Annotated in this window: 51 protein-coding genes, 2 tRNA genes and 1 pseudogene (1 of these 54 cut by a window edge); 23 read left to right on the forward strand and 31 right to left on the reverse strand. The window is 65.4% G+C overall.

Going from position 1 to position 56,368, the window contains the following annotated elements; genetic code table 11:
• Positions 1–85 precede the first annotated feature (85 nt).
• Complete coding sequence (locus VAE54_RS03030) at positions 86–832, reverse strand: ABC transporter permease (protein WP_322800457.1); 747 nt, start codon at positions 830–832, stop codon at positions 86–88.
• A 44-nt stretch (positions 833–876) separates the two neighbouring features.
• Here VAE54_RS03030 and VAE54_RS03035 point away from each other — a divergent pair, with 44 nt between their 5' ends.
• Both VAE54_RS03035 and VAE54_RS03040 read left to right on the forward strand, forming a co-directional pair.
• The gene (locus VAE54_RS03035; RefSeq protein ID WP_322800458.1) at positions 877–1,035 is read left to right on the forward strand and encodes a hypothetical protein; all 159 of its coding nucleotides are present in this window, start codon (positions 877–879) and stop codon (positions 1,033–1,035) included.
• A gap of 102 nt (positions 1,036–1,137) precedes the next feature.
• On the forward strand, positions 1,138–1,764 hold the full coding sequence (locus tag VAE54_RS03040) for a hypothetical protein (RefSeq protein WP_322800459.1): 627 nt from the start codon (positions 1,138–1,140) through the stop codon (positions 1,762–1,764).
• On the opposite strand, the gene VAE54_RS03045 is transcribed toward VAE54_RS03040, so the two are convergent.
• Complete coding sequence (locus tag VAE54_RS03045) at positions 1,710–2,861, reverse strand: glycosyltransferase (RefSeq protein WP_322800460.1); 1,152 nt, start codon at positions 2,859–2,861, stop codon at positions 1,710–1,712. The genes VAE54_RS03040 and VAE54_RS03045 overlap by 55 nt on opposite strands.
• A gap of 52 nt (positions 2,862–2,913) precedes the next feature.
• The gene (locus VAE54_RS03050) at positions 2,914–4,623 is read right to left on the reverse strand and encodes a helicase-associated domain-containing protein (RefSeq protein ID WP_322800461.1); all 1,710 of its coding nucleotides are present in this window, start codon (positions 4,621–4,623) and stop codon (positions 2,914–2,916) included.
• 306 nt (positions 4,624–4,929) lie between these two features.
• Between VAE54_RS03050 and VAE54_RS03055 the strand changes: the two genes are divergently transcribed.
• Both VAE54_RS03055 and VAE54_RS03060 read left to right on the forward strand, forming a co-directional pair.
• Positions 4,930–5,616 carry a DedA family protein gene (locus tag VAE54_RS03055; protein ID WP_322800462.1) on the forward strand — a complete coding sequence of 229 codons (687 nt, stop codon included), beginning with the start codon at positions 4,930–4,932 and terminating at the stop codon, positions 5,614–5,616.
• Positions 5,617–5,959: 343 nt separating this feature from the next.
• Positions 5,960–6,379, forward strand: coding sequence for a hypothetical protein (locus VAE54_RS03060; RefSeq protein ID WP_322800463.1), 420 nt, complete (start codon positions 5,960–5,962; stop codon positions 6,377–6,379).
• Positions 6,380–6,583: 204 nt separating this feature from the next.
• On the opposite strand, the gene VAE54_RS03065 is transcribed toward VAE54_RS03060, so the two are convergent.
• From VAE54_RS03065 to VAE54_RS03090, 6 genes are all read right to left on the reverse strand, one after another.
• On the reverse strand, positions 6,584–7,030 hold the full coding sequence (locus VAE54_RS03065) for a Zn-ribbon domain-containing OB-fold protein (RefSeq protein ID WP_322800464.1): 447 nt from the start codon (positions 7,028–7,030) through the stop codon (positions 6,584–6,586).
• A 67-nt stretch (positions 7,031–7,097) separates the two neighbouring features.
• On the reverse strand, positions 7,098–8,255 hold the full coding sequence (locus VAE54_RS03070) for a thiolase domain-containing protein (protein ID WP_322800465.1): 1,158 nt from the start codon (positions 8,253–8,255) through the stop codon (positions 7,098–7,100).
• A gap of 9 nt (positions 8,256–8,264) precedes the next feature.
• A complete protein-coding gene (locus VAE54_RS03075) occupies positions 8,265–9,344 on the reverse strand; it encodes a hydroxymethylglutaryl-CoA synthase (RefSeq protein WP_322800466.1) in 1,080 nt (359 codons plus the stop codon).
• Positions 9,345–9,519: 175 nt separating this feature from the next.
• Positions 9,520–10,221 carry a type II toxin-antitoxin system HicB family antitoxin gene (locus tag VAE54_RS03080; RefSeq protein WP_322800467.1) on the reverse strand — a complete coding sequence of 234 codons (702 nt, stop codon included), beginning with the start codon at positions 10,219–10,221 and terminating at the stop codon, positions 9,520–9,522.
• The gene (locus VAE54_RS03085; protein WP_322800468.1) at positions 10,218–11,513 is read right to left on the reverse strand and encodes a hydroxymethylglutaryl-CoA reductase, degradative; all 1,296 of its coding nucleotides are present in this window, start codon (positions 11,511–11,513) and stop codon (positions 10,218–10,220) included. Before VAE54_RS03085 ends, VAE54_RS03080 begins: the two co-directional genes overlap by 4 nt.
• A gap of 238 nt (positions 11,514–11,751) precedes the next feature.
• Positions 11,752–13,452 carry a GH39 family glycosyl hydrolase gene (locus tag VAE54_RS03090; RefSeq protein WP_322800469.1) on the reverse strand — a complete coding sequence of 567 codons (1,701 nt, stop codon included), beginning with the start codon at positions 13,450–13,452 and terminating at the stop codon, positions 11,752–11,754.
• Between the two features lie 343 nt (positions 13,453–13,795).
• Between VAE54_RS03090 and VAE54_RS03095 the strand changes: the two genes are divergently transcribed.
• Together VAE54_RS03095 and VAE54_RS03100 are read left to right on the forward strand one after the other, a co-directional pair.
• Positions 13,796–15,058, forward strand: coding sequence for a glycosyltransferase family 4 protein (locus VAE54_RS03095; protein ID WP_322800470.1), 1,263 nt, complete (start codon positions 13,796–13,798; stop codon positions 15,056–15,058).
• 24 nt (positions 15,059–15,082) lie between these two features.
• Positions 15,083–16,261, forward strand: a complete 1,179-nt coding sequence (locus VAE54_RS03100; RefSeq protein WP_322800471.1) for a hypothetical protein — start codon at positions 15,083–15,085, stop codon at positions 16,259–16,261.
• Positions 16,262–16,358: 97 nt separating this feature from the next.
• Here VAE54_RS03100 and VAE54_RS03105 read toward each other — a convergent pair whose 3' ends face one another.
• The 7 genes from VAE54_RS03105 to VAE54_RS03135 form a co-directional block, all read right to left on the reverse strand.
• Positions 16,359–17,129 carry a 3-hydroxyacyl-CoA dehydrogenase family protein gene (locus tag VAE54_RS03105; protein ID WP_322800472.1) on the reverse strand — a complete coding sequence of 257 codons (771 nt, stop codon included), beginning with the start codon at positions 17,127–17,129 and terminating at the stop codon, positions 16,359–16,361.
• A gap of 42 nt (positions 17,130–17,171) precedes the next feature.
• Entirely contained in the window at positions 17,172–18,017 is an 846-nt protein-coding gene (locus VAE54_RS03110; protein ID WP_322800473.1) for a 3-hydroxyacyl-CoA dehydrogenase NAD-binding domain-containing protein, read from the reverse strand.
• Positions 18,018–18,277: 260 nt separating this feature from the next.
• Complete coding sequence (locus tag VAE54_RS03115) at positions 18,278–19,063, reverse strand: enoyl-CoA hydratase-related protein (RefSeq protein ID WP_322800474.1); 786 nt, start codon at positions 19,061–19,063, stop codon at positions 18,278–18,280.
• Positions 19,064–19,187: 124 nt separating this feature from the next.
• Positions 19,188–21,872, reverse strand: a complete 2,685-nt coding sequence (locus VAE54_RS03120) for a glycoside hydrolase family 3 N-terminal domain-containing protein (RefSeq protein WP_322800475.1) — start codon at positions 21,870–21,872, stop codon at positions 19,188–19,190.
• Between the two features lie 87 nt (positions 21,873–21,959).
• Positions 21,960–22,727, reverse strand: a complete 768-nt coding sequence (locus VAE54_RS03125) for a CoA-binding protein (RefSeq protein ID WP_322800476.1) — start codon at positions 22,725–22,727, stop codon at positions 21,960–21,962.
• Between the two features lie 69 nt (positions 22,728–22,796).
• Positions 22,797–22,870, reverse strand: a tRNA-Arg gene (locus VAE54_RS03130).
• A 94-nt stretch (positions 22,871–22,964) separates the two neighbouring features.
• Entirely contained in the window at positions 22,965–23,396 is a 432-nt protein-coding gene (locus VAE54_RS03135) for a DUF4870 domain-containing protein (protein ID WP_322800477.1), read from the reverse strand.
• A 250-nt stretch (positions 23,397–23,646) separates the two neighbouring features.
• Here VAE54_RS03135 and recJ point away from each other — a divergent pair, with 250 nt between their 5' ends.
• From recJ to alaS, 5 genes are all read left to right on the forward strand, one after another.
• Positions 23,647–25,419: a single-stranded-DNA-specific exonuclease RecJ gene (recJ, locus tag VAE54_RS03140; protein WP_322800478.1), complete on the forward strand. Its 1,773-nt coding sequence runs from the start codon at positions 23,647–23,649 to the stop codon at positions 25,417–25,419.
• Positions 25,416–26,402 (forward strand): lysylphosphatidylglycerol synthase transmembrane domain-containing protein, encoded by a 987-nt coding sequence (locus VAE54_RS03145; RefSeq protein WP_322800479.1) that lies wholly within the window; start codon positions 25,416–25,418, stop codon positions 26,400–26,402. Before recJ ends, VAE54_RS03145 begins: the two co-directional genes overlap by 4 nt.
• A gap of 240 nt (positions 26,403–26,642) precedes the next feature.
• Positions 26,643–27,719, forward strand: coding sequence for an ABC transporter permease (locus tag VAE54_RS03150; protein WP_322800480.1), 1,077 nt, complete (start codon positions 26,643–26,645; stop codon positions 27,717–27,719).
• A 58-nt stretch (positions 27,720–27,777) separates the two neighbouring features.
• Positions 27,778–28,719: an ABC transporter permease gene (locus VAE54_RS03155; RefSeq protein WP_322800481.1), complete on the forward strand. Its 942-nt coding sequence runs from the start codon at positions 27,778–27,780 to the stop codon at positions 28,717–28,719.
• Positions 28,720–29,020: 301 nt separating this feature from the next.
• On the forward strand, positions 29,021–31,777 hold the full coding sequence (gene alaS, locus VAE54_RS03160) for an alanine--tRNA ligase (protein ID WP_322800482.1): 2,757 nt from the start codon (positions 29,021–29,023) through the stop codon (positions 31,775–31,777).
• A 77-nt stretch (positions 31,778–31,854) separates the two neighbouring features.
• On the opposite strand, the gene VAE54_RS03165 is transcribed toward alaS, so the two are convergent.
• The 5 genes from VAE54_RS03165 to VAE54_RS03185 all read right to left on the reverse strand — a co-directional run bounded on the left by VAE54_RS03165 (position 31,855) and on the right by VAE54_RS03185 (position 37,187).
• Positions 31,855–33,288: a hypothetical protein gene (locus tag VAE54_RS03165; protein ID WP_322800483.1), complete on the reverse strand. Its 1,434-nt coding sequence runs from the start codon at positions 33,286–33,288 to the stop codon at positions 31,855–31,857.
• A gap of 90 nt (positions 33,289–33,378) precedes the next feature.
• Positions 33,379–34,206, reverse strand: a complete 828-nt coding sequence (locus tag VAE54_RS03170; RefSeq protein ID WP_322800484.1) for a hypothetical protein — start codon at positions 34,204–34,206, stop codon at positions 33,379–33,381.
• A gap of 87 nt (positions 34,207–34,293) precedes the next feature.
• Positions 34,294–35,325 carry a CAP domain-containing protein gene (locus VAE54_RS03175; protein WP_322800485.1) on the reverse strand — a complete coding sequence of 344 codons (1,032 nt, stop codon included), beginning with the start codon at positions 35,323–35,325 and terminating at the stop codon, positions 34,294–34,296.
• A 326-nt stretch (positions 35,326–35,651) separates the two neighbouring features.
• Positions 35,652–35,743, reverse strand: a tRNA-Ser gene (locus VAE54_RS03180).
• Between the two features lie 52 nt (positions 35,744–35,795).
• The gene (locus VAE54_RS03185) at positions 35,796–37,187 is read right to left on the reverse strand and encodes a tetratricopeptide repeat protein (RefSeq protein ID WP_322800486.1); all 1,392 of its coding nucleotides are present in this window, start codon (positions 37,185–37,187) and stop codon (positions 35,796–35,798) included.
• A 94-nt stretch (positions 37,188–37,281) separates the two neighbouring features.
• Between VAE54_RS03185 and VAE54_RS03190 the strand changes: the two genes are divergently transcribed.
• From VAE54_RS03190 to VAE54_RS03215, 6 genes are all read left to right on the forward strand, one after another.
• Positions 37,282–38,706 (forward strand): NAD(P)/FAD-dependent oxidoreductase, encoded by a 1,425-nt coding sequence (locus VAE54_RS03190; RefSeq protein ID WP_322800487.1) that lies wholly within the window; start codon positions 37,282–37,284, stop codon positions 38,704–38,706.
• Entirely contained in the window at positions 38,696–40,420 is a 1,725-nt protein-coding gene (locus VAE54_RS03195; RefSeq protein WP_322800488.1) for a cyclic nucleotide-binding domain-containing protein, read from the forward strand. Before VAE54_RS03190 ends, VAE54_RS03195 begins: the two co-directional genes overlap by 11 nt.
• A 165-nt stretch (positions 40,421–40,585) precedes the next feature.
• Positions 40,586–41,425, forward strand: a complete 840-nt coding sequence (locus tag VAE54_RS03200; protein ID WP_322800489.1) for an SDH family Clp fold serine proteinase — start codon at positions 40,586–40,588, stop codon at positions 41,423–41,425.
• A gap of 251 nt (positions 41,426–41,676) precedes the next feature.
• Positions 41,677–42,321: an MSMEG_4193 family putative phosphomutase gene (locus VAE54_RS03205; protein WP_322800490.1), complete on the forward strand. Its 645-nt coding sequence runs from the start codon at positions 41,677–41,679 to the stop codon at positions 42,319–42,321.
• A 60-nt stretch (positions 42,322–42,381) separates the two neighbouring features.
• Entirely contained in the window at positions 42,382–42,909 is a 528-nt protein-coding gene (locus VAE54_RS03210) for a DUF3090 domain-containing protein (RefSeq protein WP_322800491.1), read from the forward strand.
• A gap of 106 nt (positions 42,910–43,015) precedes the next feature.
• A complete protein-coding gene (locus tag VAE54_RS03215) occupies positions 43,016–43,807 on the forward strand; it encodes an SCO1664 family protein (protein ID WP_322800492.1) in 792 nt (263 codons plus the stop codon).
• Between the two features lie 45 nt (positions 43,808–43,852).
• Here the strand turns inward: VAE54_RS03215 and VAE54_RS03220 are convergent, their stop codons facing one another.
• From VAE54_RS03220 to VAE54_RS03240, 5 genes are all read right to left on the reverse strand, one after another.
• The gene (locus VAE54_RS03220) at positions 43,853–44,128 is read right to left on the reverse strand and encodes a hypothetical protein (protein WP_322800493.1); all 276 of its coding nucleotides are present in this window, start codon (positions 44,126–44,128) and stop codon (positions 43,853–43,855) included.
• 215 nt (positions 44,129–44,343) lie between these two features.
• Positions 44,344–45,321, reverse strand: a complete 978-nt coding sequence (locus tag VAE54_RS03225; protein ID WP_322800494.1) for an AAA family ATPase — start codon at positions 45,319–45,321, stop codon at positions 44,344–44,346.
• Positions 45,322–45,575: 254 nt separating this feature from the next.
• Positions 45,576–46,637: a molybdopterin-dependent oxidoreductase gene (locus VAE54_RS03230; protein ID WP_322800495.1), complete on the reverse strand. Its 1,062-nt coding sequence runs from the start codon at positions 46,635–46,637 to the stop codon at positions 45,576–45,578.
• Positions 46,638–46,672: 35 nt separating this feature from the next.
• A complete protein-coding gene (locus tag VAE54_RS03235; RefSeq protein WP_322800496.1) occupies positions 46,673–47,074 on the reverse strand; it encodes a DoxX family protein in 402 nt (133 codons plus the stop codon).
• A 117-nt stretch (positions 47,075–47,191) separates the two neighbouring features.
• Positions 47,192–48,991: a thioredoxin domain-containing protein gene (locus VAE54_RS03240; RefSeq protein WP_322800497.1), complete on the reverse strand. Its 1,800-nt coding sequence runs from the start codon at positions 48,989–48,991 to the stop codon at positions 47,192–47,194.
• Positions 48,992–49,506: 515 nt separating this feature from the next.
• Between VAE54_RS03240 and VAE54_RS03245 the strand changes: the two genes are divergently transcribed.
• Both VAE54_RS03245 and VAE54_RS03250 read left to right on the forward strand, forming a co-directional pair.
• Positions 49,507–50,028: a DUF4058 family protein gene (locus tag VAE54_RS03245; protein WP_322800498.1), complete on the forward strand. Its 522-nt coding sequence runs from the start codon at positions 49,507–49,509 to the stop codon at positions 50,026–50,028.
• Positions 49,932–50,288 carry a DUF4058 family protein gene (locus VAE54_RS03250; RefSeq protein WP_322800499.1) on the forward strand — a complete coding sequence of 119 codons (357 nt, stop codon included), beginning with the start codon at positions 49,932–49,934 and terminating at the stop codon, positions 50,286–50,288. Before VAE54_RS03245 ends, VAE54_RS03250 begins: the two co-directional genes overlap by 97 nt.
• Before the next feature lie 72 nt (positions 50,289–50,360).
• On the opposite strand, the gene VAE54_RS03255 is transcribed toward VAE54_RS03250, so the two are convergent.
• From VAE54_RS03255 to proC, 5 genes are all read right to left on the reverse strand, one after another.
• On the reverse strand, positions 50,361–50,873 hold the full coding sequence (locus tag VAE54_RS03255; protein WP_322800500.1) for a DUF1641 domain-containing protein: 513 nt from the start codon (positions 50,871–50,873) through the stop codon (positions 50,361–50,363).
• 24 nt (positions 50,874–50,897) lie between these two features.
• Positions 50,898–52,049: an NAD(P)/FAD-dependent oxidoreductase gene (locus VAE54_RS03260; RefSeq protein ID WP_322800501.1), complete on the reverse strand. Its 1,152-nt coding sequence runs from the start codon at positions 52,047–52,049 to the stop codon at positions 50,898–50,900.
• Positions 52,050–52,237: 188 nt separating this feature from the next.
• Positions 52,238–53,245, reverse strand: a complete 1,008-nt coding sequence (locus tag VAE54_RS03265) for a carbohydrate kinase family protein (protein ID WP_322800502.1) — start codon at positions 53,243–53,245, stop codon at positions 52,238–52,240.
• A 51-nt stretch (positions 53,246–53,296) separates the two neighbouring features.
• Positions 53,297–53,806 (reverse strand): TIGR00725 family protein, encoded by a 510-nt coding sequence (locus tag VAE54_RS03270; RefSeq protein WP_322800503.1) that lies wholly within the window; start codon positions 53,804–53,806, stop codon positions 53,297–53,299.
• Positions 53,781–54,635 (reverse strand): pyrroline-5-carboxylate reductase, encoded by an 855-nt coding sequence (proC, locus tag VAE54_RS03275; RefSeq protein WP_322800504.1) that lies wholly within the window; start codon positions 54,633–54,635, stop codon positions 53,781–53,783. Before proC ends, VAE54_RS03270 begins: the two co-directional genes overlap by 26 nt.
• A gap of 300 nt (positions 54,636–54,935) precedes the next feature.
• Here proC and rpmH point away from each other — a divergent pair.
• The 4 genes and pseudogenes from rpmH to VAE54_RS03295 form a co-directional block, all read left to right on the forward strand.
• Positions 54,936–55,067: pseudogene (gene rpmH, locus VAE54_RS03280) on the forward strand (50S ribosomal protein L34); the annotation flags it as partial.
• A gap of 86 nt (positions 55,068–55,153) precedes the next feature.
• Positions 55,154–55,495 carry a ribonuclease P protein component gene (gene rnpA, locus VAE54_RS03285; protein WP_322800505.1) on the forward strand — a complete coding sequence of 114 codons (342 nt, stop codon included), beginning with the start codon at positions 55,154–55,156 and terminating at the stop codon, positions 55,493–55,495.
• A gap of 86 nt (positions 55,496–55,581) precedes the next feature.
• Complete coding sequence (gene yidD / locus VAE54_RS03290; RefSeq protein ID WP_416223764.1) at positions 55,582–55,827, forward strand: membrane protein insertion efficiency factor YidD; 246 nt, start codon at positions 55,582–55,584, stop codon at positions 55,825–55,827.
• A gap of 137 nt (positions 55,828–55,964) precedes the next feature.
• Positions 55,965–56,368, forward strand: the 5' end (the start) of a protein-coding gene (locus VAE54_RS03295; protein ID WP_322800506.1) for a PQQ-binding-like beta-propeller repeat protein. Its footprint extends 730 nt past the window's final position; only the first 404 of its 1,134 coding nucleotides appear in the window; it begins with the start codon at positions 55,965–55,967; its stop codon lies off the right edge, out of view.

Raw genomic sequence — 56,368 nt, forward strand, 5'->3', positions numbered from 1 at the left:
TTTAGAAACGAGCCTCTTTCTTCTCCGCCAGGCTCTCTGGGTCACGAGAGGAGAGAAAAGCCCTCATGGAGAAATCCGGGGAGGATCACACCGCGAACATCCAGCGACACCAGCGCCGCTCCAGCGCATCCACGATGAGATAAAGGGCGAGGCCCAGAACGCTCATCAGGACGATCCCCGCATACATCGCCGGATAGTTAAAGAAAGTGCTGGCCTGAATGTAGATATAATAGCCCAGGCCGTAGCGCGTGGCGAGCAGCTCGCTCAGATACAGCACTGCAACCGCCGTGCCGATGCTCTGCCGCACGGCGGTCAGGATGGCGGGCAGGGAGGCAGGGATATAAACGAACCGGAAGAGGGCCCGCCGCCCCGCCCCCAGGCTCCGCACCGACAGCACCAGTTCCGGCCGCAGGCTCGCCGCCGCATCCCGCACCAGCACCAGGATCTGAAAGAACAAAATCAGGAAGATGAGCAGGATCTTGGCCAGATCCCCCACGCCGAAAAACAGGATCAGCACAGGCACCAGCACCACCTTGGGGATCGGGTAGAGAATATAAAGAAAGGGGGAAATCAGCCGGTGGAGCCGTGGGCTGAGGCCCAGGGCCAGCCCCAGGGGAGCTGCTGTGGCGATGGAGAGGGCGATGCTGACCATCACCCGTCCAGCGCTGGCCAGAAGATGCATGGCCAGATCTCCCCGTAGCTCCTGCACCAGGGCGGCTCCGACCACGACCGGTGTGGGAAGTATCGGGCGTCGGACGAGCTCCGCAAGCAGATGCCAGAGGAGAAGCAAAATCCCGATAGCGAATAGCACCTCGCTGCTGCGCCGCGACATGGCCCTTGTTCCCTCACAGGACTTCATGGAGGAGGTCTTGCGAAATGCCCCGCCGTCCATCCGGGTATCGGTGGCAACAGACGGTGTTCATTATTTTAGCCGTCCTGGCTGTGCTCAGCTTGATCCTGACCAGCCTTCTCACGACAGTGCCGCCGCCTCCGCCCACGCCAACGCCCATGAGGCTCTTCCTGCCTGGACCATGAATCCAGGACGGGCGGTGCAGGTCCCAGGAACATCCCAAAAACCCGGGTGGGGCTGTCCCCCGCCATCGCCATCCTGAAACCATAGAGCCATGGAGGCTGAGGATGGGAATCCCGCTCCAATCGCCTCGAGCCGCGGGGTCTGGAAGGTCGCTGGCCTGGCTGGCCTGGGGGGGGATGCTGGTCGGATACTGGGCGCCCTGGCTCGATGGCCACAGCGCAGGGTTGACCTTCTCGGGCTTCGATCTGGTTCCCTTCCTGGTCTTTTTTCAGCGCGCGGGTTATGGACCGCTTTTGCGGGAGCGCCTGTGGATCCCCTTGTGGGGCCTTGCCCTGGCGCTGGCCCTCCTGGCGCTGGCGGAGCCGGGGAAATCCCTTCGCCACGGGAGATCTCTATTGTGGATCCTTGCCGGATTATGGCCGCTCGCGACCTGGCCCCCTTATCCAGACCTTCTGAACCCCCTTTCGATCGAGGGACGAGGTGGATTCCTGGGCGGGATGCTGACCATGCTGCTGGTCGGATCCTTGCCCCTCTGGCCTCCATCATGGCGACGGCGGCTGGCGCTGGCCTTGCCCTGGGCGATGCTGGGGGGAGTGGGGCCTGAGCTGGTTCAGGTGTGGAGCCTGTGGGCCCGCCATCTGGGGCTGGCTCCAGCGATCGGATGGGGACTTCCCCTTTACGGATTGGGGCTGGCGCTCTGGGAAGCAGCCTGGTGGAGGACCTCCTCGTAGATCTCCAGCACGCGTTGCGCCATTTTCTCGAGGGTGAATTCCCGACGCACGCGCTCCTGACCCTGACGCCCTCGCGCCCGGGCTGCTTCCGGGTGAGCCAGGATTTCCCGAATCGCCTCCGCCAGCGCTTCGGGATCCCGAGGGGGGACGATCCATCCCGCTCCTCCAACAACCCATGTCGTCCCGGTTCCGATCTCGGTGGTGACGACCGGAAGGCCCGCCGCCATCGCTTCCAGCAACACGGTCCCGAAGGCCTCCGCCCGGGCGCTGGCAGGCAGGACGAACAGATCCGCCGCGTGGTAAACCAGCGGCAGCTCTGGATCCGGCACTTCACCGAGGAAATGGACGCGATCGCTCACCCGGAGATCCCGGGCCAACGTCCGCCAGGCGCGCTCCATCGGGCCAGTTCCCACAATGGTGACGTGGAGATCCGGCAGGCGGGTGAGCGTCTGGAGGAGGGTATCCAGCCCCTTGTAGTATCGAAGGCGTCCTACGAAGAGCGCATGGGGGCGGTGCGGAGCAGAGCACCAGGAGGACCGGAGCGCCCGGGGAGCTTCGGGGGGCGCCGTCAGGAAGCGGGCCACATCGATCCCCAGGGGGACCACGCGGCATTTATCCCGGAAGGCCTGCAGGTGAGGCGAGGTTTCCAGGTAAACCGGGCTGGTCACCAGGATCCGTGCGACCCGTCCCAGGACCCGATAGAGCCATGGACGATAGAGCCGGCCGCTCAGGCGCTGGCGCACGATGTCGCTATGGTAAGTCAGGACGGCGGGCCTGTTCCCTCCGCTCATGAGGTAGGCGATCTCCGCGGGAGGATAGGGATGATGGAGGTGGATCAGATCCGCTTGCGGAAGAAAGCGGCGGGCATAGAGGAAGAACGCCAGGCTCAAGGGCGTGGAAGCCACGGTAAACCAGCGGGAGGCCTTCAGAACCCGGACGGATCCATCCCGGAGCTCCATCGTTTTCCGGGACGGCGAGGTCACCAGGACGATCACCTCCAGCCCCATGCGGGCCTGGGCCTCGGCCAGGGCGCGAATGTGGTTCTCGATCCCCCCGAGGATCGGGAAGTAGTCTTTGTATAGATGGATCACCCGCATGGAGGCTTTGTTTCCTCGTGTGGAACTCGTGAGGCGATGAGCCTTTCCATAGTTAGATCCCCGGGCCTGCTCCAGGGAGCAGGTGCTCATGTTCGGTTCCGAGGGATTCCTCCGGCACCACGCCGAGCTGCAGAAGCGCGGCGCGCACCTGGGCCCAGCCGGATGGATGGATGATGGCAGCGATAGGCGAGAGGACATCCCGCACATATCGGCGGGCCTCCGTGGACAGCAGTTGGCGTAACAGCTCGGGATCGCTCACACGCAGCACCAGCGCCTGCTCCACCGTAGCCTCCGTTCCCCGGCTGGCCCAGCGGGTCAGGGCGCGGCTCAGGGCTTCCGGCATGGTCAGATCATAGCGCCGGAAGAAATCCAGGATCCGCTCCGGGCCGATGTTCTGCCCCCGCGCCCGGGTCAGGGAACGGGCAGTGATGCGGTAGCGATAGACCTCTCCCGAAGCGATCCAGTCGGCGATCCGGGCGATCTGAAAACGTTCATATCGGCGGGCGGCTCCGATCTCGATGGTGCCATCCTCCAGCAGGACGAAACGCGTATCTCCGTCCGGAGGCGGATCTCCCTTGGCCAGGTAAGCAGCCCCGAAGGGCGAAAGGCGTATCCGATCCGGATCCCCCAGATCCACCACTCCCAGCCAGTGGAGAGGGCCGGTCAGCAGATAGCGCAGAAGCGCCCCTTCCACCCGATCCCAGTTTTCAAATCCATGCAGGTAATCTCCTGTTTCCGCATCCCGGATATACCAGGTGGAGAACTCCGCCTCTGTCCGCTGGAAGGTCGGGTTCTTCGCTTTGATCTCGCGGATGAGATCGGGGATCGCATACCAGCATCCCGGATCTAATCGGGCCAGGAGCTGCAGCAGGGTCTGGCGAGGCAGCCGGGGATCGTTCTGCCAGGAGCCCGTGGGCTCGGGCCGTAAGGTAGGCACGTGAAAGAGATCGTTCCATTGCACATTGTCCCGCCAGGCCTCAAGGAGGGCGCGCAATTGCTCCATCAGCGGAGCCTGGAGCCAGCGCGTGGTGACTTCCGGATCCAGGCGCAGGGAATCCCGCCGGACCTGGATCATCTGGAGCGTTCCGGCCAGGTGCCAGAGCAGCGACCAGCGCTCCCGGTGGGGCCAGCGCAGCTGCCGGCGCAGGATCGGAAATCGCGCCCATAGCTCTTCCGGGGTCATGGCCGCCGGAGGCGCTTCGTTATGTATAAAGCTTAACAGCGTGCAGAAATCGTCCGCCGGCGTCGTCCCCGCCCGCCGGATCCGGATCGGGGCAGGGGCGGTGGGGAGCATCTCCGGCATCTGGGGGCGGGGCGCCTCCACCATGGGGGGCAAGCCCAGCAACAGCTCATCCGGAATGAAAACCACCTCCTCAAATCCAGCTGGCTGCTCCACGAATCCCAGGAAGATCCATCCCCGAAACCAGAGGGCCTCCGCTGGACCTGCCGGTCGTTCCCAGAGGCGTTCGCCCTCCAGACGGGCGGCGCCTACCCGGCGGATCTCCCCAAAGCGCCGCTGGAATGTGGCAGCAGGCATCACCCCTCCGGCTATCACCAGGGTCCGGAGGGCCTCCTGCTCCTCCGATCCCAGACGAGCCCAGTGCGTCCCCTGGCGTTCTGGATCCATCATCACGGGCAGTAACCGGGCGATCAGCGCCTCGCGGGAGAGATGCTGAGGATCCACGTCCCAGAAGCGCGCGATCACCCGTAGATGCGCAAGATCCAGTTCGCTCAAGCTTTGCCGAAGCGAGCGGACGGGCATACAGGGACCTCCCCCAGGTTACTGTTAATATAACGCAACTCGCGTGCCGGATCGGAACGGGCTTCCAATGGGGTGGAGATAGAAGGACACCCCCGGGAAAGCCGGCAGCGTAGCTCCGATCCCCCTGCTTCCGAATTGAAACACCGGGCGGGTGCTCGGGAAGATGGTCGGGGAGACCGTTGCATTAAAATAAAATTAAGAAGCCCATGGGGGATTTCCCCTTTTTCTTCCCCTGGGGGTCCTCTGAGTCATGGCTGGGGTTAAAGCGTTACATGCCCGGATCATAATTTATTTCAAGGGGGGATCATGGAAACTCTGGAGCATCAGTTGGTGCTGTTCCTTCAGAATCTGTTCCAGTGGATGGGATGGGGAGGGGTGATCCTGATCATGGCGCTTGAGAGCGCCAACATTCCGATCCCCAGCGAGGTCACCATGCCCCTGGCCGGCTGGATGCTGGTTCAGGCCCGGGGAGGGACGCTTCTTCAGGCGGCTCTGGAGGGGGGATTCTACGGAGGGCTGGGTTGCACGCTGGGCTCCTTGCTGTCCTACGGACTGGGCTATTACGGCGGCAGACCCTTCCTCTTCCGATATGGACGTTACCTCCTGATCAGCCCCCGTGACCTAAAAGCCGCGGATCAATGGTTCGCCCGCTGGGGGCTGTGGGCCACCTTTCTCTCCCGCCTGCTGCCGATTGTGCGCACATTCATTTCGTTTCCGGCGGGGGTTACGCGCATCCCGTTTTTCCCTTTCCTATCGTTGAGCTTGATCGGCTCCTTCATCTGGTGCGCCGGTCTGGCAGCGGGCGGTTATCTGTTCGGCCAGCACTGGGAGGAGCTGCGTCGGATCATGCGACCTTTCGATATCCCGATCGCCCTCGCCCTGCTAAGTGGGTTCGCTTATTATCTCTACCGACATATCCGTCACGCCCGGGAAGGATATGAAGCGTTTCTTCCATCCATTGGGGAAGCAGATCCTCCAGAAAAAAGCTCATAGCAAGCAGAGGCCTTCCATGCATCGCTGCCCCCCATCTTGATGGAAAGGGTCCTGCCTGGCCCCAAATCTTCAAAGGGGGCGGAATGCGCTGCCTGGAAAGCACATGGTTTCATCGTCAAAATTTGATCATATCAATCACGATGATTATAATCAAGGATAAGCATCCGGCGATCTCGGACTTCCTCTGTCTCTTCCCCATGAGATCCTCCGGATTCGCTTGGGATGGATCCCGGCTCAAGGAGGGGAAATGTCGCTCAGCCAGTCAGAGGGGGAACCCCAAGGATCTGAGGCGTTTCATGGATTCCAGGGCCATATGAACCAGCGTGGGAGTTGGCCATCTGATATGCTCCTCCGGGAGTTGAGCGCCTGGCTGGGCCTGGCCCGTGCCGCCGCCCACAGCGCTCGGGTCCAGGCCGTTCTGCTTGTTCTTCAACAGGATCTTCAGCAAATGATCGAACAGCCTGTTGCCTCCCCCGCCTGGGATCTTTCATCTTTTGTTGCAGAGCGGTTGCGCTGGCTGGAGCAAACGCAGGAAACCATGGAGCAGGAGCGTCATGCTCGAGGGTTTCCTGAATTCCCGGGCGATACCGTGAGCGGGGCGATCCTGGATCTTCTCTCGATCGTGGCTCGACGGATGGGGCAGGACCTCCAGCAAGAGAGGGCGCAGGCCCATGCAGCGGTTCATGAGTATCTGGAGCGCTTACCTGCGCTGCTGTTCACCCTCGCCCGCTGCGAGGAGGATCAGGCGGATCCCGGTCGCTGATGGCCAGCTGTCACCAGGGCATCCGAGGAGGTTCTCTCCTGGGACGACCCCAGCGGCGGGCAATGCGGAGGGATAAGGCCCTGGGGAATCCCCGTTCTCCCGTGGAGGCTCTTTGGCCCGGAGCAGGAATATTCCCCGGGGCGGCGCGGATGGCCAGAGATGACCGGCACCGCCCCAGGGGGCCTCAGGAAGATTCCGCGCCCTTTATTCCGCTCGCGCTGTCACGGTGGCCGATGGAGAAGGGATCGTTACCCTACGGCGGAGGACGGGCCGGAATTTATAGCCATACGCGATCACCCCGTGCTCGCCCTGGCGGTGCAGGACACGGGTCACCATCTCCACAGGCATCCCGATGTAGACCTCCTCTGGTCCCACATCGGTGAGCATTGCCGAGACCAGCGGGCCTTCCTCCAGTTTGATCAACGCCACGATGTAAGGGGCTTGCTCTTCATAGCCCGCCGGCGGCTCATAGACCACCGTGTAGGAATAGACCTCCCCGCGGCCCGAGAAGGGATACGGCGTGCGCGCGGGCCGCTGGCACTCCGGGCAGACATCCCGAGGCGGGAACAGGCGAGCGCCACACCCCTCGCAGATTTCCCCTTCCAGGCGATATCGCTGGGATCGTCCACGCCATGCGCGCGCAGGATGCATAGCAACCTCCTTCTGGCAAATGGGACATGATGGATGGGGAGGGCCACGCCGGCCTCCCATCCTGCTGTTAATCCATGGCCTCCAGAATGTGGGTGATCACCGTGGCCCCCGTCCCCCCGATGTTCTGGGTCATCCCCAGGCGGGCGTGTGGGACCTGGTTGGGCCCGGCCTGGCCCCGCAGTTGCACGACGGCTTCCACCACCTGATAGATCCCGGTGGCTCCGACCGGATGCCCCCGGGCCTTCAGCCCACCCATCGTCGCGATGGGAAGCCGGCCATCCCGGAAGATCGCCCCCTCCAGGGCCATGGCCACCCCGCGCCCTCGGGGCGCAAAACCGCAGGCCTCCAGGGAGAGGGCCGCCATGATCGTGAAGGCATCGTGCAGCTCAAAGAAATCGACGTCCTCCGGGCGAACCCCGGCCTGCTGGAAAGCCCGGTAGGCCGAGAGGGCGGCTGCCTCCAGCCAGAGGGGATCCCGGCGATCGTGCAGGGCCACCGTGTCCGTGGCCACGGCGGATGCCCGGATGCGGACCGGGCGCTCCTGAAACGCCCGGGCCTGATCCGCCGGGCACAGGATCACCGCTGCCGCCCCATCGCAGACCGGCGAGGCGTCCAGGAGGGTGATCGGATCGGCGATCATGCGGGCGGAGGCGAAAGCCTCCGCCGTGATCGGGAACCGTAGCATTGCATAGGGGTTGTGGATAGCGTTGTGGTGCGCATTGATGGAGAAGGGCGCGAAATCCTCTCGCCGGTATCCGTATTCATGCATGTAGCGGCGCATCAACAGGGCATTGAGGGCGGTGAAGGTCATCCCGTGCACCGCTTCATATTCCGCATCGGCTGCTGTCGCCAGGGCGGCGGTGATCGTTTCCCCGGAGGCGTCCGTCATTTTCTCCACCCCCACCACGGCCACGAAGTCCGCCAGACCCCCTGCGACCATGGCGTAGCCGATCCGCAGGGCGGCGGCGCCGGAGGCACATGCCGCTTCGATCTTGACTGCCTCCACGCCGTGCATCCCGGCGAAATCGGCCACCAGCGCCCCCAGATGCTCCTGGGCCTCCACCTGCCCCGAGAGCATATTCCCGATGTATAGAGCGTCCAGCCGCTCCACCCCCGCATCCCGCATAGCGGTCTCTAACGCCTCCAGCGCCAGCTCCCGCAGTCCTTTATCCCAGTGCTCTCCCACCGGGGTCTGGCCGATGCCGATAATGGCGACCTCGCGCATCACGCCTCCTTACGCCTCAGTGTCCATCACGATCTTCCGACGATAGCGAGCATAGGTGGCGTAATCGATCACCACGCGGCGGGCAATATAATCCCGGGTTCGAGGCGCTCGATCCCGCCGCTCCAGGATGGCTTCCGTCACCACCAGGGAGAAGGCGTCGGATCCGGCGCCGGAGCCGAAGGACACGGCCAGGATCCGATCACCCGGCTGTGCCTCGTCCAGGATAGCGGTCAGCCCGATCAGACATGATCCCGCATAAGTATTGCCGATCTCGTCCACCAGGAGACCGGTCCGGATCTGCTCCAGCTGGAACCCGAGCATCTTCGCGGCCTTCTGAGGGAATTTCACGTTCGGCTGGTGAAACACCGCATACGTGTAATCCTCCGGCCGGGCTCCCAGCGCTTCCATCAGCTGGCGGGCGGCTTCCACGATATGGTGGAAGTAGGCGGGCTCCCCGGTGAAACGGCCGCCGTGCTCCGGATACCGGGCGTGGGCCCGGCGCCAGAAATCCGGGGTATCGGTGACATAGGAGAGCGATCCCTCCAGGATCGCCAGGCTCTCCTCTGCTGGGCCGATGATGAAGGCGGCCCCGCCCGCCCCGGCCGTGTATTCCAGGGCATCGCCCGGCCGGCCCTGGGCCGTGTCGGTCCCGATGGCCATCGCGTAATCGGCCATCCCTGAGCCCACAAAGCCGATGGCGGCCTGCATGGCCTCCGTGCCCGCTTTGCATGCGAATTCCCAATCCCCAGCCTGAACGTAGGGGGTGGCTCCAATGGCCTCAGCGACGAGAGTGCCGCTGGGTTTGACCGCGTAGGGATGCGATTCGCTGCCCACCCAGACTGCCCGCAGGCGATGCGCCGCAATCCCTGCCCGGGCCAGGGCGTTCCGGGCCGCCTCGATGGACATCGTCACCACATCCTCATCGGGCCCCGGCACAGCCTTCTCCCGCACCGGTGGGGGCTCCGCCCCGCCGGTCCACAGGCGGGAGATCTCAGCGCCCGGAAGGCGGTAGCGAGGGACGTAAGCCCCATAGCCCACGATGCCAACTGAGCGGGACGGCTTCAGGATCCGATGGCCGTTCTCATGCATTGGAACCCTCCGATCGATCGGTCAAGGTGTCTGTATCAGGCTTGCGCGGTTGAGCTGGAACCCGGTAGGCCAGGTGGCTTCTCCTCAGCTCTTCCTCCTTCACGCCAGAGGCCCCGAAGGGCCGCTCGCGAATGGGCGCCTTCCAGGGCGGGCCTGGGATCTGCCATTCCCATGCTTATGACCACCCCATCGCCCGACGCAGCTGGTGAAGATGAAGCACGTGGTCCCGCTCATGCCATGCGGCCCGGCGCAATACTTTGCGTGGAGACCAGAACTCTCCATCCACGCCCACGACGATCGATTGCCCGATCCAATCTTGAAGGGCCTGTTCCAGGGCGTGGCGAACCTGTTCCAGATGCGCCCAGATCTCCACGGGTGGATCTTTGAGATCCCGCCCCAGTCGACTGAGATACCAGTTCTCCCCGTGAGCCACATGGCGCAGCACCCCGCGCATAGACCACCGCTGGCCCGGCAGCACCGCGTCCAGAACCGGGTCCGGCAGGCCCTCCACCGCCGCCCGGAGATCCGCCCGGGAGGCAGCGAGGACCTGAAGGCCGAACTCCACCTCTTCCTCCGTCAGTGGCCGCCAGTCGTCCAGAAACCACGCGTTCACCTCCCGGGAGCCGCCTCGCTCGAAGCGTTCGTTGATCGTGTAGACCTCGAAGATCTCCACCACCCGGAAATCCTCCGGAACCCCAGGCCCTGCGGCGGGGATCCCATGAGCGCCCAGCCAGGCGAAATAATCCCGGATCGCCTCCGGGATCCGCTCCAGGGTTTCCCGCTCGGTGTGCCCGAAGGCGAAGCATCCCGGGTAATCGAGAACCCAGGCGATATGGCCTCTTTCCGCGCCGCGTTCCAGTCCGATCCGGTAGGTCATCCAGGGGCTCCCCCCCGAAGCTCTTGCAGAAGCTCCCGGGCCCGGGCCAGGCGGATGTTGCGCTCCATGACGAGCCGTTCGGCGATCCGATCGATCTCCTCGCCAGCGGCCCCGGCGGCCATGGCGATCTGACGGGCGTGCAATTCCATATGCCCGCGCTGGATCCCCTCGGTGGCCAGGGCCCGCAGGGCGGCCAGGTTCTGGGCCAGGCCCACGGCGGCCATGATCTCCGCCAGCTCCCGCGCGGACGAAACGCCCAGGATCTTGAGGGCCACCCGGGCCAGGGGATGGGCCTGGGTGGCTCCCCCCACGATCCCCACCGCCAGGGGCAGCTCAATCCGTCCATACAGAGCCCCCCCTTCGTCCCGACACCATCGGGTGAGCGGCCGATACCGGCCATCCCGTGCGGCATAGGCGTGGGCGCCCGCCTCAATCGCCCGCCAGTCGTTGCCGGTAGCCAGGGCCACCGCATCGATGCCGTTCATGATCCCTTTGTTATGCGTGGCCGCCCGATAGGGGTCCACTTCGGCCAGCGCCTGCGCCTCCAGAATCCCCTGGATCACGAGATCCCCCGGGAAGTCCGGCGTCTCCAGAGCTTCCGGGGGGATCCGGACCTCCGCCCAGGCCCGCCGGCGGTCCGCTAAATTCGAAAGGATTCGCAGGACCACCCGCCCTCCCGTGATCTGGGCGATCCGAGGGGCCACCGCCTCGCAGACGGTGTTCACGGCATTGGCCCCCATCGCGTCCCGGACATCATAGAACAGGTGCACAACGAGCATCGGCCCGACAGGCGTGTTCGGGAATGGGATGACCTCCAGCCCCCGGAACCCTCCGCCCCGGGCGACGATGGAGGGCGTGGCAGCCTCAGCCGCCGTTCGGATCGTCTCGATCTGTTCCTCGATCGCCCGGGCCGCTGTGGAAAGATCGGGGAGATCCATAATCTGGATCTGCCCGCGCATAATAGGCTCATCGCTGCCCGCGAGGAATCCCCCACCGGCCCGAGCCAGGCGGGCGGCATGGGAGAGCGCCGCCACCACCGAGGGCTCCTCAATCACCATCGGGATCAGGACCTCCCGGCCATTGATCAGGAAGTTCACCGCCACCGCAAAGGGCAGCGCGAACCGGCCGATCACATTTTCCACCAGATGGTCCGCCTCTTCTAATGTTAGACCGCCATTGATCAACAAAGCCTGCTCCTCGGGGGTCAGACCGGCCTGTTCGGCGACCCAGCGGGCGCGCGCTTCCAGCGGCAATCGATAGAAGCCCGGGTAACGAGAAGTGCGGCTGGACATCACATAAAAAATTATGGAGGGGATTTGCTGTCAAAATCTATCAACGATCTATCCCGGGTTACAACATGGGGAATATGGGGGTGGCGTCGCCTCTTTCACAGCCTTCGAAACGCCGATCTCGGAGATCCGGTGGGCGGCTCCTCCGGGGCAGTAGGAGGAATCAAAGAGCTAACGAATAGCTAACAAATTGGGAGTTGGGAAGGCCTTCGAGGCCCCCTGTTGCAACCGGGCGAGATCTCTATGGTCCCTCTACCAGGAAGAGAGGGATCCCTCCCACGGCGGCTTCCCCTTGCTTTTGCCGGGCCGGATTACAAAGGGTGGGCGTGTTGTAATTGGTCGCAGGTGGTAAGGAGAAGGTATAAATGCCGTTCGCGGGACGCACTCCGGTCGCCGCTCCGGTGCGGACGTCGTAGATGATCCCCTGGGGCGCGATGGCGGTCACCGTGATTGTCGCTGGGACATTCAGGCGGGTCCAGGCCAGCAGCACCCGTGCTCCGTCCGGCCGCTGGAAGGCGAACCACTCCACCTGCCCGGTGCACGCGTTCCAGTCGGTCTGGCCGTTCGTGGTGCGCAGACGCCAGAGGGGCGTAGCCCCGCGCAGATGGGTGGCGACCAGCTGGTAGGCGGCCGCCGCCGGGCGCGCCCCCGCATCTGAGGGATAGCAGGGGGCCGGGTCCGGGTTCCGGTAAAGGCCGAAGGCATCATGAGAATCCGGACCGTTCCCGCAATCATCGTGAAGCATGAAGTGGAAGATCACCCGGGCCCCCAGCCAGATGGCGTAAGCTGCACTCTGCACCACATAGGCCGCCTGCTCTTCACGGGTCCCCCGGTAGCCGCTGTTCGGATCCCATGTCGGCCCAGGGTAATCGTCCCACACCGGCAGGCCGCTCTCGTTCACCCAGAGCTCCTTCGTGAGCCCGAAGGATCGCAGGGTTCCCTTCACCTGATTCAGGTAGCGGAACGTCTGCCAGGCGTAGCTGTAGCTGTGGATCGGGAGGACATCGAAATACCAGCCGAAGGCGTCCCGCAGATCGGGGTCGGGATCGTTCTGGAGCGTGCTCAGAACTTCCTGCAGCCACCCGGGCTTCTCGAAGATGGCCAGCCCGCCGAACAGGATGCGGGCCTGGGGATCCGCCTGGCGCGCGGCGATGGCGGCTACCTTCAGCAGGCGGGCGTAATCCGCCGCGCTCCCACTCCAGAAGGACGAGAGGTCGGGTTCGTTCCAGATCTCCCAGGCGCGGACCCCGCGTCCGACTGGCCATCCGGGCACCTCGCGGCTGGCTGCCCCGCCCGGTCGGTAGCGGGCGACCGCCTGATAGACGAAGGCGGCCCATCGGTTCGCCGGGTTGATGGTTTTGCCCGGGCCGGGGCGATCGGTCCCATCGGCGAAGATGGGCGCGTAGAGGCCGGCCGGGGGATTCGCCGCAGCGATATGGATCGGCGCGTCCGGGGTGATCGCCCCAGACGGCCGGCGGAGGATCGACCCGCCGATAGGCGGTTGGGCGGAGGGGCCTCCGGCGGCGTAGAAGCCCGGAGTGCCCATCAGGATCAGGGAGACCTCGAAGCCCTGGGCGAGGGCATCCCGAAGGGTCTGATCCCCATGGGCCCACTGATAGACTCCGGGGGACGTCTCCACGCCGCTCCAGTAGAGGGGCCAGCGGTCCCAGCGGGCGCCCAGCCGCCGCGCCCGATCGAAGCGAGCCGGGTCGGCTGGCTGCTCCGCCGACGTGATGAAGACGAGTCCGAAATCCACCCCAGGAGCAGCCTGCGGCTCCTGACGGGCGACGAGGGGCAGATAGACGCGGAATGGGGAGGATAAGGCGCTTTCCTCCCGGCTCCGAGCCAGCGGCCGGGGAAGGGCTTCCGGGATCGACCCGGTCCAGGCGTTGCTCCCCAGCAGCACGAGGATCATGGCCCATACGCCACGGCGCGTTCCCACAGCTTTCCCTCCACGGTCGGGCGGGAACCGGTTCGCGCTGGAGCAGGCTCGAGGCGAGCCCCGGTTGCCTGCTGCTGCCTCATGGAACGGGACTTCGGGCGAAGGCCGGATCGCACAGCTATACGGTGCGGAGAAGAGGCATGTTGCCCCTCTGGAAAATCTTTGGCTTCTCTTGCCCCAGGGCTTTCAGGCCATCATAATCGGAAAACACCGGCCCGCCAAATCGGATCCGCCGGAGCCTCCAACCGGGCCGGGTCGTAAGGATGGGTTCATGGAAGATCTCTGGGGGATCGGACAGGCCGCATCGGTTCGGGATCCGACCCAATGAGCCTGGAGGCTCGGGATGCGCTCCGATGAGCGGGCGAAGCCCCGTGTGGCGCTGATCCACTATACGGCCCCTCCGGTGATCGGAGGGGTGGAGGCCGTGCTCGCCCGCCAGGCCCGCATCCTGGCGGCCGCCGGCTACCCGGTTCGGATCATCGCTGGCGTGGTCGATTCGAGCATGCCCGGGGTAGAGACGACGGCGATCCCGCCGATGTATGGCGGATCGCCGGAGATCGCCCCGCTCCAGGCGGTGTTGCGGGAGGGCCGTCTTCCCGAAGAATTCCCTCGGTGGCGAGAGCGGTTGCGCCGTGGTCTGGCGGAGGCCCTGCGCGGGGTGGATGTCATTATCCTCCACAATGTTTGCACTATGGACAAGAACCTTATCCTCTCCGCCGCTCTCTACGATCTCGTGACCGCGGAGCCCCGGCGCTGGATCGGATGGCACCACGATGCGGTGATCCTGCGATCGGCGACGCCTCGCTTCCGGGGGGAGCCGTGGGATCTGGTCTTCCGGCCATGGCCGGTGATCCACGTAACGGTTTCCGAGGCCCGCCGCCAGGCCCTGGCCGCTGCCTGGAGGATCCCGACCGCGGAGATCCACGTGATCCCGAACGGGGTGGACCCCGGGGAGTTCTTCCGCTGGGGTGATCTCACGCGCTCCATCGTGGAGGCCCTGGGCCTGATGGATGCCGATGCCATCCTTCTGACGCCGGTCCGCATCACCCGTCGCAAGCGGCTGGAGGACGCCCTGGCGGTCCTTCGCCATCTGCGGGAGCGAACCGGATGGGATGCCCGGCTCCTCGTGACGGGTCCTCCGGGCGCCCACACGCCGGCCAACCGGGCCTATCTGGAGGAGCTGCGCGCCCGGCGGGCCGCATGGGGGCTGGAGGGAGCGGCGCATTTTCTGCATGAACATCTAAGGAAAGGCCTGCCGGAGGAAGCCGTAGCGGATCTCTATATGCTGGTGGACGCGGTGCTGCTCACCAGCGAGGAGGAAGGGTTCGGGCTGCCCGTGCTGGAGGCCGGGCTGGCCCGCCTGCCGGTGTTCGCCCGCGAGCTTCCAGCCCTGCGGGAGCTGGGGGGAGAGGATGTGTTCCTCTTCCCTGAGGGAAGCGGCCCGGAGGCGCTCGCAGCAGCCATCGCCCGCTTTCTGGAAACCGATCCGGTGGCCCGGCTGCGTCGACGGGTGCGCCAGCAGTTCAACGCCGCCCGCCTGATCCAGGAGCGCCTGATCCCGCTGCTGGAGGAAGCCCCCACGATGGGTCGGAGGCCATCATTATGATAGAATCAGGTGGGGAGGTTCCGGATGGGGTTCACGGTGCGGGATTTCAACGATCTGATCCGCCTGCTGGATCGGCACCCGGAGTGGGTGGAGGCGTTGCGCCAGCGCCTGCTCACGCAGGAGCTGCTCACCTCCCCCCGGACCCTGCGCCGGGTGTCCACGCGGGTGGGTCGGGTGGAGCGGGCGGTGGAGGATCTGAAGGCGACGGTGCAGGATCTGGCGCAGTCGGTGCAGGATCTGACCCAATCGGTGGCCGCCCTCCTCCAGGCCCAGCAACAGCGCGATGAAGCCTTCGCCGCCTTCCGGGCGGAGGTCGACGGCCGCTTTGCCGGGCTGGCGGAAGCTCAACGGCGACATTATGAGGAATTCGCTGCCTTCCGGGTGGAAGTGGATCGCCGCTTTGCGGAGCTGGCGGAGGCCCAGCGGCGCACCGAGGAGAGCCTCCACCGCCTGGCTGAATCTTTCACCGCCCATCGCCAGGAGTTCCTGGAATACCGTGCGGAGACCGATCGCCGTTTCGCGGAGCTGGCGGAGGCGCAGCGGCGCACCGAGGAATCCCTCGCTGCCCATCGCGCAGAGACGGATCGTCGCTTCGCCGAGCTGGCGGAGGCGCAGCGGCGGCACTATGAGGAATTCGCGGCCCATCGCCAGGAGTTCCTGGAATACCGGGCGGAGACCGACCGCCGCTTCGCGGAGCTGGCGGAGGCGGTGCGCATCCTCGCCCGGCGGGTGGGGGACCTGGATGGGCTGGTGCGGGGCTGGATCCACGAGGACCGCTATCGCACCCGCTCTCGCCGCTACCGCCGCCTGGTGCTGGATCCCCATATTCTCTCCCCGGAGGAGCGGGAGGCGTTTCTCCGCCAGGCGGAGGCGGCGGGCCGGCTCACCCCAGAGGAGGCGGCCGAGCTGGAGGAAGCGGACGTTCTGGTGCGGGGCCGCTCCCGGGCGACGGGGGGCGAGGTCTTCCTGGTGGTGGAGGTTTCGGCGACGGTGGATACGGACGATGTGGAGCGGGCGGTGGAGCGGGCGGAGATCCTGCGGCGGGCGGAGCCGGGGGCGGAGGTGATTCCGGTGGTGGCGGGTCCGGCGATCCATCCGCAGGCGATCCAGGCCGCCCGGGCGCTGGGGGTGTGGTGGCTCACCGACAGCCGCCCCTACGCCCCGAAGGAGCTCCCTCCAGGACAGGACCCCTTATCCTCCTGAGGGAGAGGGCTTCACGTTCGTCATGACCTTCTTCCCGGGCGCATGGGCATGAAGCGCCTGCCCGGGATTCGGGAGCCCCATCGGAGAACTTCCCCGCTCACCAGGTATAGAACCCCTTCCCGGTCTTCCGGCCCAGGAGGCCGGCCCGGACCATCTGGCGGAGCAGGGGGGCGGCCCGATAGGCGCCGTTCCGGTGCTCTGCTTCCAGGGCGTCCAGGATGGCCACCACCAGGTCCAGGCCGATGAGGTCTCCCCATTCCAGCGGCCCACGTGGATAGTTCGTCCCCAATTTCATGGCCGTGTCGATATCCTCCGGCGAGGCCACCCCGTCCATCACGGCGAAGGCGGCCTCGTTGATGAGGGCGCAGAGGATCCGCGGGAGCACCATCCCCACGGTATCACGGACTATCTCGATCCGGAACCCGATGCGCTCCAGATAGGCCCGGGCGGATTTCAGTGCGGCGGAATCGCCCGCAAGCGGGGCCGTCAGTTCCACCGGAGCTTCGCGGGTCAGGGGCGGCAACGCCGCGAACCCCACTACCCGGCCTGGTCGCCGGGTCCAGCAGGCCGCCTGAGTCGCCGAGACCGTGAGGCACAGGGAGAGAAGGGGTGCTTCGGGGGAAAGCGCCTCGTCGAGGGCCGTGATCAGCATCCGTTTCGATTCGAGAGGGAAAGGGAGGACCTCCAGGGCAAGAGCAGCGCTTCGGGCCTCGGCCTGAAGGTTGGGGGGAAGGGCGATCGGAGGCTCCCCCTCACAAATCAGGACGGCTACTGGATACCCCTGATCCAGAAACAGCCCGCCGAGGTCCTCTGCAAACGCCGAAGCGCCCACGATCAGGATGCGCTCCTTTAGGGGCTGGGTTCCCATGGGATCCTCCTCGGGGATCCGGCTGCCAACACGATCGGTGGGTTACCCATAGTCATACCATCCCTTCCCGGTTTTCCGCCCCAGACGGCCAGCCTGGACCATCTGGCGCTGCATGGGGTGGGGGCGAAAGCGGGGTTCCTCGAAAAACGCGTGATAGATGCTCTCGCTGACAGCCAGGTTTACATCCAGGCCGATCAGGTCCATCAGCTCGAAGGGGCCCATCCGGAATCCCAGGGCGCGAACCAGCCGATCCACCGTGGGGGGATCGGCGATGCCTTCCCCGATCAGGCGCAAGGCCTCCAGATAGAAGGGACGGGCGACGCGGTTCACGATAAAGCCTGGCGTGTCCTTAACCACCACGGGGGTCTTCCCCCAGCGCCGGGCCAGATCGACCAGCGCCCGCACCGTTTCTTCGGAGGTCGCCAGCCCTCGCACGACTTCCACCAGGCGCATGATCGGCGCCGGGTTGAAGAAATGCATGCCGGCCACCCGTTCCGGGCGCCGGGTGACCGCTCCCAGGGCGGTGATGGAGAGGGAGGAAGTGTTGGAGGCCAGGATGGCCCCAGGGAGGCAGATCGCATCCAACTGACGGAAGATCTCCTGCTTGAGCGCCATGTCCTCCGGCGCGGCCTCAATGACCACCTCAGTCCCAGCCAGATCTTCCAGGATGGCGCTGGGCTGAAGCCGCTCCCGGGCGCGACGGGCTTCCGTCTCATCCAGTCGACCCCTGGCGGTAGCCTCCTGGAGCCATGCCTCGATCTGGGCTACGGCGTTCTCCAGGGCACCGGATACCACATCATAGAGGATGGCCTGTGCGCCATGGGTGATCGCCACATAGGCGATCCCCCGCCCCATCGTTCCCGCCCCTACAATTCCCACGCGCTCCACGGTTCTCCCCTCCTTTTCAGGCCGCTTGGAATCGGCCTTACGAGGCACTGGGCGTCGGCGGACGCGCCGATGGAAATCGGCCTCCCCAGGCGCTTCGCGCCCCGCGTCGGTCTGCGCCGACGCGGAAAGGCTTTTTCGGCCGGCGGAGGCCGGCCATTGGCCGAAGGCCTTTTGGGGTCGAATTCATTCGACGCCCTGAGGCCGGCCACCGGCTGAAGGCCTTTGGGGTCGAAGGCATTCGATGCACCTTGCATTGGACCTCATCCGCGGCGCCGCTGGAGGAAAGCCTCCACTCGCTCCCGATGCTCCGGGGTGCGGGCGGCCGCGTCCTGGAGATGGGCCTCATATTCCAGGGACTGCTCCAGGGTGAACGTCAGCGCCCGATTCAAAGCGCGCTTCAGCCAGCCCAGGGCCCGCGGTGGCAGATCCCGTAGCTGGGCCGCCCATTCCCGGGCCGTCGGCAGCACCTGATCCGCCGGCACCACCGCGTTGACCAGCCCCCAGGCCAGGGCCCGGGAGGCATCCAGTCGATCGATGAGGGTGGCCGCCTCAAAGGCCCGGGCATACCCCACGAGATGAGGGAGGAACCAAGTGGAGCCGGAATCCGGGATCAGGGCGATCTTCGCAAAGGCGTTGAACACGAAGGAGGCGTTCTCCGCCATCACCCGGAGGTCACAGGCCAGGGCCAGGCTGCAGCCCGCTCCTGCCGCCACCCCGTTGATCGCGGCGATGAAGGGCTTTTCAGTATTCCGGATACGGAGGATCAAGGGGTTATATCGAGTTCGCAGGTGCTCGCCAATCGAAAGGGCTTCCTCCGGGCGCTCGTAGCGCTGCCGCATCTCCGCTAGATCCTGTCCGGCGCAGAACCCTCGTCCGGCCCCGGTGAGGATCGCCGCGCGGACCGCGTCGTCACGCTCGACAGCACGCAGGGCCTGTTGCAGCTCCTCAAACATCCGCTCGTTGAAAGCATTCAGAACATCCGGGCGGTTCAGGGTGATGAGGGCGATCCCATCCTGGACTTCGTAGAGCAACGTTTCGTAGCTCATCGTTCTCCTCCTGTTTGGGATTCCGAATCGGGCTTGCGCTGTTGGGCTGGGATCCCGGGGAGGGGTGTCCGCTTTCCCCGTGGCGCAAAGATCCGCATGCTTGGGTGGGTTTTCTTGGCCACGCTCAATCCCCTTTCGTGGGCATCCCCACGGCCAGCCCTCCGATCAGGAGAACAGCAGCCCCCGAGGCGATGGGAGAGAGCGCTCGAGCCCCGGGGACAGGCAAGGTTTGTCCCCCTACGATCAGCAGCGTGTAGGTGATCCATCCAGCGATCCATCCCAGCAGGGTCGACCGCCAGGCCCGATCCGGGCTCCGACGCCATCCCAGGGCGAAGACGAGGACGCTGAAGCCCAGAATGAGCATGTTGCTCCATACGAAGGCCTGCCACCCGGTTAGGGAAAGCCGCAGGGTAGCGAACCCCGGGGCGCGGGGAGTGGGGGTAGGCGACGGCTTGGGGGTCGGGAGGACCGTGGGCTCTGGAGAACGGGTTGGCGTAGGCGGCACAATGGTGGCGATCCGGCCCGGACGGTTCTTCTCGATCTGAATCTGAAGCCGGTAGGAAAGGCGCGCCGGCTCGCTCACCGCGCGGATCTCCAGCGATCCCTCGCGATCCAGCGGGATGTCCACCTCCGCAAATCCATCCCGGGTGCGGGCGATGAACGGTCCGATGCTTCCCTGGCCGGTGTAGAGGCCGGTGAACAACACCGGGATGCCATCGGGGACGAGAAATCCATCCCGATCGCGGATGGGGCCAGCCCAGACCCGCAAGGTCTGCCCGACCTGAACCGCGACCGGCGTGGGCGTGCCCGGAGGGGTCCCTTCCCGAGGTCCGACCCCCAGGGGGATCACTTGGGCAGGATCCGGTCGCACGCGGTCTGCCAGATTATAGCCGAGAGCTGGAATGGAGAGAGGAGGGCGGCTTCGAGGGGTGAGCGTGCCGAACAGAACACGGGCCATGATCTCCACGGCGGGAGGGATATGGGTCCAGATCGCCTCATAACGGCTCAGACGCGCAATCTCCCGGGCGGTCAGAGGATAGAGGGCTCCGAATCCCCAGAAGACCACCTTCTTCCCGCCCAGGAGCTCCGCTCGCTCCCCCAGGAGGAGATGGGGGAGGCTGGAGGCTGGATCGGCCGGATGCTCATCCAGGGCCGCGATCACAATCCAGGCGGCCCGCTCGAAATCCGGCCGCAGGTCCGGTGCTTCTGGAGCTCGGGAGAAGAAGGCCATCGCCTCTGCGAAGGATCGCACCGAGATCTGGGCGGGATCCAGCGCGCCGCCGCTGGCGGTTTGCATGGCCCGGGTCAGGGTCTCCGCAGGCAGCAGCGGTTGCTCCGGGCATGCCGCGCAGGCTCGCATCCTCCTCCCATCTACCAGGATCAGGATCGCCTCGCCTGGCTGTGGGATAGGCGGAGGGTTCGATCCTGCCGGGTAGAGGCGGACCACCGCGCTTTCCAGAGCTTGGCGGACCATCCGGAGATGCGCCGGGGTTCCCACGGCCTGGCGGAGCTGTTGGGGATTGGGGAATACCGCTCCGGCGGCGAAGCCCGGGTAGAGCGCGTATTTCAGACGCAGGATCCGCGCGACGGCACTGTTCACCAGATTCTGGAAGGCCAGATCAGTGGAATACTTTTCGCTGAAAAACTGGATGACCTCCGTGGCGCGGCGGGCGGCCTCCAGAGAATTCGCATGGAGATCCCCTAGCCAAATCAGATCATTGCCCGCCATGAAGGCATCCAGGGCGGCGCGGCGGAAATCGATTTCTCCTTGCTCATCGGCATACACTGCGCGAAGAACGGGATGCCCGAGAGGAGGAGAGAGCAAAACCCCGCCGCGATCTCGCCAGGTTTTGATCTCCGGTAATGTCAGTAATGCCCCCAGGGCGTTTCCATCCACCGCTAAGGGGCGTGTCCATTCCTGGGCGCTCCCCCCAAAGCCCCGGATTCGCATCAGGGAGACCTGCACCGCTCGAACCAGGGGGCGGCCCGTCTCCGTGGGTGTTCGCATCAGCTCCAGAAAGGGAACCAGGTCGAAAGCGGCCAGATCTTCCTTGGTGAGAACCGCCGTCCGTTCTGACCGACCGTAGGCGCGACCTTCGCCTGGGAAGGACCCCGGGGCGATCAGCAATCGTCCTTCACTGCCGGCCAGCAGGCCGCTCAAATAGGCCCGGGCGATGCGGCTGACCCATTGGGGATCTCCCCCGAAAGTTTGCGCGCCGGCATCCCCGATCTCCGGTCGGGGCTCCAGCAGGACATCCAGAGGAGGGCCCAGGAGCAGGTTCACCCCCACTGCCTGGAGCTCTTCCCCCAGGGCCTGTCCGACCGCCTGAACGCGCTCCGGATCCCAGGTGGCGCCCAGGGCTAAAGGCGAGGGCAGCGGCATCGCCCCACTGGTCCATGCGGAAAAAGGAGGGCCATCGCCCTGTTGCCGCATCCCAATGAACAGAGGGATAAAGGGGTTGAGCGTGGCGGCCTGCTGCTGGAGGGAGAGGGTGATCGAAAGCAATTCGGAGGGGGTGTCGCCCAGGTTGGTGAAATTCCCCTGATCCGGGCTCAGGACCACTCCTCCAATCCGCTGCTCGGTGAGCAGGGAACGGAGCGGATGGTCCGGGCGGGCGATAGGCCCGGGCAGGGTCACCAGGAACAGCTGCCCCACCTTGGCCTCGGGGGGCATCTGAGCCAGCAGGCGGGCGATGAACTCATCCTCACCCCCCTGAGCCGCAGCCGGAGCGATCGGAAAAAACCCCAGGGCCAGCGCGAGCACCAGCCCCCAGTGGATCCAGCGGCTCACCGTTCGAACCCCCTGCATCGGACGCCTTCCTGATGGCGTATGGCCTGGTTGTCAACCGGAGGCTCGGAGCGATGGGAAAGGCTGGGAAGCCCCCTTTCCACCCTCTTAGAGATCCTCCGGAGAATCCGGAATCGCAAGCCCCGAGCGCATTAGCCGCTGGTGTTCCATCTTCATGCAGCGATCCATCACCACCAGCAGTCCGGCCTCCTGGGCGCGTTGAGCGGCCTCAAAGTGGATCACCCCGAGCTGCATCCAGATCACCTTCGCGCCTTTCGCGATCGCCTGTTCCACGATCTCCGGGACGTAACGAGCAGGCCGGAAGATGTCGACCACATCCACCGGTTCGGGGACCGAGAGGAGATCCGGGTAGGAAGGCTCCCCCAGGACCTCCTGGATCGTCGGGTTGACCGGGATAATGCGGTAGCCCTGGCGCTGAAGGTAGGAGGCCACCTGATGGCTGGGCCGTGTGGGATCCGCCGAGAGGCCAACCACCGCAACCACGCGGGACTCGGTCAGAATGCGGCGCAACGTGGCATCGTCCTGAACGGTGATGGGCTCCGGGATGATCACCTCCACCTGCCGCTGATCGAAGAGGACATCCCCTCCCAGAAGCCGAGCTTCCACCCGATAGCGCGCGCCGGGGTCCGGACGCCGGAGATGGAGGACGTAGATCGGCCGGAGCTCCATCACCCCCATCACGGCCATCGAATGGATTTCCTCCCCCTGTTCATTATAGAGGATAAGCTCCAGCTCAGGAGGATGGGAGGAGGGAGAAAGTTCCAGCTCCACCACCACCCGTCGCCCATCCGGCATGGGGGTTGCCCGAAGGGTGTGGATGCAGGGGGATTCGGCCTGGCCCGGATTTCGCTCCATCACGACCTCCCGGTGGGACTGCCGAAATGAAAAAGCCGGGCGCATCCAGAGCCCGGCTGATGGGTTCAGCGCCCCCGGCGGGATTCGAACCCGCAACACAGGACTTAGGACGCCCTTGCTCTATCCGGTTGAGCTACGGGGGCATGGCCCTCTCTGGTTTTTATTATAACTCAATTCCTCACGTCGACGGTTCTCCAGGCGGACTCAGCGAGGCGATCCTGCGGGAGGCCCGGATCGCTAACCGAAGGAAGCGGCCACCCAGTCCCCGATCAGCCAGTAGCGGAAATCCTCCCCCCGGCTGCAGGCGATGGCTCCCACCACGCCATAGGCCAGAGCCCCCAGCGGGATCAGGCTCAGCAGGCAGGCGACCGGCATGAGGCAGATCCCGACGATGAGGGCAGCCAGGGTTAGACTGAGGAACCACGCTCCCGCCGCGGCCACCCCGGCGACCACCCAGGCGAGCAGCTGAAAGATCAGGGCCTGCAAGGCATGAAACGCCACATATCGCGATCGCTCCCGGTAGAACAGATAGATCAGGAAAGCGGCGATGGGGCCGCCGAGGGCGGTGGCCAGGTTCAGCAGGATGCTCAGATGGGCCAGCATCGCCCATTGTCGCTCCTCGGCGGAGAGGGCGGCTTCCGGAGCGGGAAGGGTGGGGTGCTCTTCCATCGCGACCTCCACAGAAATCAGCTCTTGGCGCTCTCTACACGGTTCCAGTGCGGAGGAGGACGAAAGCTTCCCACCCGAAAGTATGGTAGGAGAACCATGTCGCCTCCATCCCCGGATTGCCCGGCGAGGCGCGATCATCGACTATTATGGAGCTGGTCGGGAGAGATTGCATGCCCGCCTTCGCGCCCGTTGACGGTGCCTCCGTTGTTTTCTACAATGAGGATCCAGATCTCCCCAGGATGGCCGTCCCATGCGACATCCCGATCACCAGAGGGCAGGACAAGGACGCCGGGTTTGGTGGCTGGCCCCTCCAGCCCCGGAGGTGGTTCGGGCGGCTCTCAGGCGATGGCCGGCCTTGCTGCAGGATCTTCTCTACCATCGGGGGATCATGTCCGAGGAGGCGGCAGAACAGTTTCTGGCCCGCGACTGGTCTGCGGGGGATCCCTTCCGGCTGAAGGGGATGGAGCCGGCGTTGGAACGCCTGGAGCGGGCGATCGCCCGACAGGAGCCGATCGCGGTCTACGGCGACTATGATGTGGATGGCGTCACAGCTACTGTCATGCTCATCCAGGCCCTCCAGGCCCTCGGCGCCCGGGCCCGCCCTTACATTCCCCATCGGGAAACTGAGGGCTACGGCCTCAACGGCGAGGCGCTGAGAAGCCTGGCGGAAGAGGGGATCCGGGTGGTGATCACGGTGGACTGCGGGGCGCGAGCGGTGATGGAGGCCGCGCTGGCCCGCTCCCTGGGCCTTGACCTGATCGTGACGGACCACCACCTGCCCGGTGAGGTCCTCCCGGAGGCCATCCACATTAATCCCAAACAGCCGGATTGTCCGTATCCGTTCAAAGAGCTGGCAGGGGTGGGGGTGGCCTATAAGCTGGTGCAGGCCCTGAAGGCCCGCTACCCCCACGCTTCCTTTGAGCCGGAGGATTTCCTGGATCTGGTGGCCCTGGGGACCGTCGCGGATATCGTGCCCTTGCTGGGGGAAAATCGGGCGCTGGTGGCGCGCGGGCTGGAGCGGCTGCGAGCACCAGCGCGCGTCGGTTTACAGGCCCTCTATCAGGTCGCCAGCCTGGACGCCTCGCAGGTAGATCCCTGGGCGATTTCCTTTATTCTGGCCCCGCGTCTGAACGCGGCAGGGCGCCTGGAACATGCCCGGGCGGCTTACCGCCTGCTCATGACCCGGGACCCTGCGGAGGCCGCGGCCCTGGCGGAGGAGCTGGACCGTCAGAACCGGGAGCGCCAGGTCCTGACCCAGGCGACAGAGGAAGCCGCCCGCGCGATGGCGGTTCCGGAAGATCAGGTTCCATGGTTGATCTTCGCCGCCTCCGAGGATTTCCGCCCCGGGGTGGTCGGACTGGCAGCCGGACGGCTGGCGGAGTCGTTCTATCGTCCGGCGGTGGTGATCAGTCTGATGGGCGAGGAGGGGCGGGGATCCGCCCGCAGCATCCCGGAGTTTCATATCACCCAGGCGCTGGATGCCTGCGCCGATCTGCTGGTGCGCCACGGCGGGCACGCCGCGGCCGCCGGGTTCGTGGTGCGGCGGGAGAACCTGGAAAGGCTCCGGGAGCGCTTGCAGGAGCTGGCGGCCCGGGCGCTCAGCGCGCGGGAGCTCCAGCCGGCCACCATCGTGGAGGCCATCCTGCCCCTTCGGGAAGTCACCTGGCGTCTCCACGAGTGGCTCACACGGCTGGAACCCTACGGCTACGGCAACCCGGCTCCTCGCTTTCTCAGCCGTGGTGTGGCGGTCCGGTCTGTCCGCACGGTCGGCAATGGTGGTCAGCATCTGCGAATGGTGCTGACTGTTCCCGAGGGGGGGCCAGTTTGGGATGCGGTCGCGTTCCGTCAGGGGGATCGGGCGGCCGAGGTGAGACCGGGGATGCGACTGGATGTGGTCTTTGAGGTGCGGGCAGAGCGATGGAACGGCGAGCCCCGCCTGACGCTCCTGGTGGAGGATTTCGCTCCCTCCTCTGAGTCTGCGATGGTTCCTCTCCCATGGTCCGGCCTGGAGCATCGGGGATGAACCGACACGGGTTTTTGTTGGTGGGAGTGGCGCTCAGCGCGGTCCTGCTGGCCTGGACGCTGCATGGTTTGCATCTGGAGGAATGGACCCGGGCGCTCTCGGGGCTGAAGATCCCGTGGCTCCTGATCGGAGCCCTGTTTTATTTCGTTGCCGTTATCCTGCGGACCTGGCGATGGGGGATTCTGCTCCATAGCCTGCAATCCACCGGCTTCCGGGATCGCTTCATCGCGTTGACGATTGGATATATGGGGAACAATCTCTATCCGGCTCGCGCCGGGGAGTTGTTGCGGGCTTATGTGCTCCAGCGCCGGTGCGGCATCCGGGTGAGCACGGCCCTGGGAACCATTGTGGTCGAGCGCGTGCTGGATGGGCTGATGGTGGTGTTCCTGGCCCTGGTGGCGCTGCTCTTCTTTCCTCTTCCGGCCTCGTTGCGGTCGGCGGTGATGGCGGGAGGGGTGGTGTTCGGCGGAGCGCTCCTCATGTTGCTGGGGATGGCCCGGAACGCGGCGAAGCTCCACGATCTGCTGGAGCGGATCTCACGACACCGGCTGGGCCTCCGCATGGAACGGGCGATGGCCTTCCTTTCCCGTTTCCTGGACGGCCTGACGGTTCTGCAGCGTCCTGCCCATGCGCTGGCTGTCGGAGGGCTCACGGCTCTGATCTGGCTGGCGGAGGCCGGGACCTACAGCCTGGTGATGCAGGCGTTTCCTTTCCGAGCCTCGTTCTTCTCCCTTCTGGTGATGACCGCGACGGTCAACCTGGCCACGGCGCTCCCATCGGCCCCGGGTTATGTAGGCACCTTCGAGGCACCGGGGATCGTCGTGCTCCGGGCGTTTGGGATCCCCGCTGGTGCGGCTTTTGCATACACACTGTTCCTCCACCTGGTTCTCTGGCTGCCCATCACGCTCCTCGGCCTTTTCCTGTTCCTGCGGGAAGGGCTCCGCGGGATGGAGAAGCCTGCGGATGTTTCCACTTCCTCTTGAACTGGATGCCTTGGGATACCGACGCCATGTTCCGTTTTGGGATTTCGAGGATGGGGCCCCGGAGACGGCTTCCATCTCGAACGCTGAAGAAGGATCATCCGTGGGGGGACTCCTCCCCCGCCCCCTCCCCGCTTCGGGGAGGGGGGAAGAGAAGAAGCATACGGCCTACCGGATTCAGGAACGGCATCCGTTCGATATCCAGGTGAGGCTCTATCTTCGGCCTGGAGTGGGAGCGCTACGATGTCCCGTTACGTTCTCCGCCGTATCGCGGCGATGATCCCGGTGCTCTTCGGGATCCTGCTGGTGGTGTTCGTGATGGTCCGCCTCATCCCAGGGGACCCCTGTCTGGTGATGCTGGGGGAGCGGGCCACCAAAGCCCAGTGCGAGGCCTTCAAGGAGCGCTTCGGCCTCCATGATCCCCTTCCGGTTCAATTCGTTCGCTACACCATCCGGATCCTCCAGGGGGATCTGGGGACCTCCATCAGCACCGGGAGGCCGGTGGCGGTGATCCTGGCGGAGCGGCTTCCCATGACCATCGAGCTCACCATCGGAGCGATCCTGTTCGCCACCACCATAGGGATCACCCTGGGGATCCTCTCCGCCATCCATCAGAATTCCCCGGTGGACGTGATGACGATGGTGCTGGCCAACATCGGGGTCTCCATGCCGGTGTTCTGGCTGGGCCTGATGCTGGCCTATGTGTTCGCCCTGGTTTTTAAAGATACCCCGCTCTTTCTCCCACCCTCGGGACGCCTCTCGCCTGGGATCACGCTGCCGCCCCTGACCCGGGCATGGGGCCTGGAGGGGGTGGAGGGGTTTCCGCGGGTGGCGCTGATCTTCCTCTCGAATTCCGCGCTCTTCAACAGCCTGAGCACGGGGAACCTCGCTGCTTTCTGGGATGCCGTGCGCCATCTGATCCTCCCCTCCGTGGCGGTGGGGACGATCCCGCTGTCGATCATCGCCCGCATGACCCGCTCCAGCCTGCTGGAGGTCCTGGGGGAGGATTATATCCGGACGGCGCGGGCGAAGGGGTTGCGGGAACGGATCGTGCTGGCCCGGCACGCCATGCGGAACGCCATGATCCCCATCGTCACCGTGGTCGGCCTCCAGACCGGGAGCCTCCTCTCCGGAGCGGTGCTCACCGAGACGGTGTTCGCCCTGCCCGGGGTGGGAACCCAGCTCGTCTCGGCCATCCTGGCCCGGGACTATCCGGTCGTTCAGGGGTTCACCCTGGCGGTGGCGATCATGTTCGCTCTGGTGAACCTGATCGTGGACCTTTCGTATGCTTACCTGGATCCCCGGATCCGGCTGGAATAGCCGGCTGTTCCATGACATATAGGGACCTGCATCCAAGGCTCAGGAAGGATGGAAAGCGATGAGCGCGATCGCGCCTCCTCTGACGAGGGAGCTTTCTGTGCCCCGGCGCTCGCCGACCATGGAGGCCCTGCGCCGCCTGATCCGCCATCGATCCGCCCAGGTGGGCTTTTTCCTGCTGGGCCTGATGGTCTTCATGGCGATCTTCGCGGATGTCATCGCGCCCTACGATCCGATCAAGCCCCTGAAGGATGTGCAGCGCCGGGCGCCGCCGTGCATCCATCTGCTGGGTTGTCCGCGGGATCAACCCCAGCATCTTTTCGGGATCGACGGCAACAACCGGGATCTGTTCTCCCGGGTGATCTATGGCTCCCGGCTTTCGCTGCAGATCGGCTTTTCCACCATCACCTTCGCCATCATCGTGGGCGGGCTGCTGGGCGCTGTCGCGGGATATGCGGGGGGCTGGGTGGACAACGTCATCATGCGGGTGATGGACGTGATCCTGGCCTTCCCCAGCCTGCTGCTGGCCATCGCCATCGTCAGCGTGCTGGGGCCGGGGCTGATCAACGCCCTGCTGGCCATCGGCTTCGTCTCCATCCCGGTCTACGCCCGCATCGTCCGGGCGGCCGTCCTGGCCGTGAAGGAGCTGGATTACGTGATGGCCGCCCGGGCGGTGGGCGCTTCCCCGCTGCGGGTGCTGTTCGTTCATATCCTGCCGAACGCCCTGACCCCGCTGATCGTCCAGGGCACCCTGGGGATCGCCACCGCCATCCTGGATGCGGCGGCCCTTTCCTTCCTGGGGCTCGGCGCGGAGGTGCCGAAGCCGGAATGGGGGTTGATGCTGGGGGAAGAGCGAAATAGCGTCTTCAACGCCCCCCATCTGGTGTTTTTCCCGGGCCTGGCCATCATGCTGACGGTGCTGGCCTTCAACCTGCTGGGGGATGGCCTGCGCGATGCGCTGGACCCCCGGTTGAGCTATCGAGGGTATGAGAAGCGGATATAGGGTTCCAGCCCTCTGGACGGGCAGGCCTCGAGGGTGCCTGGAGGACGCAGGATATGGCGCTGGCCATTGCGGCGGGGCTCCTCCTGTCCATGGAAAAACATCCGACAGGGCCCGGGAAGGCTTGGCGGATTTCCCTAAGGAGACGTATAACTTCTTAGGAGTTACGCCGTCGACCGCTTCCTGGAGGCTTTTTAGGGGAAAGGGCCTTTTCACTTCCCGGAGCGGGAGCCCAACGGCGTAAGTCCCGCTTCTTGGAGGACCCTGGGATTGTGGATGATCCTGATCGGGGAGTTGTGAGGATATGGAGAAGCGGAATCCGGTTCGGATGGGCGCGGCGCAGATCCGACAGGCTTTCCTGGACTTTTTCGCGGCCCGGGGCCACACCATCGTCCCCAGCTCTTCCCTGGTGCCCGTGGGGGATCCCACCCTGCTTTTCACCAACGCGGGGATGAACCAGTTCAAGAACGTCTTCCTGGGCCTGGAGACCCGCCCCTACAAGCGGGCGGCCTCGGTCCAGAAGTGCATGCGGGTCTCGGGGAAGCACAACGACCTGGAGAACGTCGGCCCCAGCCCGCGTCATCATACTTTCTTTGAGATGCTGGGGAATTTCTCCTTCGGCGACTATTTCAAACGCGAAGCCATCCATTACGCTTTTGAGTGCCTGACGCAGGTCTACGGCCTGGATCCCGAGCGGCTGGTCTTCACGGTCCACCAGGACGACGATGAGGCTTACCGGGTCTGGGTGGAGGAAATCGGGGCCCCGCGGGAGCGGGTCTTCCGCATGGGGGATAAGACCAACTTCTGGATGATGGGGGACACCGGCCCCTGTGGGCCAACCTCCGAGATCCACTACGATTGGGGGCCGGAGTATTGCACCTGCGGCGATCCGAACTGCAGCGTGGCCCTGGATAACGGCTGCGACCGCTGGCTGGAGCTGTGGAACCTGGTGTTCATGCAATTCGATCAGAAGGCCGACGGGACCCGGGTGCCTCTGCCCCGACCGGGGGTCGATACGGGGATGGGGCTGGAGCGCCTGACGGCGGTGCTTCAGGGGGTGTTCTCCAACTACGAGACGGATCTCTTCGTCCCCATCATCGAGCGGACCCGGGAGATCCGTGGGCACACCCGCGCGGAGATGGAGGCCCACATTGTGGCCTACCGGGTGATCGCCGATCACACCCGCGCGGCCTCCTTCCTCATCGCCGATGGCGTCCTGCCGGGGAACGTCGGCCGCGGCTACGTGCTGCGGATGATCATCCGCCGCGCCGCCCGCTTCGGCCGCAAGATCGGGTTCGAGGAGCCTTTCATGGCCCGGGTGGCCGAAGCGGTGATCGAGATTATGGGCGGCCATTACCGCGAGCTGGTGGACCGCCGGGAGCATATCTTCCGCACCCTCACCCAGGAGGAGGAACGTTTCCTGCGCACCCTGGACCTGGGGCTCTCCCGCCTGGAGGAGGTGCTGGAAGCGGTGGCCGCCCGCGGCGAGCGGGTGGTGCCGGGGGAGGAGGCCTTCCGGCTTTACGACTCCTACGGGTTGCCCTTGGAGATCACCCGGGATGTGGCCCGGGAGCGGGGGTTCCTCGTGGACGAGGCGGGCTTTCAGCGGGCGATGGCCCAGCAGCGGGAGCGGGCCCGGGCCACCGAGCGCTTCGAGCTGGACACCGAGCAGCTCGCCCGCTATCGCCGGCTGCTGGCGATGCTCCAGGACAGGGGCTTGGTGGGCGACCAGGGGGTGGAATACGACCCTTACAGCGGGACGGAGCGTGAAACCACGGTGGCGGCCCTCCTGGTGAACGGCGAGCCCGTCCAGGTGGCCCGCCCGGGGGATCCGGTGGAAGTTGTGCTGCCCGCCACGTGCTTTTACGTGGAAAGCGGCGGCCAGGTGAGCGACATCGGCCATATCGCCCGTTATCCGGAGGGCGGCGGCGACCCGCTGTGGGAGATCGAGGTGGAGGATACCCGTCAGCCCATCCCCGGCCTCATTGTCCACGTCGGCCGGGTGAAATCTGGCCATCCCCGGGTGGGGGATCCGGCGTGGGCGGTGGTGGATTTCGAGCGCCGCTGGGACATCATGCGCAACCATACGGCCACCCACCTGCTCCACGCCGAGCTGCGCTCCCTGCTGGGCACCCATGTGGTTCAGGCCGGCTCCCTGGTGGCGCCGGATCGCCTGCGCTTCGACTTCACCCACGGGGCGCTCCTCAGCCAGGACGAGCTGGACGCGATCGTCTACGACATCAACACGGCCATCCTGATGGATTACCCGGTGAACGTCAGCTATGAGCCGTATTCGCAGGCGATCGCCAGCGGCGCGATGGCCCTGTTCGGCGAGAAATATGGGGAGATCGTCCGGGTGGTCCGCATCGGATGGCCCGACGAGCCGCCCATCAGCGCCGAGCTCTGCGGTGGAACCCATGTCTACAACACCTCCCAGATCGGTGCCTTCGTGGTGACCTATGAGGGCGGCGTGGGCTCCGGCGTCCGGCGCCTGGAGGCGGTCACCGGCCGGGAGGCGGTGCGCCTGATCCAGGACCGCATGCGCCGCCTCACCCATGCGGCCACCTACCTGGAGGTGCGGCCGGAGGAGGTGGACCGTAAGGTCCTGGACCTCCTGGACCGGATCCAGTTCCTGGAGAAGGAGCTCGCCCGGCTGCGCCGGGAGGTCGCCCGTCAGGAGTTCGAGGCGATGTTCCGCCAGGCCGAGCGGGTCGGAGAGATCACGGTGCTGGCGGCCCAGAGCCGGGTGGGGGATATCGAGCAGCTGCGGGAGATGACGGACTGGTTCCGCGAGCGGGTGCGGACCAACGGGGTGATCGTGCTGGCCTCGGTGATCGGCGGGCGGCCGAGCTTTGTGGCGGCCGTCACCCCGGATCTTGCCGAGCGGGGGCTGGATGCCGTGCGGGTGGTGCGGGCGGTGGCCCAGGTGGTGGGCGGCAGCGGCGGCGGCCGGCCTACCCTGGCCCAGGCCGGCGGCCGCGACGTGAGCAAGATCGGCGAGGCCCTCCACCAGGCCCCCCGCCTGGTCTCCGAATGGCTGAAGCGCTCGGCCGCTTCCTGAGCTTCCTTCTCTCCCTGCCCACCCAAACCGGGGAGGCCACCGCAGCCTCCCCGGTTTTCCCCTGGAGATCCTGCGGATCACCGCTGAATCAGCGGCAGGTAATCCCGATACACCTCCGGCACCACGCGGAGGATCACCGTCAGGTCCTGCTCCGCTCCCTCGATGGGGAGCGCCATCGGCACCCAGGGCGTCGCCCGCACCCGGACGGTCGCGGTATACACCCCGACGGGCTTCCCGGTCGGATCCGCTCGGAATCCGAGAGGCTGGCGGTAGGTCCCGGAGGAAACCTCTACGTCGAGCGGGAAATCCGGGCTGGAACTCCCCAGCACGGTCCACTGCAGAGGCTCCGGCGAGCGATTGCGAACCCAGAAGGCTCCGCGCAGGAGCGCCGGCGTATCGACGTCGGAGAGGAGCAGTTGGGGAGTGTTCCAGACGGGGCGGGCGGGCACCGGGTTCTTGGCCATGTTTCGGAGCGCTGTCTCCGCCGGACGTCCCCGGATATCGTAGAAGCCCATCTGGTCACAACTGCCCGGATTGTAGAACCCATAGTTGAACAGAAGCATCGTTCCCATCCAGGGCCAGTTCGCTTCCGCCCACTGATAGGCCTGAACCAGGTAATCCGCCTGCTGCTGCGGGGAGACCAGCTGCCAGAGCCGGCCGCTGAAGGAGGGATCATTCCGGCACTCCGGCCGTCCCACCTGCGCGGGATCCACCAGCCAGCCGAACTCCGTGGCCCAGATGGGCTTCTCCACCCCGAACTCGCCCACCATAATCTGGCGGATCACCTCGACGGTGCGGAAGCAGAAATCGTTCGGCCCGCACTCCGGAGATCCGGGGGCAGCCGTGGCGGGGGCCGCGAATCCATACGGATGAAAGCCCAGGGCATCGAAGCAATTCGCCGCGCCAGCCTGAAGCATCTCCCGCAGGAACTCTCGTTCATCCTGATAGTAGCCCGGACACCATCCCACGCCCGGCGCGCAGTAGCCCCTATGCCCGTTCCAGGTGAAGGGAACCCGACCCGTGGGCGCCAGGCCGGCGGAGACCACGATGGCGGTCGGATCGGCCCGCTTGATCCGACGGTAGGCTTCGCACAGAACGCGCGTGTAATCCGCCGCGTTGGGGGGCGCTGCCCAGCCGAAGGAGGCGTCCAGATTGGGCTCGTTGCCGATCTCCCAGGCCTCGATGAAATCCGCCTGGGCTCTGGCCGCGTTCTCCAGATCGTTCCCCCACCCGTTCAGATCCCCCAGCACATCCGCATGGACATCCACCCGGCGCAGGACCCGATAAGGGAGGCGGCTCCCCACGGGGCCAAAGACTTTCGTCCAGTCAAAACCCATTGCCCCAATGCCGGGGTCGGCGGCGGAGGTCGCGTTCACCCCGTAACCCAGATGAGGAACGGATTGGGCGTGGGCGTCCAATCGAAGGGAGGAAGAAACCACGGCCATTCCCACGCCGATCCCCACGAGCTGTATCCACAAAGACTTCCACCATCTTCTGGATCGGATCCGCATCGGCCAACCTCCTGAGTGGAGTATCTCGTGGGATCCCATCGGGAAGGATCCTCGCTCTCGAACCCCGATCCATTCACGGCATGGGATCGGCTACCGCTGCCACCAGTCCTTGCGGGAACGGGGATCCATGAAGACGTTGTTGTCCCGGATCCCCACATCGATCTGGGTCCCCCGCGCGCGGCCGAAGGGCTGGCCGCCCCGCAACGCCGGCAGCTGGCTCCGCCCCCATGCGTTCCACTGTCGGTAAAGCTGGAGCAGGGAGGGCTCCACACAGATGTTCGTGATATACACGGTGTATCCCTGCGCCGTGCTGTCCTCCGCCGTATATTTCAGCGTGATCTGGTTCTCGTCGGCATACAGGACGTGGGCATCGAACCCGCCTCCGATATCGTAGCCGCTGTCCGGAACGTAAAGGACCTCTCCGGGATGGACGGCAAGGCCCGCCACGCTGACCGGCGGCCACCCCGGCGGAGGCGGCAACGGCTGGTGGTTCTCCCAGTCCCACCCGTTGTTTTTATATACGTTCAGGAAAACCGGGATCCGATGATCCCCGAAAAGGAAGCGAAACTGGGGCGCGCGGTCGTCGGACCCCCCCACATAGTCCACGAGCCCTTTATACTCGTTGACCGTCTGATAGCCCAGGAGAAGCAAGTTGTAATCCGGGTTATCGGCGACATTGGACGCAACGGGTGAGATAACGGGGAAGACCTCGTAAGAGGCGCCAGGGATGGGCTCACAAACACTGCGGGAAATCAGCGGAAGATAGACCCGATAGGTCGCCTGGGGACTGGGGGAGGTCGGGAGAGCCGGGGAGAGGGGAGGGGTGGGATTCCCCTCCGAAGCCCCGGCGAAGATCTGCGCCAGTCCAAGGACTACCGCCCCGATGGTTCCTGTGATCCACGGATGTTTCCCGGGCATTCGAACCTCCCGGTTCGAGATCGAACGGCTCGGTGAGCGTTTCGGAGGGGGAGAGCGCCTTCGGCGCTTGGTTCTGCGTTCAAGGCGTTAACGAACCTCCGCTTCCGGCTCCCAGGCAGCCATGGTCTGGGTGTTGCTCGAGGCCACGAAGAACGACCATGTGTAAGCCTGCCCGTTTACCGTGAGGGAGACGGTGTAGCGCGAGCCCGGGTTCAGGGGATCCCGCGGGATCAGAACCACGGCGTCCCGGCTGTCCAGGATGGCCCGGCCCAGGGACTCCTGCGCTGAATCCTTTGGGTTCCTGTAAGTGGTTTCATCGAATACGCAGTGCTCTACAGAGATTCCATCCCGCCACAGGGCGTGGCCGCTCACGCTGGGGGTCAGGGAGCCCGTCCCCAGAAGCAACAGGATGGGCAGGCCGGTGGGGGCGCTATAACCACATGAGGCCAGGGGATCCGGGTATTCCCCGACCTGGAAGGCGCGCAAAGGCGTGGTGCTTCCATCGCCGGGCCAGCGGATGGGGAAGGAGACGCCCACGACGCTGGATCCCCGGCCGCGGAGGATATCCAGGGCGGCTCCCATCTGCCATCCCCCATCCGCTTCCCGATACGCTCCATAGCCGACCCGGATCAGCTGAGGATCCAGCATGCCCACCGCATGGAAGGGGGCCTGCATCCATACGTCGATGGCATCGCTGTCCGGAGCGGTGGCACTAACGCTGACCATGACATTCGCATTCCGCCCGCACTCATCCCCTTCCGGGGTATACCACCGGTTCTGGGGATCCTCCCCATGCGTGATGATATCGTTTTTCACCATATATCGGGCGTGCTTCCAGCATCCATCGTTCCAGGCGGGCTCTTCGATCACCGGCGGCAGCCCGGCCATGGCGCGATAGGCATTCAGGCGGGAAAGCCACTCGGCGGGAAGAGACGTCGGCGCGCGGAGCACTAAGGGGAGGAAAACCCGATGGGTCAGCGCGCTCTCCGCAGCCTCCACGCGAGCTGCTGTCTCGACCGGAGCCATGGCGGAGAGACCATGGGCGTTCCCTCTATGAAGAAACAGCCCCAGCCACACCAGCCCCGCAATCCCCCATCCGATTCCCCACCGCCGGATCATCGTCTCCGACCTCGGGTTTGAAAAATGTTGGTTATGGCCATTTTACGAAGCGGGATGGGGATTGTCAATTCTGGGAAGGGGTTAACCAGGGCTTTTCGGAGGTAGGGGTGACGCCGGGGGCCTCCTCGGGAGGGCTTGACTTGAGGGAGGAGAGGCCATCTGGCCGCCTGGATCTGGATAGAGAAGCCCGGCTGTGCCCGTCCGATTCCGTGGGCCGGTGGGAGGCGCAAGCGCTGGCCTCCCGGGGGAACATCCCCGGACCGGCTGGTTAGGGATCTGGTCAAACCATCCGGGCCCCCAAATCGCTCATCGGGGGCCCGGGATGCTGGCGGAGGGGGTGGGATTCGAACCCACGAGGGGCAGAAACACCCCTACGCGCTCTCCAGGCGCGCGCCTTCGTCCACTCGGCCACCCCTCCGGGCATTCTAATTATACCAGATTCGGCGTTCGGAGGGGCAGGCGGGAACGCTCTATTCGCCCTGCAAATGGAGAAGCTGCTGGAGCGCCCGGCGCCCGAAATCCCCGCGGGGATCCAGGAGGATGGTCTGCTCCAGCAGGCGGCGGGCTTCTTCGCGCTGGCCCTTTGTGGCCAACACCATGCCCAGGCGGTAACGGACCGATGGCCGGTTCGGGTCCATTCGGAGGGCCTGGCGGAGGAGCCGCTCCGCTTCTTCCCACTCTCCGCGAAGGTAATGGGCCCATCCCATCCATTCGTAGCCTTCCACTCGCTGCGGGGCCCGTTGCAGGATCTCCCGGGCGGCCTCGATGCCTTTCCCGATCCAGACCTGATGGCCCAGATACAGGGTGGCCAGCATGATCCAGATCTCCACGTTCTCCCGATCCGCTTCCAGGGCCTGGCGGAGCCAGCGCTCGGCCGTCAGGAGATCCCCAGCCAGCATGGCGGCGCGCCCTCGCTCCAGCGCATAAAGGGGATCCGGATCCAGCTGGTAGGCGGCGGCGAATTGCCGCTGGGCTTCATGGTATTGCCCGTGCTCCAGAAGATAAAGGCCCCGGAAATAGTGCACTTCAGGGGGAATCGCGGAGCCCGGGCTGGCCCGCTGGAGCCATACCGTTCCATCCAGCCCCAGGCGCCCCAGGGCGTAACCGAGGGCGGCCATCGCCACGGGATCCTCCGGGTGCTTCTGGACCCAGCGGTCCAGGGCCAGTCGGGCTTCTCCCCAGTATCGCGCCCCCAGCAGCGCAAAGCCCCATCGGCGCAGGGTTTGATCCCGCGAGCTCTCCGCGCATGAGCGGTGCAGGGCGCATGGCGCGGGCAGGAGGTCAGCCCAATCTTTCCACGGGGAGGGAAGGAGGATCAGGAGGATCCGGGCCGCTTCCGGATCGTGGATCCCCTCCAGGAGGCCCCATCGGAAGCGGATCTGTCGGTCATCGGGGTGATAGCGGGCTCCGGTTTCCCAGGCCCTCCGTGCGTCCTCTTCATCGCCGAGGGCCATAGCCGCCTCCGCCCAGCGCTGGAAGGCCTCTCGATCGGCGGGCGTGCGCAGCGCCCAATCCCGCCAGCGGGCGCGCGCCGGTTCCCATTCCCCGCGCAGCGTGGCGATCTCCGCCAGACCCCGGAGCGCCCATGGATCCCCAAGTTCCAGGGCGCGCCGCCAGGCTGCCTCTGCCTCCTCCAGCTCCCCCAGGGCTGTGTGCGCGCGGGCGACCCGATGCCAGACCGCCGGGTCCATCGGGCGCAGGGCCCGGGCGGCCTGATAGGCCTGCTGCGCCGAAAGACCCTGTCCCTCCGCCCAGAGCGCATCCCCCTCACGGATCCAGCGCGCCGCTGGGATCCCGGCGGGGTCCAGGGCGAGCAGCATGGAGAGCGCGATCAGCCCGCCGATCCGCAGGCCTCGCCGCATGGAAGATCCCGGCAGGCGCTGGCGAAACCATGTCCAGAGAATGCGGGTGGAATTAAAATTGAAGCAATCGCGAAGGGCGACCCGGAGGCCGCCCATGCGGTCCGAACGTTTCTCCAGGCTGGCATCCTCTCCGGGGAATGGAACCATGGCGCTACGGGTGGCCATTGTGGGGGCCGGCGCGGCCGGCCTGGCGGCGGCTTATGATCTGACTCGCGCAGGAGCCCGGGTGGTCGTCTATGAGGCGGCATCCCAGGCCGGCGGGCTGGCCTCCGGCTTCAAAGCGGAAGGCTGGTCCTGGTCTCTGGAGCGATTCTACCATCACTGGTTCGCCTCCGATACGGAGATCCTTCGCCTGATCCGGGAGCTGGGCCTGAGCCATCGGGTGCGGTTCCCCCGCCCGATCACGGCGGTCTGGTATCAGGAGCGACCCTATCCCTTTGACAGTCCCCTGGCAGTCCTTCGTTTCCCCGGCCTTTCCCTGATGGAGAAGCTCCGGATGGGCCTGGTGATCGCCTATCTCCGCCTGACCCCGCGCTGGGAGCCGCTGGAGCGGGTGACCGCTCATGAGTGGCTTCCCCGCTATATGGGACGGCGGGCTTATGAGCGGATCTGGCAGCCGCTCCTGGAGGGGAAGTTCGGGGATGCCTACCCGGAGATCAACATGGCCTGGTTCTGGGCGCGTATCCATAAGCGCAGCCCGCGCCTGGGGACCTTCGAAGGGGGCTTCCAGGCGTTTTTCGATCTCCTGGTGGAACAGATCCGCCGCCAGGGCGGCGAGGTCCGTCTGTCAACCCCGGTGTTCCGGCTGGAACCGGCGGAGGGAGGGTGGAACGTGGAGGCGGCGGACGGCTCCGCGCTTTACGATGCCGTGATGGTCACCACCTCCCCGCGCCTGCTGGCCCGGCTGGTTCCGGCGCTGCCGGCTTCTTATGTGGGCCAGCTGCTGGCCCTGCGGTCCCTGGGAGCGGTGGTCCTGATCCTGGCCCTGGATCGCCCGCTCACCCGCGGGGTTTACTGGATCAATCTGCCGAAGCGGGCCGGATTCCCCTTCCTGGCCCTGGTGGAGCATACGAACTATGTTCCGGCGGAGCACTACGGCGGGGAACATCTGGTCTATTGCGGGGATTACCTTCCGCCGGATCATCCGTATTTTTCCATGTCACCGGAGGAGCTCCTGCGGATATTCCTGCCGGCGCTCCCGCGCTTTAACCCATCCTTCCGGCCGGAGTGGGTCCGTCGCTGCTGGGTCTTCCGGGAGCCCTACGCCCAGCCGGTGGTTCCGGTGAACTACTCCCGGATGATCCCGGATCTGCGCACGCCCCTGGTCGGCCTGTATTTCGCCAGCATGAGCCAGGTGTATCCGTGGGATCGGGGGACGAACTATGCGGTGGAGATGGGCCGGCGCACGGCCCGTCTGATCCTGGAAGATTGGGCCCGGGGCCGCCTGAAGTTGCGAATGCCGGTAGGGGTCGCGCCGGTTGGGGCTTCGATCGATGCGGAGGGGTTCCATGGCGGATGAGGAGCTTCTGTCCATCCTGGCCGCCCAGCCCTTGTTCCGCCGGCTGGATCCTGAAGAGCTGGCCCGGGTGGCGGCGCGGGTGAAGGGGAGAACCCTCGCCCCGGGTGAGGAGCTGTTCATTGAAGGCAAGACGTTCCCCGCCTATTTCATCCTCCGCTCCGGCCGCCTGGCCCTGCTGCGCATCGACGCGGATGGCGTCGAGCGTTTGATCCGTCACCTTCAGCCCGGGGAAGGGATCGGCGTTCACGCCCTTTTCTTAAACGATCCGCGGGATGTGACCGCCATGGCCATCACGCGGGTGGAGGGCTGGCTGCTGGAGAAATCGGAGTTCGACGCCCTGCTGGCCGAGCATCCGGATCTGATTCATCGCCTGGAATTGCCCCCGGATGTGGAGGCGCGCCTGCGGGCGCCCCGTTTTCCGTGGCTGGAGCCGGAGGAGCAGGTGCTTGCGGCCATCCATCGGCACTGGTTCAGCGTGATCCCGGTCCTCCTTCCACCTCTGGTGCTCCTCCTGGTGTTCATCGTGCTGACCACCTTCCTGGCGGCGGAACTGGGCTGGTGGCCGGCGCTTTTCCTCAACGCGATCCCCCTGATCCTCCTGGGCGCGCAGGTCTGGAACTGGTGGGACGATCAATATATCCTCACCACGCGGCGGATCGTTCACATCGAACGGGAGCGCTGGCTGTATGTGTTTCCCGGTCCGGAAACCCGACAGGATATGCCACTGGACCAGATCCAGGAGGTCCAGATCCTGCGGCGCACCCCGCTGGCCAGCCCGTATCTGTTCGATTTCGGGGATATCGAGGTGGAAGCGTTCAGCGGGCGGGTCGCCTTCTCGAACCTGCCCCAACCGGATGGGATCCGCCGCCTGATCTATGAGCAGATCGACCGTCTGCGGGCGCTGCAGCAGGCGCGCCAGCGCTACCGTCTGCAACAGGAGTTGCGCCATCGCCTGGGGCTGGCCCCGACTCCTCCGGAGGCCGCCCCCGCTTTGTCGACTCCTGCTCCCCCGGGTTGGGTGGAGCGGATCGGGCTCATCCTCCGAGCAGTGGCCCACTATCTGTTCCCGCCCCTTCGGGAGACGGCGGGCGATCGGGTGATTTACCGGAAGCACTGGGTGGCCCTGTTTCGTTCCATCGGGCTGGGGCCGCCGATGGCGCTGGGGCTGTGGGTCCTGGGATGGGTGCTGCATGCCCACCATGTCTGGCCGATCGATCGAATCGAGCCGGGGATCCGCTGGGGGGGGTTGATTCTCAGCGGGATGCTGCTGGGGATCTGGTGGTGGTGGCGCTATGAGAACTGGCGGAACGACGAATACATCCTGACCCCCACTCAGCTGATCCTGTCCCAGCGTCTGCCGATGTTGATGCGGGAGGAAACCCAGACGGCCAACCTGGCGCGCATTCAGAGCGTGGAGTATACGATCCCATCGATCCTGGCCCGTTTGCTCAATTACGGCCATGTCGTGGTGCGCGTCCCGGGCGGGGATTTCTACCTGCAGTATGTCGGGAGCCCCCGACAGGTGCAGCAGGAGATCACCCGGCGGATGGAGGCTTACCGCCGTCGTCTGCAGGAGGAGGAAGCCGCGCGGCAGCGCCGAAACGTCGTGGATACCATCGCCGCTTACGATCGCCTCCGTTTCGGCCCGCCCGGGGTGGGAGGAGGTCATGGGGCTTTGCCCGGCGCCCAAGGCGGGCCACACTTCAGGTCGTGAAGCGATTGGAGGCGGCAGGAAGGGGCTTCCGCCCCGGCCTTTCGTCGCTGCGGAAGCGGCTTCTCGGGCGATCCCCATGCCTCCAACCGGATGGGATGGCGAAGAAGGGGAGGATGGTTGTTCATCCCGCAACATCTCGGTCGACCCTCTTCAGGAGGAGACCCGATGAGCATTTTCGACCTGTTCTGGATCTTCCTGATTTTCAGCACTATGTTCCCCGCTATGCAGCGTCGGCTTCTCGAGGAGGCCCGCGCGCGGCTGATCCGCCAGATCGAGCGCCGGCGCGGCACGCGCCTGATCACGATGATCCATCGTCAGGAGACCATCGGGTTCTTCGGGCTTCCCCTCTCCCGTTACATTGATATTGAGGATTCCGAACAGATCCTCCGGGCGATCCGGCTGACCCCGCCGGATATGCCCATCGATCTGATCCTCCACACCCCGGGCGGCCTGGTTCTGGCCGCCGAGCAGATCGCCCAGGCGCTGGTCCGTCATCCGTCGAGGGTGACCGTGTTCATCCCTCACTATGCGATGTCCGGTGGGACATTGATCGCGCTGGCTGCTGATGAGATCGTGATGGATGAGAATGCCGTGCTGGGCCCGGTGGACCCCCAGCTGGGTCAGTATCCGGCGGCTTCGATCCTGAAGGTGGTGGAGACCAAGCCGCTGGCGAACATTGAGGATCATACCCTCATCCTGGCGGACATCGCCCGCAAGGCGATGGAGCAGGTGCGTTCGACGGTGGTCGAGCTGCTCACCGCCAATGGGATGGATGCGGAGCGGGCCGCGGTGATCGCGGAAGCCCTGAGCAGCGGACGCTGGACGCATGATTATCCGATCTCGGTTCGGGAAGCTCAGGCCATGGGGTTGCCGGTTCGGGTTGGATTGCCCGAGGAGATCTACCATCTGATGGAGATGTTCCCGCAAGCCACCCCGCGGCGACCTTCGGTGGAATACATCCCGGTGCCCTATCGCCACGAGGGCCCTGCTCCTCGATCGCGTTAAGTGGACGTCGGAGGCCCATTGAACCCTGGTCAGGGGAGGGGCGGCCTCCCACGAGGGCATCCACGGCGCGGGGAGGCTGCCGGCGTCATCCCTCCGCTCCGCTCATTCGTTCGCGACCGAAGGGGCCGAACGGTGTTCGCAGGGGCCGATGTTATACTTGATAGATGTGGAGGGAGTGATGGCGCGGAGGGCCGCCGTTGCTCCAGCGTCCTCCGGGCGCGTCAGGCATTCGCTCGATCGAGGCGACCTGAATGACCCTGGTCCTGCTGATCCGACACGCGGCGAACGATTCCATGGGCCGGTGGCTGGCCGGGTGGACACCGGGGGTGCATCTGAACGAGGAGGGGCGTCGTCAGGCGGAGGCGCTGGCGGAGCGCCTGGGCTCCCTGCCCATCCGGGCGATTTACAGCAGCCCCCTCGAACGTGCGGTGGAGACGGCCGAGCCGCTGGCTCGCCGGAAAGGGCTGCAAATCCAGATCATGCCGGAACTGGGGGAAGTGCGCTACGGACAGTGGACCGGGAAGTCGCTGAAGCGGTTGCGACGTCAGAAGGCCTGGCAGCGCCTGGTGAGCGTGATCAGCCGGGCCCGTTTTCAGGACGGCGAGGCGATGGTCGATCTGGTGGCCCGGGCGATCAAGGCGGTGGAGACCATCGTCAGTCGCCACCCGCGGGACGTGGTGGCCCTCTTCACCCATGCCGATCTGATCCGCGCGGTGACCGCCTATTATCTGGGGATGCCCCTGGATCTTTACCATCGGCTGATGATCGCGCCCGCCTCTGTGACGGTTTTCTGGCTGGCGGAGGGGCCGCCGCTGCTCCTGCGGCTGAACGATACGGGCCCGCTGCGCTGGCCTCTGGAGGATCTGGCGCATCTCTCCAGGCGACGAAAGCGCTGAAGCCGTATCCGGTTTTCCCGGCAACGGTTTCCGGTCATCACCCGTGAGAACAGGACGGAGATGCCTCGATTGATTTATGATCTGCGGCCAGTCGATCGGATCACGGCGGACGCGGTGGGCGAGCCAGGGCGGCGGACGTTTTATATCCAGGCCCGTCAGGAGGATATCCTGGTCACCATCCTCTGCGAGAAGGAGCAGGTGCGGGCCCTGGCCCATTCCCTGGAGGAGCTCCTGGAGGAGATCAACGAGAAATACCCGCGTCCTCTGGGGCGGGAGCCCGATGAATCCGAGCTCCAGCTGGAAGAGCCCCTGGAGCCCCTGTTCCGGGCCGGGCGCATGGGGCTGGGCTATGAGCCCCGGGAGGACTGGGTGGTCCTGGTGATCCAGGAGCTGGCGGAAGAGGATCAGGACCCGGATCGGCTGCGGGTGGTCCGTTTCTGGGCGACCCGGGAGCAAATGCATGCCCTCAGCCGCCACAGCGCGGATGTGGTCGCCCGGGGCCGACCCCTCTGCCCTCTGTGCGGCCGCCCCATGGATCCCGAAGGGCATATCTGCCCTCGCCGGAACGGCAAAGCGGTCGTGTTTTAGGGCGACGCCGCCGGTCCTTTCTGGAGGGTCCTGGAGGCCAGGCGGGGCGGCGAAGCGGCTCGCCTCGCTCTCTGAACCGGATGGACGTGCAACGGAATCATCCACGATGGGAACGGTTTCCCGCCGACCTCACGCCAGGGTTGCGCGGAGGATTCCCAATCCCCTGCCCCCGGAAACGCCGAAGGAAGCGGTCCTCCGCTGGCTTCAGGAAGGGGAGATCCAGCTCCTGGGTCTGGTCCCCTGGGGATCCAATGCGACCTTTCTCGTGGCTGTCGTCCATGAGGGGGTAACGGGGCTGGCGATCTATAAGCCCCAGCGGGGCGAAGAACCCCTGTGGGATTTCCCGCATGGCACGCTGTGGTATCGAGAAGTCGCCGCCTATGTGGTCAGCGAGGCCCTGGGATGGGGGCTGGTGCCCCCCACCGTGCTGCGACGCTCCGGCCCCTATGGTCCGGGGGCGCTCCAGCTTTACATCGAGGCCGATCTGGAGGAGAACTATTTCACCTTTCGGGACGATCCCGCGTTGCAGCCGGTTCTGATGCGGCTGGCGGTCTTCGACCTGATCACCAACAACGCAGATCGCAAGGCGGGCCATTGTCTGCGGGATCGCAATGGGCGGATCTGGGCGATCGACCATGGGATCTGTTTCCATGTGGAGCCCAAGCTGCGTACGGTGATCTGGGATTACCGGGGGCAGCCGATCCCGCAGGACATCCTTCATGAGGTTCAGGCGTTCTATCAGCGGCTGCGGGAGGATGAGGGGTTGCGCTGGGAGCTGGCCCGTCTGCTGAGCCCGGAGGAGATCGCCGCCCTGGAGGAACGAACCGCCGCCCTCCTCAAACACCCCGTTTTCCCCCACCCCGGGCCCTGGCGCTCCGTGCCGTGGCCGATGATTTAAGGGGGATCCGAAAAGCGGCCTGGCGGCCTGCGAAGGAGAGTGGTCCTATTTCTGTTCCAGCCTTCCCTTCAGCTGTTGCTGCAGGAATTGAAGCTCCGGGCTCTTGATCTCTTTCAGCCGATCGACCAGCTGCTTAAAATTTCGAAGCCTATTCGTAATCACCCGGTGCAGGTCCGCCTCCTGATCCGGCAAACCGAACTGCTGGACATCAATTTGATTTCGACGGGCCACCTCCAGTCTCGGGCAAAGGATCAGAATGAGATGCCCTCGCTCATCATCCCGAAGCACCCGGATGTTAAAGGCGCCTGCTTCTCCTGCCACCTGTGAACTCACCGAGCTCAGGCCCCGAAGATAGTGAGGCTGGAGGCTGTGTGGATCCTCGTCCATGATGGCGATCGCATTCTGTAAGCGTTGCAGGCGCCTGCATATATTTCCTTTGCCGCTATGGTGGAAGATCCGCATGCCGGGGATTTCCAGCGCACGGATCAGCACCTCGTCCGGCTTGCATTCGACAAGGATCCGTCTGGGGTGCTGGCTCATCGTTCCTCAGGCTGTCCCAAAAATCGTTCCAGATCGAAGAAAAGATCCGCCCCGATGTCCATCAGCTCCTCGATCTCGGTTGCTTCCAGCATCCGAACCCGGGTTTGTGATTCCTTCCAGTAAGTGAAAAACACACCCACTTCCTCTCGCCTGGCTTTTTCAAGAATAGGCAGAAGGAAATAAGGGTTATGGGTAGAAATGAAATACTGATTGGATGAATCCATCGCGATCCGTTCCGCCAGATACTTGGTGTGATATGGGAAAGCATGCGCCTCGGGCTCCTCCAGGATCAGGATCGCGTTCTGGTTCGATTCGATGGCGACGAGGTGAAAGATCAGCCGCTGCAGGGTATCCGAGAGCACCGTATACGGATGAGCGATGATGACTCCATCCACCTCTTTCTGGATTTCGATCCTGGATTCCTGGGGTTTCAACACGATGCGGAGATCGTATTCCTTGAGGAGATCGGCCACGAGCTGGCGCAGGCTTTTGCGGGTGAGCAGAAGCTGCATCAAATTCTCCCCCGCCACAGGGCGCAGGAAATCCGATTCCCGTCCTGGGAACCGGGTCAACGGGCGAAAGCGATAAAACCGGAAGGGGGATGAGGATGGAGGGCTTCCCCCGCCGTTCGCCAGAGCGCCGTCCAGGGAATACCGGTAGGAGAATGCCATCTCGGGGCCTTGGGCATCCAGGCGAAAGAGATCTCCTTCCGCTTTCAGCGTCCATTGATAGGATCCCGCGCGAACCTGAACGGCGCTCTCCACATCCTCGTCATAAAACAAATTGGAAACGGTTTCGCATCGGATCGCCGTTTTCAAATCGCGCTCGTAAGGCACGGAGAAGATCCCCATGGCCTCGAGGAGATTGGATTTCCCGGTATTCGGGGGACCGATGAAGAGGTTCACCCGACGGCAGGGGAGATCCAGCTCCTTGATGGATTTAAAGCGATGAATCTCCAGAGACGAGATCCTCATCGCGCGCCATCCCGTCCGGATTTCCAGATACAGGTCGCCCGGATCCTCTTTTTGAGTATAACCCGGAAGCCGGATCTCCGGTGTCCGAATGGACGCCGCTGGCCTTAAGTTCGGTAAGGCGGGATGGCTCCTTCCCCTTTCCTCAAGTCGCCAGGTGAGGTAGAGAGAAATTTAGGGACGGGTGTGCCCCTCTTGCGCCCTGCTCTGAGAGTTTCCATGGAAAAACCTGCGCCGGCGATCCTGCGGATCAGGGCTCAGGACCCCGGGCGGATGACCACGGGCACGGCGTGTTGCTCGTCTGTCCCATCCGGGAAGGTGCTGCCGAGCAGCCGGCCCCGCCCCCGGGGCTGGACGTAGCCGTCGTTCTGGACGACCCGCGCCCGGAGCACGTGTTCTCCGGTCTCTGGATGCTCCCATCGATAACGCCAGACCGTCCAGACATAGGGTGTGGGCCCCCGGATGAGCTCGGCCTCCTGCCAGCTCCGGCCGTCGTCCACGCTGACCTCCACCCGGGCGATCCCGACCGGGCCGGAGAAAGCGATGCCCCGGATCTCCACGGGCTGCGCCGGGATCATCCCGGAGCCCGGGTGATCGATCCGAGAGTTCGGTTTGATGATGGCTTCCTTCGACCAGCCCTGGGCCTCCCAGTAACCGATATGTTCCCCTCGGATCAGCTCGATGCGGGTGATCCATTTCGGCTGCTTCATGCCGTAACGGCCCGGCCACAGAGCCCGCAGCGGAAACCCGTGCTCCGGGGGCAGGACCTCGCCGTTCATCATGTAAGCCAGAAGGGAATGGGGATCACGGGCCAGGCTCACCGGGATGCTGGTGTGGTAGCCGTCGGCCGCATAGAGGACCACCTCCGTGGCCGTGGACCGCGCTCCGGCCATCTCGAGGAGATCGGCCATGCGCACTCCTTTCCACACGGCGTTGCCGATCAGATCGCCGCCCACCGGATTGCTGATACATTCCAGGGTGCGCATCTCGATGACCGCGGGCATGGAGAGGAGATCCGGGTAGGTCAGGCGGAGCGGGCGCTCCACTTCCCCCGTGATCTCCAGCGTCCAGGCCCCCGCATCCACCCGGGGAACGGTGCCGTATTTCACCTCGTAGAACACGTGGGTAGGGGTGATGGGAACCGAGGATTCGATTTCCCAGCGCTCGGGGCCGGGGAGCTGAACCGGCACCCGGGTGGAAGGGAGGGATTCGTCCGGCGAGGATTCAGGCAGGGGAATCCGACGGGCGCAGGCCGCCGCGGCGGCCCCCAGGGCCCCGCCGATTAAAAATCGCAACACTTCCCGCCGCCGCCAGAGCATTGGAGGCTCCTCCCGCCGTTTGGGAGGGCTGGGGATCAGCCGTGGGATCGATCCCTCAGGGGGGCGATCTTCCAGCGCCCGTAAGCGATGAAGCCGGACAATCCGCCCAGCACCGCGTTCATAAAGATGTTCTGAAACTCACCGCGGGCGAGATGCCATATGGCCGCGCCGATCATGATGAAAACCAGCCCCAGCGCGGCCAGTGGCGTCAGCCGGGTCTGAATCCGAACCACGCCGGGCAGGATCAGGCCGATCCCTGCCAGGATCTCGGCTGTGCCGCTCAGCTGATGCCAGATACGGGGAAGCTCATACATCCAGGCCATCGGAGCGGGCAGGCCCGGCGGCACGATCCAGTGGATGATGCCGGTGATGAAAAAATACACGCCGAGCACAACCTGGAGGAGCCAGAGGATCCCATGGATCATATTTCCCTTCATGGTTTCCCTCCCGTTCGCTCGAGCTGAGGGAAATCGATCCTGTGCCCATGGCTTCTTGCCCCGCATCCATAATATCCGTCCTGCTCTCTTCGTGCTAACCCTTTCACGGGCCCTTCGCTATCGGCCGGACATGCGCAACCGTTCTACCAGCTCCGCCGGCATGCGGGCGGGGGGCAGGCAGCGGGTGCCCACGCACACATAAGCGGCAGGCCATCCGTCCAGCGGGAACCCCTGGGCCTGGATCGCGGGCGCATCCTGGCGGGGATCCATGGGGATCACCACCCGGTGGAAGGGATCCCCGTGCCAGGCCGCCCGGAGCAGCCGCCGGGTCTCCAGGTCCTCGCGGGGGCCGATCACGTGGACTCGCACCGGCTCGGTGATGGCTCGATACACCGCCAGCCCATAGGGGGCCGCCGCGAAATCGTATTTCACATATTCCTGTTCGAAGGCCAGGAGCGTCCGCTCCGCAATCTCCCGAGCCCGGAGATCTCCAGTGAGGTCATACAGGGTCAGGTAGAACTCGGCGGCCGCCGCGTTGTCCTCCAGGGGTTTCTGCCGGATCCGCAACGCGCCGATGGCGTGGGGGTCCTCCGGCCGATCGAAAAAGCCGCCCCCCTCCGGATCGGCCAGCGCCGACTCCAGATAAGGGCGCAGCCGGAGCGCCCGCTCCATAAAGCGCCGCTCCCCGGTCCGCTGGAAGGCGGCCAGGGCGGCCCGGGCGTAGTGGATCTGATCGCCCAGGAGCGGAGGAACGCCCTTCGCGTCCGCCCGTTCCCCATGGATGTCCATGTAATGCACGAGGGCGCCGGTGGAGGCATCGAAGGCCCATTCCCATACGGCGTCGAGGTTCCGGAGGGCCATTTCCTGCAGCCGGTCTTCCTCCAGGATATCCGCGGCGATGAGCAAGGCCAGGGCCATCTGGCTATTCCAGTTCGTGTAGACCGTGCGATCCACCGCCGGCGGGGGGCGCATCGCCCGCTCCCGTCGGGAGAGCGCATAGTATTCTTCGTCCGCGTCCTGGCTTCCCCAGAAGACCTCGCGCTCCGGGTCATAGAGGGTCCGCTGGATATATTCCAGCGCCCGCACGGCCGCCTCTCGGAACCGCTCCTCCTCGAGGACTTCCGCCGCGTAGAGGTAGAGGGGGATCAGGCGGGCGTGATCCTCCAGCATTTTCTCGAAGTGAGGAAGGCTCCAGTCGCGGGTGGTGGAGTATCGGAACCATCCGCCTTCCACATGGTCATACATCCCGCCCTCGGCCATCCCGTGGAGGGTGCGGCGGACCATCTCGGCGAGCCGTTCGTCGCGACACCCGCCGCGGACGTATTCCACCAGCAGGAGGAGGCAGGCCTCCGGGTGGGGGAACTTGGGGGCCTCACCGAAGCCGCCGTAGACCGGATCGTAGGCCCGGGCGATCAGTCCGATCAGGTGCATGGGGATCGTCCATGAGAGCTGGGCGCCGGGTCGGGCGACTGGACGGCTCGCCTCCTGCCGGCGTCGGGCGATCTCCTGGGCCCGGCGCTGGATCTCGGAGCGATGGCTCCGGTAATACTGGAGCACCTGGAGGAGGACCTGGCGCATCTGCATCGGGGGGATATAGGTGGCTCCGGTGAGGATCTCGCCGTCCGGGGTCAGGAAAACTGTGGTCGGCCATCCGCCCATGTTGTAGCGGGCGTTGATGTCCGGCCGCCGGTCGGTGTCCACGCGGATGGGGACGAAATACGTGTTGATGAGCTCTGCGATCTCCGGGTCGGAGTAGGTGCCCGTGTGAACAGGATCGCCGGGGATGCCGCGATCCATCACGTGGCACCAGTGGCACCAGGTGGCGGAGATGCTCAAGAGGATGGGCTTGTCCTGCTCCTGGGCCTCCCGGAATGCGGCCTCGCCCCACTCCCGCCAGCGCACACGGGTCTCGCCCATCCCTGGCCTCCCTCACCGAAGCGCTCATTGAGTTCATCATAAAAGCGAGGGGTTAGGGGTGCAACTTTCCGGGTTTGAGGCGCGTCGAATGCCTTCGACCTTGCCAGCGGGAGCGTCGAAGGAATTCGACCTCGAGGGGCCTTCGGCCTTCTGGCCGGACTCCGCCGGCCAGAAGGCTTTCGCGTCGGCGCAGGCCGACGCCCGGCGCGGAGCGCCTCACAAGGCCGATTTCCATCGGCGCAAAAGGCCTTTCGGCCGGTGGCCGGCCGGCGCCGGCCGGAAAGCATCTTCGCGTCGGCGCGGGCCAACGCGGGGCGTGCCAGCGCTTGAGGAGACCCCTAAGATGAGAGGGTGGGAAGCGCCCAAGGTGCCCCGCATCCCTCATCTGGAAGGGAGGAGAGGCATCGATGGATCCCTCCGAAGAACCTCGCCGGGATTTCCCGGGTGGGCTGCGTTTGCCCGTGTGAGCGACCGGTTATAATGAGAGCCAGAGCGAACCAGGCGGGAGGTCGGGCATGCCTTCCCCATTCCCCGGTATGGATCCCTATCTGGAGCGGCCGGATCTGTGGCCGGACTTCCACAGCAATCTGGCCTCTGAAATTCAGGCTCAGTTGAACCGCCAGATCACGCCGCGTTACTTCGCGCGCCTGTCGGTCTCGATCACATATGAGGTGGTGGAGATCGGGGAGGCCCATATCGTGCGGCCGGATGTCTCGATCCATCAGCTTTCCCCTTCTTCGGAGGCGGGGACCTCCGTAGCCATCCCGCCGGCCCCCGTGAAAAGCCGGATCCCCCTGGAGGTGCCGTTGCGTCTTTACAGCGTCGGGATCCGTAAGACGGACACCGAACAGCGGGTGACGGTGATCGAGATCCTCTCGCCGGTGAACAAGCGGGTCGGGATGAGGCCCACGCCGACTACCTGCGCAAGCGGCGGGATCTCTTGCGGTCCGCGGTTCATCTGCTGGAAATCGATCTGCTGCGGGGCGGGGAGCGCCCGCCCCTGGAGGACCCGGTGCCTCCTGCTCCCTATTACGTGATCCTGAGCCGGGCAGACCGCCGGCCGACGGTGGAGGTGTGGCCGATCCGGCTGATGGATCCGCTGCCGGTGCTTCCGGTTCCGCTGCTGGAGCCTGATCCAGATGTGCCGCTGGATCTGGGGGCGGCGGTGGCGACGGTCTACGAGCGCGGGGCTTACGGGGTGCAGATCGATTACCGTCAGCCTCCTCCCCCGCCCCCCTTCTCGGAGGAAGAGATGGCCTGGCTGGATGCCCGGTTGCGGGAACGGGGCTATCGATAGGCCAACCGGGACGGTCGGGCTCCGTAGAAGCGTTTGGGAACCGCTGTGGAGCGAGCCCCAAGTAGCTCCTGTTTATGAAGCGACGGCCGCCGCCTGGCGTTCCATCTCCGCCCGCTGGCGGCGCAGCTCCGCCAGGGTCTTCTCGGTCGCTTCCATCAGGGCCATCAGCTCCTGGCTGGAGCGATCGAAGGCCCGCCCCAGCACCCGCAGGAACAGCATCAGGATCCCCAGCCCCCGCTGGACGTCGGGATCCCCCAGCGCCTTCACCAGGGAGACCGGCCCCATGCGGGGCAGCTCCTTCATGCGCTCCGGCGTCAGCTCCCGGTTCAGCTCCTCCACCAGGCGGCTCATCATCACCGTGATCAGGGTGGGCTCCACCATCTCCACCACGTGGAGCAGATACGCCATGTTGGCCCCGATCTTCAACAGACGGGGGTCCATCAAATAGGACAGGGAATCGGGGAGCAGCTCCACCACGTCCTCGAGGAGGGTCAGCGCCCCGGTCTCGTTCATCCGGATCAACAGGGAAAGGGCCCGTTCCAGGGCTTCCTGGGCCTTCGGGTCCTGAAGGGTTTGCTCTGTCATGGCCGCATGCCTCCTGCCTCGAGTTCAGCTCAGATACGTGGCGAACCACATGGACTCAAAGAGCATCTTGGTCAGGCGGATGGCCTTGCTGCGGCCCAGCACGCCGCAGGAAGGCGGGCCGGACAGATCCAGGATGCGGGTGAAGTCGCACATGGGCAGCACGGCGTCGTCGCCGAAATCCATGATGCACATCGCCACGGGGGTGAAGCTCTCGCCGATGTAGGCGCCCTTGAGCTCGGCCAGGATCTGGTTGGCCACGAACTCCGCCTGGAAGTGGGCGACCACGCCGGCCGCGGGCAGGTTGATGGCCGGGTTCACCATATCCCCGATGGCGAACACATCGGGGTCCGCCATGCACCGGAACGTCTGCGGATCCACCAGCGGGAAGCCGGCCGGGGTGAGCAGCCCGGGGCACATCCCGGCGGAGCTCGGCCGATGCGGCGGGACCATGATCAACAGGTCAAAGGGGATCTCCCGCCCATCCTGGCCGATGAGCCGGCGGCGCTCCGGATCGATGGCCTGGGCGTTGAAATTCCCCTCGAAGCGGACCCCCTTGCTGGACAGGATCTCGGAGATCACGCCGCTGATGGCCGGCCCCATGGCCGAGAGGGGCTGGGGATGCGGATGGGCCAGGATGATTTCCGATTGGCTCCGCAGCCGACGGGCGCGGAGGGCGAAATCCAGCTGCCCGGCGATCTCATAAGGGGCGGGGGGACAGCGGTAATAAGGCCCCGAGACGCCGATCACGATCCGCCCCCCTTCGAACCGCTGGATGGCCTCCCGCATCCGGAGGGCCCCCTCGAGGGTCCAGGGATGATGGGCCACTTCGAAGCCGGGCATGAGATCCGGCTTGATCTCAGCGCCGAGGGAGACCACCATCAGGTCATAGGAGAGCTCTTGCCCGTTCACCCGAACCCGCTTCTCGGGGATGCGGATCTCCTGCACCTCGCCCTGGATCACGCGGACGCCCTTCTTCTCCAGGTTCTTCAGCGGTCGGCGCACCTGTTCCGGCTCTTTGAAGCCCAGGGCCACCCATGGGAAGGAAGGCATGAAGTAGTGATAGGGGCTGCGATCCACCAGGAGGATCTCGTGGTCGGTCCCACGCAGGCCGCGGGCCAGCTTGTTGGCGACCACCAGGCCGCCGCTGCCGCCACCCAGGATCACGATCCTCGCCATCGGTCACCTCCAGGCCGGGAAATCGGAGGGGGAACCTTAGCAGGTTTTCCCCATATCTTTGGATGCAGCCCCCTGGGACCGGTGACATCTCTCCAGAAGGAGATCTGGAGCCTCACTGGGGTTGTTTAAAGAGGGGAGAGAAAAGGGGGTTGCTTTCGGCGGCTTCGGCTCCCGGACAGGTTCCGCGGTTACGCCTTGCCCGGGATGCGGGATCCCCGCAGGCAGCCCTGGGCCTCTGCGAGGAGCGCGCGCCAGGAGGACCAGTCCGGATCCCTGGAGGCTTCCTGGAGCAATCGCTCCATCGCCATACGGCCGGGGAAGGATCCGATGACACCCCAGACGGTGCAGGCCAGGGCGCCGGCGGCGTTGCCCAGAAGGGCGGCCACCTCGGGGCGGGTTCCGCATGCCATGCCGAACAGGAATCCGGCATTGAAGGCATCGCCCGCACCGGTCGTGTCGCTCACCGGAACCCGAAAGGCGGGGACGGCGATATCCTCGCCTTCGCGCCCCAGCAGCCGGCACCCCTGTTCCCCGCGCTTCAGGGCCATCCAGCGCAAGCCCGGGGCTTCGTCGAACCCCCGGCGCGGCTCGGGTCCGAAGAGGATCCAGGCCTCCTTTTCGGTGAGCAGGAGGATGTGTGTCCGATGCAGGGCTCCCCGCACGGCCTCCGGGGCCATCCGGCAGGCCGGCAGCCCGGGGTCCAGGGCGCATCGTAGGCCGTGGGCGGCCGCTTCTTCCAGCAACGCCATGGCTGTGCGGCGCAGGGGGCTTTCTTCCAGGAGGGCATAGCCGGAGAGGTGGAAGAAAGCGGCGCGGCGGAGGCGGGCGCGGTCTTCCTCTCGAAGCGCGGCGAAGCGGCTGGCGCCGCGGTAGGAGAGCATCGTCCGCTCGCCGTCGGGGGTGACGAGGATCGTGATGATTGAGGTGGGGGCTTCAGGGCGTCGCTGTATGCTGCGGACATCCACCCCGCTGGCGGCGAGCTGAGCGCGCACCCATTCCCCCAGGGGATCGATGCCGACGGCGCCGATCAGAGCGGTGGAAAGCCCCAGGGCGGCGGCCACGGCGGCCGTGTTCGCCGCCGACCCTCCGGCCCGGAGGATCATCCGCTGGACGTGGGCATCTCCGCTGGGCTCGGGGAGCCCGGGGAGCGCCAGATAGAGATCCACTGTGACATCGCCGATGGCCAGCAGCTCCAAGGGCGAGCTCGGTCCTTATAGATGGGCGAGTCCCAATAAGGGGAAAGGGCATCACAAGCTCGTGGCCTTCCGCGCCCGGGCCAGGGCGCGGCGCACCGCTTCCGCCGGGGTGGAGACCCGTTCGATCGGCACGGTCACGCCGGGGCGATGGAGGACCCATGTCTCCAGGCCGATCACGGGGATGCCCCATTTGAGGGCCAGGGCGATCTCCGAGAGGGTGCCGAACTCCCCGCCGATGGCGATCACCGCCTCGGCGGCGCGCACGACGAGGGCATTCCGCGCCTCCCCCAGCCCGGTGGGCAGGGGAAGACGCACATAGGGGTTGGCCTCTTCGGGATCGTTGCCCGGAAGGATGCCAACGGTGAGCCCGCCGGCCTCCACGGCGCCCCGGCAGACTGCCTCCATCACCCCGCCGCGGCCCCCGCAGATCACCACCGCGCCGGCTGCCGTTAGCAGCCGCCCGACCTGTTCCGCCCAGGCCTCCTCCTGGGGGGTGGCCTCGCTGCTCCCCACCACCGCGATCCGGATCGGCCGGTCAACGTTCAAGGCGTTCCACTTCATCGGCAGCCCCCCGGCCCAGCTGTCGGGAACGCACGTAGGCGGCCCAGATGGCGCGGGAGATCACCGTGCGGAAGCCGCCCTTCTCCAGGTGATACAGGGCTTCCGCCGTCGTGCCGCCCGGCGAGGTGACCTGATTGCGCAACGCCGCCAGGTGCAGGCCGGACTGGCGAGCGTAGAGGGCGGAGCCGATGACGGTCTGGTAGACCAGCTGCTCGGCCACCCGTCGGGAGAACCCCAGGTGCACCCCGGCGTCCACCATGGCTTCCATAAACAGGAACACATACGCTGGCCCTGTCCCGGTCAGGGCCGTGGCCATATCCAGGTAGCGCTCGTCATCGACGTAGACCTCCTCGCCCATCGCCCGCATGAGGAGGACGGCATGTTCCCGCTGTCGCGGGGTCACCTCTTCCGTGGCCGTCCACACGGTGATCCCCTGACCGATCTGGGCGGGGGTGTTGGGCATGGCGCGGATGATGGCGGGGACCCCCAGGCCCTCCCGCAGGGTGGCGATGCGGACGCCGGCGGCGATGGAGAAGATGAGGGCTTCCGGGCGGATGTGGCCCCGCAGCTCCGGGAGCACGCGAGGGATCACCTGGGGCTTGACGGAGAGGACCACGATCTCGGCCTCGGCCGCCGCTTCCGGGTTATGCGTGGTCGTCCGCACGCCGTAGCGGCCCTGGAGCTCCAGCCCGCGTTCCGGCCGCGGCCCGCTGGCGATGATGTCCTGAGGATCGATCAGGTGATCGCGTAGAAGCCCGCGGATCATCGCCTCGGCCATCACCCCGCTGCCGATGAAGGCGATCCGCGGCAGACGCGCATCCTCCACCATCTGTTTCCTCCCTCCGGATCGAGCTTGCGCCATAAGGGCTTTTTCCAGCGATACACCCCGGATATGGGTCAATATAGGCCGCCTGGAGTTTCCAGCAGGTGGTCGCCTCTCCCCGTACGGTTTCGCTGCGGAGGAGGGTGGCCGTGAAACAATGCTCAGGCGGCATGGCTTCCATCCGCGGATGGCAGGTTGCGTTAAAGTATAGAGGAGGAAGATGAATGGAAGCAAGAAGGAGCCGGCGAAAGCATGGCGCATGTTATAATTACCCATTGCGCAGCCTCATGGGGAGGTTGATCCAAGATGCCCAAGCGGACTTACCAGCCTAAGCGGCGCAAGCGGTTGAAAGTGCATGGCTTCCTGGCCCGCATGCGCACCAAAGGCGGGCGGCGCGTGTTGAAGGCGCGGCGGTTGAAGGGCCGCTGGCGGCTGACGCCCCAATATGAGGGGGCCAAGCGGATTAACTGGAAGGGGAAGTATCGGGGGCCCTCCGGCCGTAAAGACTGAATGTCCCTCGAACCGTGGCTTCGCTGGTTCGCCTGCGTCACCGGAAGGCCATTGAGCGGGTCCTGCAGGAAGGACGCTCCTGGTCCAATGCGCTTCTGAAATTGAAGGCGGCCCCGAATGATCTCGGAGTCACGCGGGTGGCCGTGATCGCCGGGCGCCGTGCCATCGGCAAGGCGGTTCGCCGGAATCGAGCCAAGCGCCTGCTTCGGGAAGCCGCTCGCCTGCATCTCCATGAGATCCAGCCGGGCTGGGATCTGGTCCTCATCGCCCGCCCCGGTTTAATCGGGCGCAAGCGACAGGATGCGGAAGCCGCGCTGCTGGAAGCGCTCGCCCAATTGGGCTTGTTGCGAGAATAGGACGCCGTCTCACGGATCGTGCCTCCTGGGATTGGCAGTGGGAATGGGGATTCCCGGTTATCCTATTTGCAAGCTGGGAGATGCGGATGAGGAAGGGATCGGGATGGCGATGGACCCGTCTGCCGGCCTGGATCGCCCTGGGGCTTATTCGCCTTTACCAGCGGCTGATCTCTCCGCTGCTGCCGCCCAGCTGTCGCTTCTACCCGAGCTGCTCCCAGTATACCTATGAGGCCATCGCCCGCTATGGGCTGCTCCGGGGGGGATGGCTGGGGGTCCGGAGGATCGCCCGTTGTCATCCTTTCCACCCCGGGGGATACGATCCGGTGCCCTGAGGGAGAAGAGATCGGAATGCTTTCGGGGTGAGGGCCTCCCTGAACGGCTGGCGTCCGGCGAAACATCCAGGAGCTTCATTCAGGGTTGCTCCCCTTCTGGGGGTGGAAGTCCGGTTTCCATAACCGCTCTGGAGGACATGTCGTTGAAGGCGACGACGATGTCGTGGAAGACGCTGGGATGGATGGGGGTTCTCCTCACATTGGTGCTTGCCGGTTGTAGCGGCGCGGGATCCAGCTGGCCCGGGATTCAGGTGGCGGGGGATATCCTCTATGTGGCGGATCTCGATCACGTGCTGGCGGTTCAGGCTTCCTCCGGCCAGGAACAATGGCGGTTCCCCCCGAAGGGAGGAAACGCTGGGGCCTGTGGAGGCGCTTACCACGCTGCTCCCGCGGTGCTGGAAGGGTGGGTGATCATCGCGGCGGAGAATCCGGGAACCGGGGAAAGCCGCCTTTGCGGGCTGGTGCGGGGGAACGGAGCGCTCCAGTGGGTGTATCCCCCGTTGGATCAGCCCCCTCTGGGCCCGATTTTTGCGGGTCTGAT

This window comes from Thermoflexus sp. (assembly GCF_034432235.1).
Classification (GTDB): Bacteria; Chloroflexota; Anaerolineae; order Thermoflexales; family Thermoflexaceae; genus Thermoflexus.

Bases quoted from the DNA above. Each gene is read 5' to 3' on its own strand.
- VAE54_RS03030 (WP_322800457.1), bottom strand. From the start codon at position 832: ATGTCGCGGCGCAGCAGCGAGGTGCTATTCGCTATCGGGATTTTGCTT.
- VAE54_RS03035 (WP_322800458.1), top strand. From the start codon at position 877: ATGCCCCGCCGTCCATCCGGGTATCGGTGGCAACAGACGGTGTTCATT.
- VAE54_RS03040 (WP_322800459.1), top strand. From the start codon at position 1,138: ATGGGAATCCCGCTCCAATCGCCTCGAGCCGCGGGGTCTGGAAGGTCG.
- VAE54_RS03045 (WP_322800460.1), bottom strand. From the start codon at position 2,861: ATGCGGGTGATCCATCTATACAAAGACTACTTCCCGATCCTCGGGGGG.
- VAE54_RS03050 (WP_322800461.1), bottom strand. From the start codon at position 4,623: ATGCCCGTCCGCTCGCTTCGGCAAAGCTTGAGCGAACTGGATCTTGCG.
- VAE54_RS03055 (WP_322800462.1), top strand. From the start codon at position 4,930: ATGGAAACTCTGGAGCATCAGTTGGTGCTGTTCCTTCAGAATCTGTTC.
- VAE54_RS03060 (WP_322800463.1), top strand. From the start codon at position 5,960: ATGCTCCTCCGGGAGTTGAGCGCCTGGCTGGGCCTGGCCCGTGCCGCC.
- VAE54_RS03065 (WP_322800464.1), bottom strand. From the start codon at position 7,030: ATGCATCCTGCGCGCGCATGGCGTGGACGATCCCAGCGATATCGCCTG.
- VAE54_RS03070 (WP_322800465.1), bottom strand. From the start codon at position 8,255: ATGCGCGAGGTCGCCATTATCGGCATCGGCCAGACCCCGGTGGGAGAG.
- VAE54_RS03075 (WP_322800466.1), bottom strand. From the start codon at position 9,344: ATGCATGAGAACGGCCATCGGATCCTGAAGCCGTCCCGCTCAGTTGGC.
- VAE54_RS03080 (WP_322800467.1), bottom strand. From the start codon at position 10,221: ATGACCTACCGGATCGGACTGGAACGCGGCGCGGAAAGAGGCCATATC.
- VAE54_RS03085 (WP_322800468.1), bottom strand. From the start codon at position 11,513: ATGTCCAGCCGCACTTCTCGTTACCCGGGCTTCTATCGATTGCCGCTG.
- VAE54_RS03095 (WP_322800470.1), top strand. From the start codon at position 13,796: ATGCGCTCCGATGAGCGGGCGAAGCCCCGTGTGGCGCTGATCCACTAT.
- VAE54_RS03100 (WP_322800471.1), top strand. From the start codon at position 15,083: ATGGGGTTCACGGTGCGGGATTTCAACGATCTGATCCGCCTGCTGGAT.
- VAE54_RS03105 (WP_322800472.1), bottom strand. From the start codon at position 17,129: ATGGGAACCCAGCCCCTAAAGGAGCGCATCCTGATCGTGGGCGCTTCG.
- VAE54_RS03115 (WP_322800474.1), bottom strand. From the start codon at position 19,063: ATGAGCTACGAAACGTTGCTCTACGAAGTCCAGGATGGGATCGCCCTC.
- VAE54_RS03120 (WP_322800475.1), bottom strand. From the start codon at position 21,872: ATGCAGGGGGTTCGAACGGTGAGCCGCTGGATCCACTGGGGGCTGGTG.
- VAE54_RS03125 (WP_322800476.1), bottom strand. From the start codon at position 22,727: ATGGAGCGAAATCCGGGCCAGGCCGAATCCCCCTGCATCCACACCCTT.
- VAE54_RS03135 (WP_322800477.1), bottom strand. From the start codon at position 23,396: ATGGAAGAGCACCCCACCCTTCCCGCTCCGGAAGCCGCCCTCTCCGCC.
- recJ (WP_322800478.1), top strand. From the start codon at position 23,647: ATGCGACATCCCGATCACCAGAGGGCAGGACAAGGACGCCGGGTTTGG.
- VAE54_RS03145 (WP_322800479.1), top strand. From the start codon at position 25,416: ATGAACCGACACGGGTTTTTGTTGGTGGGAGTGGCGCTCAGCGCGGTC.
- VAE54_RS03150 (WP_322800480.1), top strand. From the start codon at position 26,643: ATGTCCCGTTACGTTCTCCGCCGTATCGCGGCGATGATCCCGGTGCTC.
- VAE54_RS03155 (WP_322800481.1), top strand. From the start codon at position 27,778: ATGAGCGCGATCGCGCCTCCTCTGACGAGGGAGCTTTCTGTGCCCCGG.
- alaS (WP_322800482.1), top strand. From the start codon at position 29,021: ATGGAGAAGCGGAATCCGGTTCGGATGGGCGCGGCGCAGATCCGACAG.
- VAE54_RS03165 (WP_322800483.1), bottom strand. From the start codon at position 33,288: ATGCGGATCCGATCCAGAAGATGGTGGAAGTCTTTGTGGATACAGCTC.
- VAE54_RS03170 (WP_322800484.1), bottom strand. From the start codon at position 34,206: ATGCCCGGGAAACATCCGTGGATCACAGGAACCATCGGGGCGGTAGTC.
- VAE54_RS03175 (WP_322800485.1), bottom strand. From the start codon at position 35,325: ATGATCCGGCGGTGGGGAATCGGATGGGGGATTGCGGGGCTGGTGTGG.
- VAE54_RS03185 (WP_322800486.1), bottom strand. From the start codon at position 37,187: ATGCGGCGAGGCCTGCGGATCGGCGGGCTGATCGCGCTCTCCATGCTG.
- VAE54_RS03190 (WP_322800487.1), top strand. From the start codon at position 37,282: ATGCGGTCCGAACGTTTCTCCAGGCTGGCATCCTCTCCGGGGAATGGA.
- VAE54_RS03195 (WP_322800488.1), top strand. From the start codon at position 38,696: ATGGCGGATGAGGAGCTTCTGTCCATCCTGGCCGCCCAGCCCTTGTTC.
- VAE54_RS03200 (WP_322800489.1), top strand. From the start codon at position 40,586: ATGAGCATTTTCGACCTGTTCTGGATCTTCCTGATTTTCAGCACTATG.
- VAE54_RS03205 (WP_322800490.1), top strand. From the start codon at position 41,677: ATGACCCTGGTCCTGCTGATCCGACACGCGGCGAACGATTCCATGGGC.
- VAE54_RS03210 (WP_322800491.1), top strand. From the start codon at position 42,382: ATGCCTCGATTGATTTATGATCTGCGGCCAGTCGATCGGATCACGGCG.
- VAE54_RS03215 (WP_322800492.1), top strand. From the start codon at position 43,016: ATGGGAACGGTTTCCCGCCGACCTCACGCCAGGGTTGCGCGGAGGATT.
- VAE54_RS03225 (WP_322800494.1), bottom strand. From the start codon at position 45,321: ATGAGGATCTCGTCTCTGGAGATTCATCGCTTTAAATCCATCAAGGAG.
- VAE54_RS03230 (WP_322800495.1), bottom strand. From the start codon at position 46,637: ATGCTCTGGCGGCGGCGGGAAGTGTTGCGATTTTTAATCGGCGGGGCC.
- VAE54_RS03235 (WP_322800496.1), bottom strand. From the start codon at position 47,074: ATGAAGGGAAATATGATCCATGGGATCCTCTGGCTCCTCCAGGTTGTG.
- VAE54_RS03240 (WP_322800497.1), bottom strand. From the start codon at position 48,991: ATGGGCGAGACCCGTGTGCGCTGGCGGGAGTGGGGCGAGGCCGCATTC.
- VAE54_RS03245 (WP_322800498.1), top strand. From the start codon at position 49,507: ATGCCTTCCCCATTCCCCGGTATGGATCCCTATCTGGAGCGGCCGGAT.
- VAE54_RS03255 (WP_322800500.1), bottom strand. From the start codon at position 50,873: ATGACAGAGCAAACCCTTCAGGACCCGAAGGCCCAGGAAGCCCTGGAA.
- VAE54_RS03260 (WP_322800501.1), bottom strand. From the start codon at position 52,049: ATGGCGAGGATCGTGATCCTGGGTGGCGGCAGCGGCGGCCTGGTGGTC.
- VAE54_RS03270 (WP_322800503.1), bottom strand. From the start codon at position 53,806: ATGAAGTGGAACGCCTTGAACGTTGACCGGCCGATCCGGATCGCGGTG.
- proC (WP_322800504.1), bottom strand. From the start codon at position 54,635: ATGGTGGAGGATGCGCGTCTGCCGCGGATCGCCTTCATCGGCAGCGGG.
- yidD (WP_416223764.1), top strand. From the start codon at position 55,582: ATGAGGAAGGGATCGGGATGGCGATGGACCCGTCTGCCGGCCTGGATC.